Source organism: Sphingomonas sp. Leaf37 (genome assembly GCF_920939475.1).
In the GTDB taxonomy this organism is placed as follows: Bacteria; Pseudomonadota; Alphaproteobacteria; order Sphingomonadales; family Sphingomonadaceae; genus Sphingomonas.
Genome location: NZ_CAKLAX010000005.1, coordinates 1 through 56318 on the forward strand (window position 1 = coordinate 1; position 56318 = coordinate 56318).

55 protein-coding genes and 4 pseudogenes (1 of these 59 running past the window's edge) are annotated in these 56318 nt (G+C 61.6%); 25 read left to right on the plus strand and 34 right to left on the minus strand.

The genetic code is table 11. The features are described from left to right. A pseudogene (locus LRA87_RS16220) lies at positions 1-108 on the plus strand (IS5 family transposase); the annotation flags it as partial. Positions 109-124: 16 nt separating this feature from the next. Here the strand turns inward: LRA87_RS16220 and LRA87_RS16225 are convergent. Further along, entirely contained in the window at positions 125-955 is an 831-nt protein-coding gene (locus tag LRA87_RS16225; RefSeq protein WP_230781651.1) for an aldo/keto reductase, read from the minus strand. A gap of 90 nt (positions 956-1045) precedes the next feature. Here LRA87_RS16225 and LRA87_RS16230 point away from each other — a divergent pair, with 90 nt between their 5' ends. From LRA87_RS16230 to LRA87_RS16245, 4 genes are all read left to right on the plus strand, one after another. After that, positions 1046-1354, plus strand: a complete 309-nt coding sequence (locus LRA87_RS16230) for a hypothetical protein (protein WP_230781652.1) — start codon at positions 1046-1048, stop codon at positions 1352-1354. Position 1355: 1 nt separating this feature from the next. After that, on the plus strand, positions 1356-1862 hold the full coding sequence (locus tag LRA87_RS16235; protein WP_230781653.1) for a nucleoside deaminase: 507 nt from the start codon (positions 1356-1358) through the stop codon (positions 1860-1862). Further along, positions 1859-2059, plus strand: coding sequence for a ComEA family DNA-binding protein (locus LRA87_RS16240; protein ID WP_230781654.1), 201 nt, complete (start codon positions 1859-1861; stop codon positions 2057-2059). The genes LRA87_RS16235 and LRA87_RS16240 overlap by 4 nt, the downstream gene beginning before the upstream one ends. Before the next feature lie 317 nt (positions 2060-2376). Next, positions 2377-2661 (plus strand): hypothetical protein, encoded by a 285-nt coding sequence (locus LRA87_RS16245; RefSeq protein WP_230781655.1) that lies wholly within the window; start codon positions 2377-2379, stop codon positions 2659-2661. A 384-nt stretch (positions 2662-3045) separates the two neighbouring features. Here the strand turns inward: LRA87_RS16245 and LRA87_RS16250 are convergent, their stop codons facing one another. Beyond that, positions 3046-3594, minus strand: coding sequence for a GNAT family N-acetyltransferase (locus LRA87_RS16250; protein ID WP_230781656.1), 549 nt, complete (start codon positions 3592-3594; stop codon positions 3046-3048). 234 nt (positions 3595-3828) lie between these two features. Between LRA87_RS16250 and LRA87_RS16255 the strand changes: the two genes are divergently transcribed. Then, complete coding sequence (locus tag LRA87_RS16255) at positions 3829-4476, plus strand: glutathione S-transferase family protein (RefSeq protein WP_230781657.1); 648 nt, start codon at positions 3829-3831, stop codon at positions 4474-4476. 447 nt (positions 4477-4923) lie between these two features. On the opposite strand, the gene LRA87_RS16260 is transcribed toward LRA87_RS16255, so the two are convergent. The 7 genes and pseudogenes from LRA87_RS16260 to LRA87_RS16285 form a co-directional block, all read right to left on the minus strand. Beyond that, positions 4924-5565: a pilus assembly protein gene (locus tag LRA87_RS16260; protein ID WP_230781658.1), complete on the minus strand. Its 642-nt coding sequence runs from the start codon at positions 5563-5565 to the stop codon at positions 4924-4926. Continuing rightward, positions 5565-6143: a TadE/TadG family type IV pilus assembly protein gene (locus LRA87_RS16265; RefSeq protein WP_230781659.1), complete on the minus strand. Its 579-nt coding sequence runs from the start codon at positions 6141-6143 to the stop codon at positions 5565-5567. The genes LRA87_RS16260 and LRA87_RS16265 overlap by 1 nt, the downstream gene beginning before the upstream one ends. After that, the gene (locus LRA87_RS16270) at positions 6140-7960 is read right to left on the minus strand and encodes a TadE/TadG family type IV pilus assembly protein (protein WP_230781660.1); all 1821 of its coding nucleotides are present in this window, start codon (positions 7958-7960) and stop codon (positions 6140-6142) included. Before LRA87_RS16270 ends, LRA87_RS16265 begins: the two co-directional genes overlap by 4 nt. Positions 7961-8507: 547 nt before the next feature. Beyond that, positions 8508-8794, minus strand: a pseudogene (locus tag LRA87_RS18515) (DDE-type integrase/transposase/recombinase); the annotation flags it as partial. Between the two features lie 72 nt (positions 8795-8866). After that, a pseudogene (locus LRA87_RS18520) lies at positions 8867-9394 on the minus strand (family 1 glycosylhydrolase); the annotation flags it as partial. Positions 9395-9767: 373 nt separating this feature from the next. Further along, on the minus strand, positions 9768-10490 hold the full coding sequence (locus LRA87_RS16280; protein WP_230781662.1) for a glutathione S-transferase family protein: 723 nt from the start codon (positions 10488-10490) through the stop codon (positions 9768-9770). Positions 10491-10534: 44 nt separating this feature from the next. Continuing rightward, positions 10535-10855, minus strand: a complete 321-nt coding sequence (locus LRA87_RS16285; RefSeq protein WP_230781663.1) for a YdeI/OmpD-associated family protein — start codon at positions 10853-10855, stop codon at positions 10535-10537. A gap of 449 nt (positions 10856-11304) precedes the next feature. Between LRA87_RS16285 and LRA87_RS16290 the strand changes: the two genes are divergently transcribed. The 5 genes from LRA87_RS16290 (at position 11305) to LRA87_RS16310 (ending at position 15534) form a co-directional block, all read left to right on the plus strand. Further along, positions 11305-12282 (plus strand): serine hydrolase domain-containing protein, encoded by a 978-nt coding sequence (locus LRA87_RS16290; protein ID WP_230781664.1) that lies wholly within the window; start codon positions 11305-11307, stop codon positions 12280-12282. A gap of 13 nt (positions 12283-12295) precedes the next feature. Continuing rightward, entirely contained in the window at positions 12296-12772 is a 477-nt protein-coding gene (locus tag LRA87_RS16295) for a nuclear transport factor 2 family protein (protein ID WP_230781665.1), read from the plus strand. 137 nt (positions 12773-12909) lie between these two features. Next, positions 12910-13986: a DUF1176 domain-containing protein gene (locus LRA87_RS16300; protein ID WP_230781666.1), complete on the plus strand. Its 1077-nt coding sequence runs from the start codon at positions 12910-12912 to the stop codon at positions 13984-13986. A gap of 54 nt (positions 13987-14040) precedes the next feature. Next, a complete protein-coding gene (locus LRA87_RS16305; RefSeq protein WP_230781667.1) occupies positions 14041-14541 on the plus strand; it encodes a hypothetical protein in 501 nt (166 codons plus the stop codon). A gap of 183 nt (positions 14542-14724) precedes the next feature. Continuing rightward, positions 14725-15534, plus strand: coding sequence for a DUF5694 domain-containing protein (locus LRA87_RS16310; RefSeq protein WP_230781668.1), 810 nt, complete (start codon positions 14725-14727; stop codon positions 15532-15534). 309 nt (positions 15535-15843) lie between these two features. On the opposite strand, the gene LRA87_RS16315 is transcribed toward LRA87_RS16310, so the two are convergent. Then, a complete protein-coding gene (locus LRA87_RS16315) occupies positions 15844-16560 on the minus strand; it encodes an IS6 family transposase (RefSeq protein WP_230781669.1) in 717 nt (238 codons plus the stop codon). Between the two features lie 211 nt (positions 16561-16771). Next, positions 16772-17551 (minus strand): EAL domain-containing protein, encoded by a 780-nt coding sequence (locus tag LRA87_RS16320; protein ID WP_443024902.1) that lies wholly within the window; start codon positions 17549-17551, stop codon positions 16772-16774. Between the two features lie 105 nt (positions 17552-17656). On the opposite strand from LRA87_RS16320, the gene LRA87_RS16325 reads away from it, so the two are divergent. From LRA87_RS16325 to LRA87_RS16335, 3 genes are all read left to right on the plus strand, one after another. Next, entirely contained in the window at positions 17657-17818 is a 162-nt protein-coding gene (locus LRA87_RS16325; RefSeq protein ID WP_230781670.1) for a hypothetical protein, read from the plus strand. A 172-nt stretch (positions 17819-17990) separates the two neighbouring features. Then, positions 17991-18386 carry a hypothetical protein gene (locus tag LRA87_RS16330; RefSeq protein WP_230781671.1) on the plus strand — a complete coding sequence of 132 codons (396 nt, stop codon included), beginning with the start codon at positions 17991-17993 and terminating at the stop codon, positions 18384-18386. 358 nt (positions 18387-18744) lie between these two features. After that, positions 18745-19041 (plus strand): hypothetical protein, encoded by a 297-nt coding sequence (locus tag LRA87_RS16335; RefSeq protein WP_230781672.1) that lies wholly within the window; start codon positions 18745-18747, stop codon positions 19039-19041. 1 nt (position 19042) lies between these two features. Here LRA87_RS16335 and LRA87_RS16340 read toward each other — a convergent pair. The 11 genes and pseudogenes from LRA87_RS16340 to LRA87_RS16390 form a co-directional block, all read right to left on the minus strand. After that, a pseudogene (locus tag LRA87_RS16340) lies at positions 19043-19147 on the minus strand (DUF159 family protein); the annotation flags it as partial. Positions 19148-19218: 71 nt separating this feature from the next. Beyond that, a complete protein-coding gene (locus tag LRA87_RS16345) occupies positions 19219-19941 on the minus strand; it encodes an IS6 family transposase (RefSeq protein ID WP_268934878.1) in 723 nt (240 codons plus the stop codon). After that, positions 19938-20309 (minus strand): hypothetical protein, encoded by a 372-nt coding sequence (locus LRA87_RS16350; RefSeq protein WP_230781673.1) that lies wholly within the window; start codon positions 20307-20309, stop codon positions 19938-19940. Before LRA87_RS16350 ends, LRA87_RS16345 begins: the two co-directional genes overlap by 4 nt. A gap of 139 nt (positions 20310-20448) precedes the next feature. Continuing rightward, a complete protein-coding gene (locus tag LRA87_RS16355; RefSeq protein WP_230781674.1) occupies positions 20449-21048 on the minus strand; it encodes an alpha/beta hydrolase in 600 nt (199 codons plus the stop codon). Further along, positions 21042-21404 carry a hypothetical protein gene (locus LRA87_RS16360; RefSeq protein WP_230781675.1) on the minus strand — a complete coding sequence of 121 codons (363 nt, stop codon included), beginning with the start codon at positions 21402-21404 and terminating at the stop codon, positions 21042-21044. The genes LRA87_RS16355 and LRA87_RS16360 overlap by 7 nt, the downstream gene beginning before the upstream one ends. 2 nt (positions 21405-21406) lie before the next feature. Further along, the gene (locus LRA87_RS16365; RefSeq protein WP_230781676.1) at positions 21407-23434 is read right to left on the minus strand and encodes a TonB-dependent siderophore receptor; all 2028 of its coding nucleotides are present in this window, start codon (positions 23432-23434) and stop codon (positions 21407-21409) included. Between the two features lie 95 nt (positions 23435-23529). Continuing rightward, positions 23530-24111: a DJ-1/PfpI family protein gene (locus tag LRA87_RS16370; protein WP_230781677.1), complete on the minus strand. Its 582-nt coding sequence runs from the start codon at positions 24109-24111 to the stop codon at positions 23530-23532. Continuing rightward, entirely contained in the window at positions 24108-24548 is a 441-nt protein-coding gene (locus LRA87_RS16375) for a copper uptake system-associated protein (protein WP_230781678.1), read from the minus strand. Before LRA87_RS16375 ends, LRA87_RS16370 begins: the two co-directional genes overlap by 4 nt. After that, on the minus strand, positions 24541-25158 hold the full coding sequence (locus tag LRA87_RS16380) for an SCO family protein (protein ID WP_230781679.1): 618 nt from the start codon (positions 25156-25158) through the stop codon (positions 24541-24543). The genes LRA87_RS16375 and LRA87_RS16380 overlap by 8 nt, the downstream gene beginning before the upstream one ends. Further along, entirely contained in the window at positions 25158-25634 is a 477-nt protein-coding gene (locus LRA87_RS16385; protein ID WP_230781680.1) for a copper chaperone PCu(A)C, read from the minus strand. The genes LRA87_RS16380 and LRA87_RS16385 overlap by 1 nt, the downstream gene beginning before the upstream one ends. Before the next feature lie 185 nt (positions 25635-25819). Next, positions 25820-26215: a DUF2946 family protein gene (locus tag LRA87_RS16390; protein ID WP_230781681.1), complete on the minus strand. Its 396-nt coding sequence runs from the start codon at positions 26213-26215 to the stop codon at positions 25820-25822. A gap of 271 nt (positions 26216-26486) precedes the next feature. On the opposite strand from LRA87_RS16390, the gene LRA87_RS16395 reads away from it, so the two are divergent. Then, positions 26487-27623, plus strand: a complete 1137-nt coding sequence (locus tag LRA87_RS16395) for a DJ-1/PfpI family protein (protein WP_230781682.1) — start codon at positions 26487-26489, stop codon at positions 27621-27623. 12 nt (positions 27624-27635) lie between these two features. On the opposite strand, the gene LRA87_RS16400 is transcribed toward LRA87_RS16395, so the two are convergent. After that, complete coding sequence (locus tag LRA87_RS16400) at positions 27636-28682, minus strand: GlxA family transcriptional regulator (protein ID WP_230781683.1); 1047 nt, start codon at positions 28680-28682, stop codon at positions 27636-27638. A gap of 11 nt (positions 28683-28693) precedes the next feature. Here LRA87_RS16400 and LRA87_RS16405 point away from each other — a divergent pair, with 11 nt between their 5' ends. Next, entirely contained in the window at positions 28694-29242 is a 549-nt protein-coding gene (locus tag LRA87_RS16405; RefSeq protein ID WP_230781684.1) for a cysteine hydrolase family protein, read from the plus strand. Positions 29243-29253: 11 nt separating this feature from the next. Continuing rightward, on the plus strand, positions 29254-30147 hold the full coding sequence (locus LRA87_RS16410; RefSeq protein ID WP_230781685.1) for an MBL fold metallo-hydrolase: 894 nt from the start codon (positions 29254-29256) through the stop codon (positions 30145-30147). Positions 30148-30210: 63 nt separating this feature from the next. Here the strand turns inward: LRA87_RS16410 and LRA87_RS16415 are convergent, their stop codons facing one another. Both LRA87_RS16415 and LRA87_RS16420 read right to left on the minus strand, forming a co-directional pair. Further along, positions 30211-30807, minus strand: coding sequence for a cytochrome b (locus LRA87_RS16415; RefSeq protein ID WP_230781686.1), 597 nt, complete (start codon positions 30805-30807; stop codon positions 30211-30213). A 1-nt stretch (position 30808) separates the two neighbouring features. Beyond that, entirely contained in the window at positions 30809-31144 is a 336-nt protein-coding gene (locus LRA87_RS16420) for an STN domain-containing protein (protein ID WP_230781687.1), read from the minus strand. 221 nt (positions 31145-31365) lie between these two features. Here LRA87_RS16420 and LRA87_RS16425 point away from each other — a divergent pair, with 221 nt between their 5' ends. Together LRA87_RS16425 and LRA87_RS16430 are read left to right on the plus strand one after the other, a co-directional pair. Further along, positions 31366-32346: a GlxA family transcriptional regulator gene (locus LRA87_RS16425; RefSeq protein WP_230781688.1), complete on the plus strand. Its 981-nt coding sequence runs from the start codon at positions 31366-31368 to the stop codon at positions 32344-32346. A 258-nt stretch (positions 32347-32604) separates the two neighbouring features. Continuing rightward, complete coding sequence (locus LRA87_RS16430) at positions 32605-33378, plus strand: alpha/beta fold hydrolase (protein WP_056638197.1); 774 nt, start codon at positions 32605-32607, stop codon at positions 33376-33378. Between the two features lie 270 nt (positions 33379-33648). Here the strand turns inward: LRA87_RS16430 and LRA87_RS16435 are convergent, their stop codons facing one another. From LRA87_RS16435 to LRA87_RS16460, 6 genes are all read right to left on the minus strand, one after another. Beyond that, positions 33649-34983 (minus strand): McrC family protein, encoded by a 1335-nt coding sequence (locus LRA87_RS16435; protein ID WP_230781689.1) that lies wholly within the window; start codon positions 34981-34983, stop codon positions 33649-33651. After that, positions 34980-37169 (minus strand): AAA family ATPase, encoded by a 2190-nt coding sequence (locus tag LRA87_RS16440; protein ID WP_230781690.1) that lies wholly within the window; start codon positions 37167-37169, stop codon positions 34980-34982. The genes LRA87_RS16435 and LRA87_RS16440 overlap by 4 nt, the downstream gene beginning before the upstream one ends. A gap of 33 nt (positions 37170-37202) precedes the next feature. Continuing rightward, positions 37203-37775 carry a hypothetical protein gene (locus LRA87_RS16445; RefSeq protein WP_230781691.1) on the minus strand — a complete coding sequence of 191 codons (573 nt, stop codon included), beginning with the start codon at positions 37773-37775 and terminating at the stop codon, positions 37203-37205. Positions 37776-38923: 1148 nt separating this feature from the next. Next, complete coding sequence (locus LRA87_RS16450; protein ID WP_230781692.1) at positions 38924-39427, minus strand: PIN domain-containing protein; 504 nt, start codon at positions 39425-39427, stop codon at positions 38924-38926. A 6-nt stretch (positions 39428-39433) separates the two neighbouring features. Then, positions 39434-41923 carry an N-6 DNA methylase gene (locus tag LRA87_RS16455; protein ID WP_230781693.1) on the minus strand — a complete coding sequence of 830 codons (2490 nt, stop codon included), beginning with the start codon at positions 41921-41923 and terminating at the stop codon, positions 39434-39436. Next, positions 41920-42402, minus strand: coding sequence for a hypothetical protein (locus LRA87_RS16460; RefSeq protein ID WP_230781694.1), 483 nt, complete (start codon positions 42400-42402; stop codon positions 41920-41922). The genes LRA87_RS16455 and LRA87_RS16460 overlap by 4 nt, the downstream gene beginning before the upstream one ends. A 761-nt stretch (positions 42403-43163) precedes the next feature. Here LRA87_RS16460 and LRA87_RS16465 point away from each other — a divergent pair. Genes LRA87_RS16465 through LRA87_RS16475 form a run of 3 tightly spaced genes read left to right on the plus strand, consistent with a single transcriptional unit; the run spans position 43164 to position 51705 of the window. Beyond that, the gene (locus LRA87_RS16465; RefSeq protein ID WP_329958605.1) at positions 43164-46151 is read left to right on the plus strand and encodes an SNF2-related protein; all 2988 of its coding nucleotides are present in this window, start codon (positions 43164-43166) and stop codon (positions 46149-46151) included. Then, entirely contained in the window at positions 46148-50188 is a 4041-nt protein-coding gene (locus tag LRA87_RS16470) for an Eco57I restriction-modification methylase domain-containing protein (protein WP_230781696.1), read from the plus strand. Before LRA87_RS16465 ends, LRA87_RS16470 begins: the two co-directional genes overlap by 4 nt. After that, on the plus strand, positions 50185-51705 hold the full coding sequence (locus tag LRA87_RS16475) for a hypothetical protein (RefSeq protein WP_230781697.1): 1521 nt from the start codon (positions 50185-50187) through the stop codon (positions 51703-51705). The genes LRA87_RS16470 and LRA87_RS16475 overlap by 4 nt, the downstream gene beginning before the upstream one ends. 615 nt (positions 51706-52320) lie before the next feature. Here the strand turns inward: LRA87_RS16475 and LRA87_RS16480 are convergent. Together LRA87_RS16480 and LRA87_RS16485 are read right to left on the minus strand one after the other, a co-directional pair. Next, positions 52321-53607 (minus strand): type II toxin-antitoxin system HipA family toxin, encoded by a 1287-nt coding sequence (locus LRA87_RS16480; protein ID WP_230781698.1) that lies wholly within the window; start codon positions 53605-53607, stop codon positions 52321-52323. Then, positions 53604-53936, minus strand: a complete 333-nt coding sequence (locus tag LRA87_RS16485; RefSeq protein ID WP_230781699.1) for a helix-turn-helix domain-containing protein — start codon at positions 53934-53936, stop codon at positions 53604-53606. Before LRA87_RS16485 ends, LRA87_RS16480 begins: the two co-directional genes overlap by 4 nt. 286 nt (positions 53937-54222) lie before the next feature. Here LRA87_RS16485 and LRA87_RS16490 point away from each other — a divergent pair, with 286 nt between their 5' ends. From LRA87_RS16490 to LRA87_RS16500, 3 genes are all read left to right on the plus strand, one after another. Further along, a complete protein-coding gene (locus LRA87_RS16490; protein WP_230781700.1) occupies positions 54223-54429 on the plus strand; it encodes a hypothetical protein in 207 nt (68 codons plus the stop codon). Between the two features lie 95 nt (positions 54430-54524). Beyond that, positions 54525-54812, plus strand: coding sequence for a hypothetical protein (locus LRA87_RS16495; RefSeq protein WP_230781701.1), 288 nt, complete (start codon positions 54525-54527; stop codon positions 54810-54812). A gap of 6 nt (positions 54813-54818) precedes the next feature. After that, complete coding sequence (locus LRA87_RS16500; protein WP_230781702.1) at positions 54819-55109, plus strand: DUF1488 family protein; 291 nt, start codon at positions 54819-54821, stop codon at positions 55107-55109. A gap of 387 nt (positions 55110-55496) precedes the next feature. On the opposite strand, the gene LRA87_RS16505 is transcribed toward LRA87_RS16500, so the two are convergent. After that, a protein-coding gene (locus LRA87_RS16505) for an error-prone DNA polymerase (RefSeq protein WP_230781703.1) crosses the window boundary here: on the minus strand, positions 55497-56318 show its final stretch. Its footprint extends 2445 nt past the window's final position; only the last 822 of its 3267 coding nucleotides appear in the window; the start codon falls outside the window, past its right edge — the gene reads right to left on this strand; the stop codon is at positions 55497-55499.

Below are 56318 nucleotides of genomic sequence, written 5' to 3' on the forward strand. Positions count from 1 at the left end.
TTCGGCCGCCTGAAAGATTGGCGCCGCGTCGCCACACGCTACGACCGATGCCCAACGGTCTTCTTCTCGGCCGTTGCCCTCGCGGCCACAGTCATCTTCTGGCTATGACCAATGAGTCCTGACCCTAAAGCATAGCAAGCGGCACGGGATCGCTCGGCAATGGAAACATGGCGTCGAGCCGAGCCAAAATCTCGGGCGACAGCGCGAGTTCCGCGGCAGTGCGATTCTCCCGTGCATGCTCGACAGTACCGGCTTTAGGGATCGCGATCACGCCGTCGCGCGCCAGCAGCCAAGCGAGCGCGACCTGTGCCGGCGTAACGCCACGCTCGCCTGCCAGTTCGCCCAGTCCTTCGTCCGTGACGAGCCGGCCCTGTTCGACCGGGCTATACGCCATGACCGGCATCCGCCGCGCTGCCAACCAGGGTAGCAAGTCGTGCTCGGTACCGCGGCGTGTCAGGTTGTAGAGGATCTGGTCGGTCGCGCACGCCTTCCCGCCCGCCGCAACGAGTTCTTCCATGTCGCCGGTATCGAGATTGCTGACGCCCCAGCGGAGGATCTTGCCGGCTTCCACCAGCCGCTCCATTGCCTCCACCGTCTCGCCAAGCGGCACCCTGCCGCGCCAGTGGAGGAGATACAGGTCGAGCCGATCGGTGCCGAGCCGTTCCAGGCTCGTCTCGCACGCACGAGGCAGTTCGCTGCGGGAGGCGTTCTGCGGATAGGCCTTGCTGACCAGGAAGACGTCATCGCGACAGCCAGCCACCGCCTCGCCGACCAGCCGCTCGGACTCGCCGTCCGCATACATCTCCGCGGTGTCGATCAGCGTCATGCCGAGGTCGATGCCGGATCGCAGCGCCGCGATCTCGTCGCCCCGACGCCGCGGGTCTTCAGCCATCATCCAGATGCCCTGACCCAAGGCAGGCACATCGGTACCATCAGGCAAGCGCACGGTTTTCATTAACGGCTAACGCGCGATGCGCGGACCCGGTGCCTTGCCAAGCGTTATGCCTCCGACCCCGGCCTCTGTCGGCGGCACGGGAGAATGATCATGGGCACGACGCTGACCGCTACCTTCGAGACGCGGCGCGAGGCCGAGATGACGGTCGAGCGCCTGGTGCAGGAGCACGGCGTCGAGCGAACGGACGTTTTCATCGCCGCGGACGGCGACGAAAACAGCGCAGGCAAGGAGCAGGCGGGCTCCGACGGGGACGCGGACCAGCCCGGCCCCGAGCCGCGCGGCGACGCACCGCTGCACGGGTCCGTCAGCGTATCGGTCGACATCGAGGATGACGCGAAGGCCGCCAAGGTTCGCGAAGCGTTCACCGAGTTCCAGGCCGACGACGTGAGCGAAGTCTGAGATGGCGGGCGACGCCTCCCCGCCGACGGACGAGCACTGGATGCGCCGCGCGATCGAGGTCGCGCGGTCCAAGGGCTCAGATCCGTCGACTTCGCCGCTCGGCTGCGTCATCGTGCTCGACGGCCGCGAGATCGCAGCGGAGCGCAATCAGACGCAGGAGCTGCCGGATGCCACCGCACACGCCGAGATGATGGCGATCCGCCGGGCATGCGAGGGCACCGGGAACCTCGAGTTGCGCGGAGCGACGCTCTACTCGACGCTGCAGCCGTGCGGCATGTGCACCATGGCTTCGATCTGGTCCAAGGTCGGGCGCGTGGTCTACGGCGCGGGACGCGACGACGTGCACCCGATGTATTTTGAGGCACGCCACGTCGACACGCTGTCGTTCATCACCGACGCCTACCGCGACGACATCACGATCGAGGGCGGCTGCCTGCGAGCGGAGTGCGCGACGCTTTACTACCCGCCGGACGCCGATCTACCACGCGACGAGCAGGCGAACCTGTGAGCGGGCTCGAAAGCATTGACGTCAACGTCGCCACCGCGGAGGAGATCGACGCGCTCCCTGCGCTGAAGGGACACGGATTCGAGATCGTCCGTTACCGCAAGGAGCGTGGCCGCTTCGACGCTCTCCGCCAACTGGAGGAGGTGCCCGGCCTTGCGGGCAAGGTTGCAGGACTGGACGGGATGGTGCGCTTCGGCTGACATCAGGCCCGCCCGGTGACCGCCACTAGTGGTTCCGACCCAATCCCGGCCATTCACGCGCATCATGCCGCTGCCCGATACCTGCCCCACGTTCATGTGAGAGGACCGACTCTCGAGCGCGAGCTATGAGAGCCTCGGAATGGTCACCAACAGCCGTATGACCTCAGGTGATGAGCCAAAGTAGCGGAACGGACTGGATGGCTTGCGCGGGCGGGGCACGCCCCCCTAACCTTCCCTGATTATCAGCCGGTGCATTTGGATTGAAAGAGCCTTCTTTTGCGATGGGTCAGGTTGTACCGTTGCCCGAGGAGGAAACGATGTTGAAAGTCCCGATCGCTGCTGGTCTTCTAGCCGCTATATTCATCCCATTCAGTGCGAGCGCCCAAACGACACCGATCGATCCGGCCGCCTGGTCGACCCCGAACGTCATGGTCGAGGGCATGCGAAATCAATCGCGCAACAGAAGCCGATCCGTACCCAGCGGCGAGGCCTCGGCGATCCGGACGTGCCAGAGTCTGCCCACCTTCCGTCGTAAACTCGGCGCGAACGATCCGAAGATTATCAAGCTCACCAGCCTCTGCCGCCAGGCGGGCTATCGCTGAACGGCGCACGATCCGGGAGAAGATATGATGCGGCACCCAGCGGTCCTTTTTGCGCTTCTGTCGATCGCAGCCCCTGTCGCCGCCCAGGACGTGCTCGGCCCAGTCAATCCGGTCGATTACATGCCTGCGATCACGATGGGTTCCGCGACCGACGCCTCTGCCCGATCCCCTGGCCAGGAGCGGCATGGCCGTGGCTCGGACGCGAACACGCGTCGAACGTGTGGGAAGTTACCGACCTATCGCGCCCATTACGGTCGCTCCCACCCCAAGATCGTTCAACTTACTCAACTTTGCCGGAAAGCAGGCTATCGGTAAGTGGCACCCCTGTAAAGCTGGTCACACATGGTGATCTCGTCTAATCGTATGAACCAAAAATCCGCTCCGTCATAAAGATCGGTGCATCACGTGAAGAGACACATCACCTTTCGTTGGATGTGCGAACGCCCCTGGTATCGTGCCAACGATACTGAAGCCAAGACTTTGCCACAGCCTTATTGCTACAAAATTCGTTGATACGACAGCGTTGAACTGAATCGCTCGAAAGCCCTGCGCCTTCGCCCAATCGATGACGGCATTCCCCAAGCATCTTCCTACGCCTAGCCTGCGGGCAAACGGCGCCACCATGAAGCTGCCCGTCGCGACGTGACCGCCTGGCCCCATGTGGTTCGCACTCATCTTAGCGGTACCCAAAACACAGCCCGCTGTGTCGACAGCAACAATGGTTTGTCCGCCGCTCTCCATCCACAAGGATCGAGCACCTTTTTCGTCGATGTCGGTGGGATAGGTAAAAGTATCGCCTGCTCTCGTTACCACCTGCATGATTTGCCAGATAACGGGCCAGTCGCTCCCTTCCGCCAACCGAACTTCTATGCCGCTGACCATCAGAACGGAAGGTACAGCATCGAAGGCTGCCGATCTATCCATACCGACCATGCGCTTAGCGTGGCCTTGATGCTCGCTACAGCCAACCGACGGAATGACTGCGGAAGATCGAGCCAGCTCGTTAGGGCATACTGCCCTTGGCGCCGAGATATGCGTCCTGACCCAGACCGGGTCTTTCCTGCCAGTATCTCGGCAACCGAGCTTTCGGTCGTCTTCACATGTAAGGTGCTCTTGTCGTCTGGCGACCTTGCGCGCATCGTCCCGATGTTCGTCCGGAGGCATCGCATGATCCCGACCATCACCGCATTTGCGCAGTCGCCTGACCGCGGTCGAGGGCTCGCGCGCGACATGGCAGTGCGATGGGCCCTTGAGGAGGTCGGTCAGCCCTACGAAGTGCGCCTGCTCTCTTTTGCCGCATTGAAGGAGCCGGCCCATCGCGCGCTGCAGCCCTTCGGGCAGATTCCCACTTATGAGGAGGCCGCGCTCACGTTATTCGAGTCCGCAGCCATCGTGCTCCGCGTTGCTGAACAACATCCAGGGCTCTTACCGCACAGTACAGATGCCCGTGCCCAGGCGATCGCCTGGATGTTCGCCGCCAAGAGCACGGTGGAGCCGCCAATTGTCGAACGAAGCATGGCGTTGCTGCTCGAGGCAGATCGGCCCTGGCATGCTGAGCGCCTCACAATGCTTGATGAGCGAGTGAGGACAAGGCTTGACGATCTTTCCCGCTGGCTTGCCTACCGTGACTGGCTGGAGGAGGCATTTAGCGCAGCCGACGTCGTGATGGTGACGGTGCTGCGTCGGCTTGGCGGGTCGGGATTTCTCGAAGAGCAGCCGACCATCGCTTCGTACGTCGCACGAGGCGAGACGCGACCCGCATTCAAGCGCGCGTTCGAAGCCCAACGAGCGGTGTTTGCAGCGGCTGAAGCCTAGGTGACCCATATCCGGACATCGCGAGACTTGCTCGCGCCTCTCGAAAACGGACGCTCGTTCATTAGCGAGCCTAGCGCTCGCAGCGGCGGCAAAATGACGATTTTAGAAAACTCATTTGCTTCCCCCGGCCCGACGATCTTGAACTCCTGTAGCGGCGTTGCCCCCATCAAGTGCTCGACGAAATAGTCCCACCGGCGTTGGTGCGGGCGGCAGGTAGCCCAGGCTTCTCCTTGAGACCGGAATGACCTCAAACGGTTAGCAGCTGGTTGCCTTGCTCAAGGAACGCCGGCGCGGCGCCGCTCGCTCGCTTCTTCCGCGTAGTATTTTGACGTCAGCTCATATCTGGCCGTCCACCACATACTGCGAGCTTATACAGCCGGTCTAGCAGGCACCGTCGAAGTGATCGAGGTAGCACCGCCGGGCGTATAGACCGAGCCTATCCTAAGTTTAAAAGGTGCTGCAACGACTAATTGGCGTAGCTGGCGACGTGGTTAGCGTCTCCGATTGTCGCTCACGCACGATGAAGGATGCCTCCGACCGCAAGATTGGTGTTCCAAGGAGCGTTGCAGACACTACGGGCTTGTACCGGTAAGTCACCTCGGCGAACACCATCGCTGAAGTAGGTGACGGGGCGATTTGCCGGCCCGGTTTACCCATTGCCTGCAGGCTATTGTCTGTCGCACCTTTGCCCTCAATCCCGTACAGAGGCTGTGATTGTGGGACATTGAGCGCTCCGGCACAGCGCTGCCAGAGTATCTTCTGCCCGGCGTTCGTTCCTGTCAGACCATTCGTCAGCACATCGCTCAAGATGATGCGACCACGCTCAGCGAAGTCTATCCGCTCGCCAACGGTTTTGCCTCCGACCAGCACCTCGTTTACATCGTCCTCACTAATCGAATCTCGCACACGCGCAGCGTTATCCGCTGCAGTGGCTGCAATCTGATGTACGCGAAGCGTCGCCAAACCAAGATTGGCAGTTTCCAGTCCGTAGAGCAGGAGAACCAGCACGAGCGGTAGCGCGAATGCAAATTCCGTGAGGGCGAGCCCGTGCGCTTCTACCTTCAACCGGCGCAGAATTACCGGCATCATCAGATCGGACAGCGCGTTGTCGGCATCGCACGCGACGTGAAGGGCTGATTGCGCAGAACCGTCGACGCAGTGATGGTTTGCTTCGTTCCCCAACCGAGCATACGCCTGACAGGCATGATGTTCGGGTACTCAATCTTTACGGTATAGCGGACAATATCATCCGCCGTACCAAGCCCGGTATTACTACTATAATCGTACGATCCATTGTTATTCGCATCTTCGTAGCAATCATCTTTGGCGTCATACGTGCCGTTGCCATTCTTATCGAATTTCAGCTTTTCCGGCTTTCCGACGTTCGTAAAATTGTAGAAGTTCTCCTTCTTAGTCTCTTTGACATTGGAACCATTCGACAATGTGGCGACCCTTCGCCTGATGATATCCTCGATAATCAACTCAGACGCATCGCCAACGCTGGCTCGACGAGAAGCCTCCAGTAGCGCACCTTGCACGACGGCCGTCAGGTAAACTCGAAAGCCAAGTTCGAACCCAGCGGAGAGCAGCGCACAGACTACCGGGATGACCAGAGCAAACTCGAGCACCGTTGCTCCGCGTGTATTTGCTGTTAAGCGGGCGATCACTGGCTGATCCTCAGCGACCCGATCTTCGATCCGATTTCTTTGAATTTGGCGATCAGGTCTGCGTTCGTGGATAGCCCAGCTGCCTGACTGGGCTTCGACGCGCAATTCGTCATGTCGGTGGTCAGAGCCGTTGCAAAGGCGATGACCCATACGTCGATCCCCTTAGATTTTGCCGCGCTACACGCCATGCGGAACCGCTGGAGATGTCGCCGAGTTAGCGCAGCATTGTCATTGCTGAATTGGCTCCCGAGCACCCTCCCGTCCATGTACTCGACTCCATACGCCGAATACGCCGTCGTGGTGGGTGCCATCTCGCCATCTGTCATGAAGATCATGTACTTCTTGACTGAGAACCCGCGGATCTTTGAGGGATTGTCTGGGTCGGTAACGTCATTCGTTTCTGGTGTCGACGACTTGAAGATGCCCGTGGACGACAGAAACCGCGCGCCCCAAATCATGCCGAGGTCGTGGTATGTTCCACCCCTTGCCACTAAGCTGTCGACGTAACTCACGAAGCCGCTGCGATTGTTGTAGTAGCCCGCTAGGCGCCGGGATTCCGTCGGACACGGCGCGTCGGGCTGTCGAGCAACTCCGCCCGTTGCCCAGGTGGGGAACCAAACGACATCGCCCCACATCGGCTTCCATCGTGTAGCATCGTCATAAGGGATCAGGTCGACATCGAGGTCGAAGGCATCCGATGGGATCGTCGTCCCTGATCCTCCGTCGATAGTAGCCGAATTGGTCTGGCGCTCTTCGATGCAGCCGTTCCATACGGAGGTCTTCTCGTAAGGAAGATCGTCGGGTGGCGCATTTGTGCCGATAAGTGGCCAAATCGGTACGGGCGTCTTGGTCTCTGTGGCTTGTATGTTGCTAGCCATATGCGCACGAACATCAAGTGTTCTCACGCCGTATGTATATCCATCAGGAACTGTATAGCTTTGGACGATGGCCTGACACTTGGAGTCCGCCTTCCACCAGCCACCCATCACGCCGATGTAGTTTGGGTTCGCCTGTGAAACATAGGCATCGTAAGTGTATGCCAACTGGCAGTCCTTCTTGCCGTGGAAGTACTGCGAGGCATCGATCCACTCGGGCGTTCGCGACTGGTACCTTGCGTTTTGCACTAGCCAGTCCGGATTTTTCCGATACAAAATGCGGCCGACGTTGATCGAGCTGTTGTAATTGACGAAGCCATAGCGAAGGCGGAGGCTATTCTGCTGTAGCTGGGACTGTGCTACTTCCAAGGTATCATACAGACTTGTAGCCGCTGCACGAAGTGCACTAATCTTCGATCCGGCCTGTTCCGTTCCTCCGCAATCGCCGGCGCCGCCGGGTGCGCAGTTCATCGAGCCTGACAGATCAAAGACGAAGGCGATGTCGGTGTTGATGAAGTCCTGACTGGCGGCGCATGACGCGGATATCGGCAGAGTGCTAAAGCCAAACATCTTCATTATGGTTGTCGGGATCGTTGATGCGGTGTCAATCCTCAGGGTTCCAGCTTTGGGAACGCTCATCGTCAGATTATAGGGCGAGGACTGAAAGATACCGTTAGGGAAATTGAAGCGGAAATACTTTGTCGCTTCATCGCGCGTTTCGGGCGAAACAGTCAGGCCGGCCAGTACGCGGCGGCCTGCCAGTGAGCCGGCATCGCATGCTTGGCGAAACCTGTTCTGCGCGACGTAAGCACGCGTCATGTCGACGCCCGAGCCGATCATCGCAATGAGCGGAATCATAGCCGCAGCCATGATTGCGAGGGTGTTGCCCCTGATGTCATGGCGCAAACGCCCCATCAGGAACGCCGCTCGCTTCTCGCTCAAGTGTGTAGCCCCCATACACGCGTTACGCAGGCGCCTTCGCGCCATATACTTCATTGGGTTAGCTAGAACGGATTTGGTTAAGGACTTGATTAATGTCCTTACCGTCGCGCCGCTATCGCGTTGATATACGTCAATTCGATAGGCCTTAGGTAGGCCACCCGCCGCGGTAAGCAGGTCGGCTCGACTCTTTAGGCGCTGCATCACTCGAAAGTGTGAACCGGATTACAGCGTTTGCCGCGTCCGCAGGTGGGACGCGCGTAATTCGTACTGCTCCGCAATCTCAACGAATTTGGACGCCGTTTTGGGGTCGCTAGTTTCCGTAGCGAAGCGGCGGCACAGATCCCGCTGTTCCGTTAGCAGGGCGATCTCTTTTTTCATCTCGGTCTCCGGTCCGCTCTTATCCCCCGATGATGCCTAAGGCTTCCTTACAGTTCGGCTAGGTTTTACGCGCCGGCACCCGCTAAATCGGATGAAGGCGTCAGCGGTGCTGTCAGCCTAACGCGAACCGCCCTCCAAACGATGCACTTCGGGCTTTGAGTGCGTCGGCCTACCCCGCCAGGATCTGCCACTCGGCCAAGGCGGATGAGCGGCGTTCTTGTAGGTCTGTCGATCGACGAGATGGCGTTCGGAGCTGAAATGGTTGTGGACGTTGGCATGGATGGAAGCGAACTTTCGTAGCGTCTTCATCCGACGGAAACGTTGCATCGCACGTTCTCGTCGTTGGAACGGCAGGTGGCTGTTCTCCACCCAATTGTTTGCCCAGCGCCCCACCTCGTGCTTGTCGGCGTTTCCCAGGTCCTTCATCGCTGCGCAGCACGAGCGCAGCCCATCGGTTGCTTGTTCGCCAAGGCTAAGGGTAGCGTATGTGCGGCCTAGATCGTCGGTCTGGACGAGACGTGCTGCAGGGTTGATCCGGCGAACGGCACGCATTGCAGCGCGCGTCCCGTCAGTCTGATTGAGCAGTGCACGCCAGAATGAGCTCTCGTCGCGGGCATGAGGATACCAGTGTCCATACAGCGCAGAAGATCGTGCCGTCGTCAGCGGTTCGTTGACCGGCGTCCAATCCTCAATCCATGGATAGCGTCGCACGACCTGATCCGCATAGCGGCCGAGGCCTGTGGCGAAATCATCTGCCAGAAGGTTCGTGTGGGGTGGTCCGCTGCCGTGATGCACGAGTCCGGCGATCGGACGTATGTTGAGCTCGCGGAGCGTGGATAACCGACTGTCCGTCCACAACCAGTCAGCTTCTTTCTGCGGATCCGGAGCAACCCGTTCCCAGAGGATTGGATAGCGGATGGCAGCAAGGCCCAATGATCCGAAGAGCTCCAGATCATTTGAGCGACCGTGATGGCCGCTCAATCGCGTCTGGTCTTGATAGCCGCTCGCCGTACGATTGACGGTGCACCCCGGCCCGCCCCAAAGTTGCAGAACCATGGATGTGCCCTCCCGTGCGCCAAACGGGCACCGGCTGCTATCGTTCAGGCCTTTGTCACCTGGCAGGGGCGGATCCAGTGAGCTGGGCTATCTTTGCTCGTCGGGTCGCTGAAGCAGTCGGACTAGATGAAAGGTTGATTGACGGGGTTGCCGGAGCCTCTTTGGGCTGGACAGCAGCGCGACCACTTCAAGTCGCTCTAGCGAGCGAACGGTGCGCAGTGCTCGGAAGCCTTGATGAGCGCATAAAATCCTTTGCAGATGATCTGAATCGAAACTGCGCGAACCTGAGGGCTGCTTGATAGATGCTTGTCTCGATACCGCCGGCATCAAAGATCCGACAGGTATCCAACAGCAGCGAGAGACCCAAACCTGGTCATTCAACGCGACCTGAGCGCTTCCCAAGTTTGGCCATCTGTTCAGCTGAGCCCGCGGCGGTTCGGAATTCAAGGTAGCCTATCACCTGTGCTGGTCTATTCTGCCAAGCCGTCGTGCGATCAGTAGAATGCGCGCTTGTAGGCGCACGGGCCGTGTTGCGGGCGAGGTAGGCCTGTTCGGCGTCGCTGAGGACGAACCCGGCGTGGTTGGCGCCCAGGTTCAGTGCGTAGGTCACCGAGATGTCGGCGGCCGTGAACCTGTCGCCAGCCATGTAGGGCGCGGCCGCGAGCTGCCGCCTCACGAGCAGCAGCCGTCGCTCGACGCACTCGCGCGCCCAGCGGGCACCCCAATTGTCTCGTTCCACTTCGGGCGCGATGAAGCCGCTCACCAGCGGAACCATGATCAACGTCGCCAAGCCCGCTTCGCCCATATGGAGGAACTGCTGATAGGTCGGGAAGGCCACATCGTCTGGCAAGGGCTGCAGGGGCGTGGGCCCATAGCGGCCCATCAGATACTCCATAATCGCCACGGACTCGACCATGGTGACGTCGCCATCCTGGATCGCGGGCAGGAAGTCGCCCGGATTGATCGCGAGCCACGCCGGGTCCTTATCCGCTGCCAGCATGTCCACCTGCCGTACGCCGTAGGGCAGACCCATCTCTTCCAATAACCAGGCCACCCGGATCGATCGCGAGGTCTGTCCACCCCATATTGTGATCATCGTCTTGCTTCTCCAAGAGGTGAGCACCAGCGAACGGCGTGCCGTCAGCGTGCGGGCGAGATCTTGCTCTTGCGGTCGAGCAGGAGAGCCTGTTGCCATCGGCTCGGCGTCTTATCGGTTCGATGAATGCAACCTGCCCAGCAGCACGGCCGCTTCTTTCCTTCGAGCAGTTCCTCACGGGTTCGCGCGATGCGCCGCTGGCGGGTTGCAACATGCTTGGCGTCATCAACCCAGCAGATGAACTCGTTTCGGCCGAGAGGCGTCAGCGCTTCCCACAGCGCCAGCACATTTGGTTCCGAACGGACGGCGGCTTGAAGGTCATCCCCGGCCTCGTGCACAATGCCATGGAGAAAAGCGTCAGCCACAAGACCTCCACACGCGTTCGCCCTATCCAACTACCGGGCGCGCCTAAACGATTTAGAAGCATGACCGCCCGGTTGTGTGATGTCCACGGTCGGATTGGCTTCCAAACACAGCGGCGAAGACCCACATCCGGTCACTCCTGTCCTCTTCTCCCCTCCCCAACTTCCGCCATTCGTTCATGGCGGCGCCGTAGCAAGTGCTGAGCGTCGGCGCTGCGCTATCCCGCCAGCTTTCCTAAAAAGGGTGGTATTCCGGGACTCTCCGGAGCGGTTCTCACGTTCGTCACCGCGATGGAAATACGATCCATGTTGCAGCCAAACTTCGACGCCGCTAACTGTTGCACATGAGTAATACAGACAATCTCCTGAAGCGGACGGTTCACGGCAGTTTGATCGGGCTGCTGGCTTGCGCCTCGATTGCGGACGCCAGAGCCAAAGCCTCTCTTCCGGATATGACCACAACCCTACGCGAACAGCGCGTGGAGAGTGCTTCGGTCGCCGTGATACGCAACGGACGGATCGTCTCGACTGGAGCTTGGGGCATGGCTGGCCCCAACCGTGCGACCACCGTCGCCACGCCCTACAATCTAGCCTCGCTGACGAAGCCGCTGACGGCGGAGGTCATTCTGCGACTGGTGTCGGCCGGCAAGCTGTCGCTTGATGAGCCGATGGACCGCTACTGGAGTGACCCCGACCTGTCGCGCGATCCCCGGCGGATGAAGCTGACGGTCCGCATGGCGCTGAGCCATCGCACCGGATTACCGAACTGGCGCGATGTAAAGGGGCTGGCCTTCGATCATGATCCTGGCACGACCACCGGCTATTCGGGCGAGGGGTATCAATATGCAGCGCGCTACGCCGAGCGTCGCACCGGGCAGTCGTTCGAGACGCTTGCCGGGCGCTGGCTGTTCACCCCAGCCCATATGCGCGCGTCGGGCTATGTGTCGGCGCAAGGTGAGACGGCGCCGATCGCCGTGCCGTATGACGACACCGGCAAGCCGCTGCCCGTCGGGCGGGTGACGCGATACAATGCTGCTGATCTGGCTCACGCGACAGCGCGTGATTATGCGCGTTTCCTCATCGATGCCCGCAATGACCGGGGTCTGGTCGCGTCTGTCGCGGCAGAGCGCAGCAAATCGCAAGCCGATCTGACACCCGCGATATGCGCCGGAACGAAGGCGACGACGTGTCCACCCTCGACCGGCTTCGGATTGGGTTGGCAGCTCCTCGGCTTTCCCAAGGGCGCGACGATGCTTCACACCGGCAAGGATGCCGGGGCCTTCACCTTCGCCGCGATCGATCGCACGAGCGGTGACGGGATCGTCATCCTGACCAATAGCGACAACGGGTGGCGGATCATCCTGCCTATCCTTGAGCGCACCAGCAGCGATCCAAAGCTGATCGCCTTCCTTCGCGGCCAGATGAACTGACAGGACCACGAGTATGTTGACCACCATCGCCATTGCCGCGGCATTGCTCGCGACACCCGTGCCGCCTCCGACCGATCCGCTGACGACGGAGATCGGCAAGCTTGATGCCAAGGTGTTCGATGCTTACAATCGCTGCGATCTGCCGGCCTTCTCCGGCTATTTCGATCCTAAGGTGGCCTTCTACCACGATACTGGCGGCGCGACGTTCGAGCGTGACGCGATGGTGGACGGCGTTCGCAAGTACATCTGCGGGAAGGTGAAGCGCGAGCTGATCCCGGCTACCTTCCATGTCTATCCGATCAAGGACTATGGTGCGATCGAGGAAGGCGAACACCGCTTCTGCGAACTGGCGACAGGCCGATGCGAGGGGATCGCCAAGTTCGTGATGGTCTGGGCGAAGCAGGATGGCGCATGGCGGATCACCAGCGTCCTCAGTTACGGACACCGCGCCGCGACGCCTGCCGAACAGCGGAGCGCTGCGGGCAGATAGCTCGCCGGCCGTTTCCCGATTGGGAACGACGATCGAGACGGCACGGGGGTTCTCGGAATCGATAGTCAATCGAGAAAGCTTCTCATGCCCGACCACCATCGGCTAGGCGGGGAGCCATGCAATCCATAGCAGATCGGATGAGGAGGGTTTCACACCATCTCGCAGCGACTGCGATCGCGCTGGTGGCTGCTTGCTCCGGCACCGCAACGGCGCAGACCGTCCGCCCGGTCTATCGCGAAATCGGCGACTGGCTGATCGCCTGCGATAACATGCGCGACTGCCTGGCGCGGCACGCACCCGACCCGGTCTGGGAGCACGAGGGGGTCGAGCCGGAGAATATCGGCATCGACATCGTCCGGAAGGCCGGGCCGATCGGCGCGATCACGGTCCGGACATGGGCCGAACGCCGGCTGGACCCGGCTGGATTTCACGCATCCGGCGCTGCACCGCTTTCCCGTCTGCCGTGGCGGCCGAGTGGCGACGGGCAGGATGCGAAGCTTTCGGGTGATCCGGCGCGTCGTTTCATCCGCGCCATCGTCGATGCACCGCGCCTCGTGCTGGGTCCGACCGATGCGAGTCATCTTTCGCTACGGGGACTGGCGGCGGTCCTGCTGGCGATGGATGAGGCGCAGGGCCGGGTCGGTAATGCCAGTGCGCTGATGCGTCCCGGTCCGGCCCCGGCCAGCGCAACGCCGCCCCCGGCTCCGCTTCCGGTCATTCGGGCGGGATCGCCTGTCCCGGCGCTGAGGAACCCGAAGGCGCTGGTCGCGGCAGTGCGAAAGCTCCACTCTGGCATCTTCGCGGCCCATGAATGCGACCGTGAGCCGGATGGTGAGGATACCGCCTATCCGTTGACGATATCGGACGCAATCGTCGTGCTGGGTTGCAGCCGGTACGCCTATCAGACCTCCGTGCTGGTATTTCGGACGCCCCGCAATCGGCCGGCCGCGGCGATGGTGCTGAAGCTGCCCGATCCCCCGTCAGCCCCACCGGCCGACGGCGACAGCGTCGGCGAATATATCGAGGGCGGCTACGATCCCGACACCCGCATTTTCCGCGAGTATGCCAAGGGACGGGGCATCGCCGATTGCGGCAGCGCCACGGAGTGGACATTCGATGGACGGGCCTTTCGCGTCTCTGCGTTCCGGTGGCAGGCGCGCTGCGGCGGTACGATGCCGGGGGACTGGCCAGTGCTCTATCGCACGCGGCGATGATCCTGTTCCGGTCTCTGGCGCCGCTCTGCCGGCAGATGGCAGGAACGGGATGTGGTGAACTGGATGAGTGAGCCGGCGCAGAAATTCATGGTCGAAACGCTGCTGTTCCTTGGCGGTCTGCTCGTTACCGTCGGCCTGCCGTGGCTCGTATGGCGCCGGCTACTCTCCGGTCGACCATCGATCACGCCATTGCCGATCATCGACGATGGTAACGGTGGGAAGATCGTGCCGCTGATCGCCACCTTCAGCGGGTTGCGGGGCCTTCCTTGGATCGGGTTCGCGAGCAACAATCTCAACCCCCGCCTCGTCATCGAATCCGATGGCATCAGCTATCAGATCTCAATGCTGCGTTTCCGGGGCTGGGGTGACATCATCCAGGTCGATGTCCGAAGCGTCGGAGCAACGGTGAACCTGAGCTTCGCTTTCCGTAACAGCCTTTTCACCTTCGATGCCAATGTGGGCAGCACCATGCTGGCGGTACAGACATTGGCGCTGCTGCCCGATCATATCGCGCTGACCGATCGGGCGAAGTCGCTGCTCATGGGAGCAGGCTGATGCCCGGTCGCCTTTCCCGCAGACGAACACCCGCTCGAAACGATCGATGTGCTTTCCCAGTGCAATGGTATTTTAGGAATGATGCAACGTTCTCGAAATCTCATCGGCAGCGGTCCAGCTTGCCACCATGCAGTGCGGCTGCTAGCTGTATTGCATAAGTAATACAGTGGTCAGGATGGAATAATGAAGGTTCTTCACCTGATCGCGGGTATCGCGGCGCTGACGCTGGCGCCTCCGCTGACGGCAAAGCATCGCAGCGAAGCGTCGCCGCCCACGCAGGTTATGATTGTCGGCACACTGCACTTCGCCAACCCAGGGTTGGACTATCGGAACCTTGCGGTGGACGATGTTTTGGCCCCGAAGCGCCAGCGTGAAATTGCCGCGATCGTGCGGGCACTGTCGGGCTTCTCGCCGACCGCGGTCGGGGTGGAATGGCGCGATGACGCCGCATCGACCGCTTACGCAAAATACAAGGAAGGGACGCTGCCCCCGAGCCGCGACGAAACCGTGCAACTCGGTTTCGCGCTCGCCAAGTCCGCGAAGATCGACGCGGTTCGCGGCCTCGACATGCCGGCAGGCCTCCCGTTCCAGCCGGCGGTGGCCTTTGCACAGTCGCACGGGAAGCAAGCCATCATCGATCGCATAACCACCGTCAGCGACCAGAACGTCGCCGCGCAGGAGCGTGCGCTCAAGACCAAAGGAATTGCTGCGGCCCTGCGCCTGCTGAACGATCCGGTCGCGGCAGACGTCACGCATGGTCTCTACCGCGACCTTCTGAAGCTAGGCTCTGGCGACGATCAGCCAGGTCTGGAGGTGACGGCAACCTGGTATCGTCGAAACCTGGGGATCTGCGCGAAGCTGTTGCAGGCCACCAAACCGGGCGACCGCATTGTCGTGTTCATCGGTGCGGGCCACCTCACGCTGTTGCAGCAATGCGTGAGCGAGACGCCCGGATATCGCCTTGTCGACGCACGCCGTTACCTTCCGCTCTGAGCAATTTGGGAGCAAAGCGTCGATCGCCGGAGCCGTAAACGGCTGAAGTCGGCAGTCCGCGTCGATGAACCTTCCGGGTTGGGAACGACGATCGAAAAGCTGCCACGTTCTCGATTATGATGCTGAAACGGGAAAGCAGGATCATGCCACTCAGCTTGGAGGTGACATGCTCTGCACCACCCGCCGGATCATGGCTTGGTGATTGGGTTTGAAGGGGGGCAAGGATTGCTCGGGATCAATGCCGACGGTGCTGTCAGTCTAATGCGAACTGGTCTCCAGACGATGCACCCGGGTCTTTGAGGTCGCAGCTTAGCTGGCGAGCACCTGCCACTCCGCCAGGGCGGCGGAGCGTCTTTCCCGGTAGGTCTGTCGATCGATAAGGTGGCGCTCGAGGCTGAAGTGGTTGTAGACGTTGGCGTGAACAGAGGCGAACTTCTGCAGCGTCTTCATCTGCCTGAACCTGAGCATCGCCCGCTCTCGTCGTCGGAACGGCAGGTGAGAATTTTCCACCCGGTTGTTGGCCCAGCGGCCCATCTCCTGCTTCTCGCGGCAGCCCAGCTCGTTCATCGCGGCGCCGTAGCTGCGCAAGCCATCAGTGGTGATGCCGTCGGGTGAACCGTGCCGCTTGAGCGCCTTCTTCATGAAAGTAAGCGCGGCAGCCTTGTCGCGGGTCTTGGTGACGTAGCTTTCCAACACCTCACCCTCATGGTCGACCGCTCGCCACAGGTAGACCATCTCGCCGTTCAGCTTCACGTACATTTCGTCCAGATGCCAGCGCCAGTGGCGGACCCCCCGCATGCGGCTGACCCGCTGACGGCGAATGTCGCCTGCGAACAGCGGACCAAACCTGTTCCACCACAGCCTGACCGTCTCGTGGCAGATGTCGATCCCGCGCTCGAACAGCAGATCCTCCACGTTCCGCAAGCTCAGCGGAAAGCGCACGTACATCAGCACCACCAGCCGGATCACCTCCGGCGAGGAGTTGAAACAGCGAAACGGCGAGGCTGGCTTGCGGGCGCGGGGCATGCCCCCGCCTTACTCCGTTCAGCGCATTAGGGCACCCGGTGCATTTGGTTTGACGGAGCCCGCGCGAGGAATGCACGCGCTTGACGATGGAGAAGTCGGGTGATGCTGACGGCGACGAGAAGGATGTCGGCAAGCCGCAGGAGGATCTGGACGCGGAGGACCTGAAGGGCTTCGTCAAAGATCCGCTTGAGCAATAGGCCTTGTGAGTACGCTAGGCGACGGCGGCAATATTCTCGGAAGGCAAGGTAACTGCGGGAAGGCAGCGGAAGCCCGGCCGGGCAAGAAGATAGCCTTGAATATACCGGACGCCGAGTGCGCGAAGGACGTCGTACTCGGCGAGGGTCTCTATGCCTTCCGCGATAACGGTGATGCCTAGCGACTGCGCGATGCGGATCACCCCTTCGACGATCATCCGGCGAGGCATGCTCTGCTCGATTCCGCGGATCAGATCCATGTCGAGCTTGATGTAATCGGTCTGGAACTTCGCGAGCAGGCCGAGGCCAGCATGACCAGCGCCGAAGTCGTCGATCGCGGTTCCGAAACCCATCTTCGCATAGGTCTCGACGATCCGCTTCACGTGATCGGTGTCTGCCATCTCCTCGTTCTCCGTGAATTCAAAGATGAGGCGATCCGTAGGGAAGCCGCTCGACCGCGCAGTCTTGAGGGTCAGCTGGATGCACGCCATGGGCGAGTATACGGCATTGGGTAGGAAGTTGATCGACAGCCGAGCGTCGGTCTCGAGAATCCCGGCGGCCACCGCGCCTTCGATGGCAGCGACACGACACTGCTGATCGAACGCATAGCGGTTCTCTGGCGTGACCGACGCCAGGACGTCCGCAGCGCCAGTGCCATCGGCTCCCCGCACGAGCGCCTCGAACGCAAACGGTCGGCCTGTTTCGACATCGACTATCGGCTGGAACGCCATGGCGATGTCGAACACCTGGTGGTCCGACCGACAGCCCTGACAGCCTGCTTGCGTCTCTTTCGTCATGGCTCGAAGCTAAGCGGACGATGCTAAGGCTTTGTGAATCAAGCAGCCTTTTGTGGATCGGTTGCTGTGCTTGCATTGCGCGGACGTACGTGTTCCCATCCTCATATGCCCCAGCGCATTCTGAGCCAGCGTCAAAGACTTCAGGAGCACCTGGAGGACGCCTTGGTTGAGGCGGACTCGTTGCAGGCACATGCTGTAGCCGCACTGGTCAGCGAAGCATTGGATGCGCTGACAAGCCTTCCCGACATCAAGTCGCTGGATCAGTGACGTTTCGATGCGACGCCCAGCAGGAGATTGCGTGGTCGAGTGCGTCAACGGCAAGCGACCCGTCATATCTCGAAGCTACGTCGTTAAACGTTCCAGCAGCGAAACGACACATGATGACAGTTGACGAGGGTAGGCCGCAGGTTCCTACTTCTGCTAAAATGCGGGAGCGTGAATGCCGGGGGATCTGAGTGTGCGAGATGCCGCCAGAAGAGGCGATCCAGTCGGTCTGATCCAGACCGCCAGGCGCGCGATTTTCGAAGCATCAGCTGTAGCTTCCCGCATGCCGCCGGGCTTCGCTCCATCTACGCCGGTCTACCTGTTGTTCAGCCTTTTCGTTGCTGAAGAAGCATCCCAGTGCGTCGAGGCTGATGGTCTTGATCCGCTCGGCAACATGTCCAGCGAGGTGAGGAAGCGATGGGTCAACGCTCTGTCTGCAGCTGGGCTGATCGAGCAGCGAGGGCGCTTCCTGGAACTGACGGCCGACGGCTATGCCAAGGTGACGGACATCCTTAGTGCTATGCTTCACGGCGGCGAGATGCTCGACGAAGCGCCTGCTTTCGACGGGTGACACCTACGAAGCGAACCTGAGGGACAAGTCGGCCCCGATCACCGGATACGCGGGCGATCGGGGCCGTCCTGCTGTCCGTGTGGCCGGATGGCTCACGTGACCGTCATAGAGCAGCTTGGTTAGGACTTGGTAACCACCCACGGCCCAGCGGGCCGGGCGTTACGCAACTGCCTAATTGTGGCGATGGTGGGAACTGCGCATCGTCCCGTCCGCTTGAGCCTTCCCAGTGCGATCATGCGCGCGGACACGGAGCCAGGATATGTCACTGAAAGATGTCGTTGATGGTGCTGCCAGCGCTGTCGGTTCTGTTGCTGCGGTCGCAGCTGATCCGATCGACCCGAATACAGAGCGGTCCGCGTTGCTCGATAAGCTGCATCAGGCTCGCACCGCGTTCGACATGAACCAGTCCACGCAGGCTGGCGGCCAGTGGCTCGCCGCTGATGACGCCGGGCGCGTGGCATTCACACCTACCCGTCCGGACGGCCAGCAGATGGTCATCGGCGGTCAGGCGGTGACGTTCTGGCAGGTCGGAGAGCTTCCGGCGATGCTCGACGCGTTCGAAGCGGCAATCAACGCCGGTGAACTCGACCCGCAGCTTACAGGATCGACCCCGGCGGGGCATTCGCTGCCACTGGAGCGGCTTGCGCAACGGTGAGCTAGGTCTTGCTGCGCGTCGGGAACACTGGTCCCCGTACCGTCATCTTGTCAGCCGGGTATGGCTGCTGAAGCGCAACGACATCGTCGTAGCTACCACGTAGCCACCGATTCGGTGCTGTCAGTCTAACGCGAACCGCTTTCCACACGATGCATGCCGGTCTTTGAGGGCCGCCGCCTAGCTGGCGAGCACCTGCCACTCCGCCAGTGCGGCGGAGCGTCTCTCCTTGTACGTTTGGCGGTCGATGAGGTGGCCTTCGAGATTGAAATGGTTGTGAACGTTGGCGTGAACGGAAGCGAACTTCTGTAACGTCTTCATGCGCCTGAACCGCAGCATCGCTCGCTCCCTTCGTCGGAACGACAGATGGCTGTTCTCGACGCGGTCGTTGGCCCAGCGACCCACCTCCTGCTTGCCCGCATTGCCGAGCACCTTCATCGCTGCACCATAAGAGCGCAGACCGTCGGTGGTGATTGCCGCGGGGCTGCCGTGGCGCTTCAGCGCCTTCTTCATGAAGTTGAGCGCGGCATCCTTGTCCCTAGTCCTGGTGATGTAGCTTTCGAGGATCTCGCCCTCGTGATCGACTGCCCGCCACAGGTAGACCATCTCGCCATTCAGCTTCACGTACATCTCATCAAGATGCCATCGCCACTGCCGGTACCCGCGCATCGCACTCCCCCGCTGACGGCGGATGTCGCCGGCGAACATCGGCCCGAATCTGTTCCACCACATCCGCACCGTCTCATGGCAAACGTCGATGCCGCGCTCGAACAGCAGGTCTTCCACGTTTCTCAACGACAGCGGGAACCGCACGTACATCATGACCACCAGCCGGATCACCTCGGGCGAGGAGTTGAAACGGCGAAACGGACTGGGCGGCAGCGCCCGAGACTTGCGGCTCATGAGGCGCTGATATCAGCCGCCCGCCCGCCTGCCACATTGGTCTGACAGAGCCCTCGCCACAGGTAGACCATCTCGCCGTTTAGCTTCACGTACATTTCGTCCAGGTGCCAGCGCCACTGGCGGAACCCCCGCATGCGGCTAACCCGCTGACGGCGGATGTCACCGGCAAACAGCGGACCGAACCTGTTCCACCACAGCCGCACAGTCTCGTGGCAGATGTCGATCCCGCGCTCGAACAGAAGGTCCTCCACGTTGCGCAAGCTTAGCGGAAAGCGCACGTACATCAGCACCACCAGCCGGATCACCTCCGGCGACGAGTTGAAACGGCGAAACGGACTGGGCGGCAGCGCCCTCGATTTCCGGCTCATTCGCCGTCAATATCAGCCCCCTGCCCCGTCTGCCACGTTGGTTTGACGGAGCCCTGCCATCAGCTCGGTCATCGGTTTCACCGCCTCGGGCAGCGCGGTCTTGAGCCATCCCGCATTGAACGCTGGCTGCGGGCCGTACTCACTCATCAGCTAAGGCCGAGTTCGCCTGAGGGCGTGGTGATGACGCAAGCCGGTGAGACTGCATCCACGAAAGGAGCTGGTCGAACCAGTGGTCGCTCGTTGTGCCTTGTCGGTGCAGGTCGAATCCGTGCCCGCCGCGCTCATACAGGTGCAACTCCGCCGCTACCCCCGCCTTCCGCCATGCCGTGTAGAGCAGGACCGGATCGTTCGGCTGATACTCTTCGTCTGCCGCTCCGGCGATGAATGCGGGCGGAGCACCCGCGGGCACTGGTGTGCGCAGGCCTCCGTAGATCAGGCCGACGAAGTCCGGGCGCGATGCTGCATCGCCGATCGCGAGATCGGCCGCGAGGTAGGCCCCGGCCGAGAAGCCGAGGACGCCAACACGATGGGGATCGATGCCCCATTCGGAGGCGCGCTGCCGGACAATCGCCATCGCCCGCGCGCCATCCTCAACCGCGTGCGGTTCGCCGGCGAAGCGCGGCATCTCGACTGGAGAGCCGGTCTTCGCGCGGGACATGACGACGCCCATTTCCTTCATATGAACGTCGGGCATCCGCATCGGCCCGTCGCCACTCCGGATCGTGCGGTATTTCAGCACAAAGGCGGTAATGCCGCGTGCTGCCAGCGCCTGCGCGACATCAGTCCCGCCGAAGGTATAGCCCAGCGCGACGAACCCGCCTCCCGGTGCGACGTCACGGCGGTGCCATTCGCGCGACCGGGTGCTGGCCGATACAGCATCAGCGTCGGCTCGCTTACGTCGTAGATCATCGTCTCGCCGTTCGGCAGCCGATCCCGCTTTTCAGGCACGCCGAGCGACGCAACGCTATGTTTTGGGTAGAGCCGGATCACCGTCCCGCCGGTCGCCGGCGTCTGTGCGCTTACGATCGTCGCCGATGGCACCGCCGCTACGACCATGTTCGCCAAAGCGATCGAACACCATACGAGGCGCGCCATGCTCATATCCGCACCTTCAATGTGACGTAGGCGGAACGGGGTTGGTTGGGTGCAACCACCGGATAGCCGAGGTAGGAATAAGGATCGAAGGCTTTGCGATTGCCGAGGTTGACCACGGACGCGCCCAGCGTGAACCGGCCGATGTCGTAAGATGCCTGCGCGTCGATCGCGGCATAGCCCGGCACCGCGATCGTATTCGGCAGCGTCAGCTCGCGTGAAGTGAAGGCGCTGATGCCAGCCCCGAACGACAGGCCCTTTGCGGCACCATGAAGCACCCGGTAGCGCGCCGCGACACGCCCGCTGCTTTTGGGCACGCGGATCAGCCGATCACCGGGAGCCACACCATCGTCGCGAGTGTCGGTGTAGGCGTAATTGGCGAGGAGCGAAAAAGCCGGCGTCGGCTCCCACACCATGTCGACTTCGACGCCGCGCGCGCGTTGCCGCCCGCTCTGGACGTAGAAGCCGACATTGGCGGGATCGGCGGTGACGACATTGTCGTGGGTCTGCCGGAACACCGCGACCGTGCCGGACAGGCCGGTGCCGGCGAGCGCCAGCTTTACGCCGCCTTCGATGTTGCTCGACGTCTCCGGTACGGGCGCAACCGTCCCGATGAAGCCGAACGGCGCACGGAACGCGGTCGAATACCCGGCGAACAGCGCAACGCCCTTCACCAAGTCGAGGGTCGCGCCGATCCGGGGCGAGAGGTGTGTGTAGGTCTTGTCGTTGGCGACGCCGATGTTGCTGTTCTCGACGAACTTGAGCGAGGTCAGGCGCAAGCCCCCGGTCAGGTGCAGCGGACCGTAGGTCGCCTGATCCTGGATATAGCCGGCGAAGGTCGTAAAACGATCGTCGGTGTAGGAGTTGACCGGGATCTGCGGGGTGTAACGCAGGTCGTAGCTGGGGTCGGACAAATCGATCGTTCCCGCGGGAGAGTCGCTGACGAACAGGCCCATCGCGCTGTAGAAGCTGGTCCAGTCGTAGTTGATGCCGACGAGCAGCTTGTGCGTCCCGCCCAGCAGATCGACGTCGCCGGCGAGGTTCGCATCGACGGTCGCCTCTTTCGTGCGGTTTCTCATGGTAATCGGGAACACGTCGTAGAGCGGCGCGACCGTCCCGGTGGGGAAGAGGCCCGGATAGACGAAACTGCCCTGTTCATCGATCACGCTGGAATAATAGCGCCCGCTTACCGTCAGCTTCAGCCGATCGGAGAAGGTATGGCGCAGCGTCGCCTGCCCCATGCGGATATCGTTCGTGGTCAGCGGCTGATCGATCGGCGAGCCGGGGAAGGCGTTGCGATCGATCGTGCCGGCCAGTGCCGCATCGGCGGGCAGGCCGGAATATTCGAGATTGCTGCGCCGGCTGAACTGCCCCTGGAGCAGCAGGTCGGTCGCGGGATCGATCCGGAACGAGAGGCTGGGTTGCACGGACCAGCGCCGCCCATGCACCTTGTCGATCCAGCTATCGTTGCTCTGATATTCGCCTGTGACCCGCGCAGCGATCCCGTCCGCCAGCGACACGTTGATGTCACCGTAGGGGTTCCAGGTCGAGAAGCTGCCGGCGCGCATCGCCAGATACCCCCCTGCCTTGTCGTCCGGTCGGACGCTTTCGAGATTGATGACCCCGCCGAGCGGCGTGCCGATGCCGCCTCCGTAGAGGGTGGCGGTCGGCCCCTTGAGGACGTCGATCCGCTCGATGCCGACGAGGCTGTTAGGATCGTAGGCCTGTTGGTTGCCGGCGAAGACCGACAGCCCGTCCAGATACACCTCGGCCGGGAAGCCGCGGACTATCGGGGGGATAAACAGCACCTCGTCGGATCGCGTCGGGGTGACGCCCGAGACGTTGACCAGTGCGTCGCCGAGGGTTCGACGGTCCTGCTCCTGGATCAGGGTGCGTGTCAGCACCTGAACTGATTGAGGTACGTGGATCAGCGGCGTGGTGGTCTTTGTCGCCGCGTTGGTCTCCCTCTCGGTATAGCTGGGGCGCTGGCCGGTCACGATGATGTCGTTCCCCGCCCAGCTCGGCGTTTGCATGGCCTCATTCGAAGCGGTTTGCGCGATGACGGGCGACCCGAGCACCGTGCCGCCGATAAGGGCGAGGCACGCCGAGACGAGAGGATGCCGCCTAATCATGCGACAATCCCCAGTCGCTTGGCCGCTGCGGTAACCGCAGCATCGACCTTCCCGTTCATCCAAGGTGTCCGACCTGTCAGGTCGGCTACACGCGTTGGCCCCGCTTCTTTTGGCGTACCATTATGGAAGGGCGGTTCGTGAGCATATTCCATAAGGAGCTGCAACCGGCGCGCAGCTTCCTCACCTTTGAGATGAGCAGCAAGTGTCAGCCCGAAATCGATGCCGGCAGTGACACCGCCCCCGGTCATGCGGTTGCGATCGATTACGACGCGTTGGTCGACATGGCGCGAGCCCATCCGCGGTAGCGGATCGGCGACCTGCCAATGTGAGGTGGCGTCACAGCCATTGAGGAGCCCTGCGGCCGCCAATGCCAGGCTGCCGGTGCATACGCTTGTCACCCACTTCGCGCGGGATCCGCAGTCGGCGAGAGACATCATCACCGCTGTCGGACCTGGCACCGGTTGCGCTTTGCGCTCTGCCACAGTCTGGGCGGAGGCTGGACATGCCGCTGCGACACCGCCCAAGCTGGCAAGCGCCAGCGTCTGACGCCGATCGAACGGCGCAGTGAAACCGGTCATTGGTTGTTCCCCAACGTTTTGATGTAGTTCTCATGGTCAGCGGCCGTGCCGACGAAGCGCTTCATGCGAGCCAGACGCTCGCGCGGTAATGCTGCCTCGGCCTTGGCAAGCTGATCGGCGATGTAGCCCGCGTTGAAATCAGGTACGCCGGCCCGCTTCAGGTTCGCCGCGTGGCGTATCGAGTCACCGCTGCACAGCAGCAGCATCCATCCGTAGGAACCGCGTTCGAACAGCGCTCGTCCGCCGAAATCGCCTTGGGTCCAGTCGGCGATCGCATGATCTCCGCTGATGACGACGGGGCCGATGTCGAGCGGGAAGCGCGAACTGCCAAAATGTGACTCGGTCGCATCACGGATGCGGCCTTCATCGACAACGGGGTTCTGAATGGTGCAGCCGGCGAGCGCGATTGCGCCCGCCAGTGCCAGCCACCTATGCATTGATAAGCCGGCTCAGGCGATTGACTGCCTGATCCTCCGGTTCCTTCGCGTCCATCGTGTCTGCGAATTGCCCGTCACGATCGAAAAGCAGAATGCGTGCCGTATGGTCGATCGTGTAGTCCCCGTTCGGCAGCGGCACCCGTTCGACATAGATCTTGAAGCTCTTCTCCATCCGCTTCAGCTCTGCCGGATCGCCCGTCAGGCCGATGACCGGCGCATCGAACATCGACAGGAAGCTTGCGACGTCCTCACGCTTGTCGTGCTCTGGATCGACCGAGACGAAGACGATGTTCATCTTGCTCGCCTGCGTACCAAGCTTCTTATGCAGGACGGCCATGCGCGCCATCGTGGTTGGGCATACGTCGGGGCATCGGGTGAAGCCGAAGAAGATCGCGTACGGCTTCCCCTTCAGCGTCTGATCGCTGACGGTCCGGCCCTTGGTATCGATGAGCTTGAACGGACCGCCGGGGCCGACGCGTTCTGCCGCCGTGGTTCGATTGTCGGCATCGGGGCTGGCAGAACAGCCCGCGATGCCGACTGTCAGGCCCAATGCCAGCAAAGCGGCGAGCGCTGATCTACGCGGTTCCGGGCGTGCGTTGGATATGTACATCACTGGTGCCCCCCCTGGCGTGCGCCAGTGACGGTCGAGCCTGCACCTACGACCTTGAATTGGATCCTGACATCCCCGGCGCGCGCGAAGCGCAGCGTTGCGGGGATGCGCTCTCCTGCCTTCAGAGGTGACTTGAGGCCGATCAGCATGATGTGATGACCACCGGGGGCCAGCGAAGCTTCGCCGCCCGCCGGCACTTCGAGCCCATTCGGAAGGGGCCTCATTCGCATGATGCCGTCGTCGAGCGACATCGTGTGTATCTCGACCTTGGCAGCACGGGGTGACGTGGCGGAGACGAGACGATCCGCCTGCGCACCGGTGTTCCGTAACGTCAGATAGCCCGCGCCAATGCTTGCGCGAGGCGACGTGGCGCGAGACCAGGGATCAACGGCGGTGATCGAGCCCTGGCGGGCGATCTGCGCAGACGCCGGGGCAGCAAGCGCGGCGACGAGCGCCAGCGCAATACGAGGGGTCATAGGTATTCCTTGAGCGGCACGGCGCACTCACTCGATCAAGACCTTTCATCGCGATGAGGCGCTGGCGCCCGAAAGGCTGCGCTTCACGCTTCGCGACGTCAGGATATGACGGGGGAACGCCGGGAGACGGGCTTTGCCCGCCGCGAAAACCAGCCCGGTGGGTCCGGGCTGTCGGCATATTTGGATCAAACCGCTGGCGGAGGACCGCGCAGATGTGGGCGCAGGTAGGGTGCCTCGCGGATAATCGCTTGAGACAAGCTGTGCAGCGCGAGCGCAGCGACGAAAGCAAGTGCGGCGACCAGGAGACTGGGGTCGACAGCACCCAGGACTTGCGCGGACAGGCTGGAGAACGCGCACGGCATCTCTGCCTTGCCATGGTCCTTAGATTTGCCGTGATCCGGCATCGTGTGATCCATGCCCGGCATGTCCATCGTCATGGATGGCAGCTGCTGGGCAACGCCGGAGCACAAGGTCACGGCTACGCGTCCCTGATCGACGGAGATCATGTACCCGGTGGGGATCAGAATGCGCAGTGCCAGCGCAGCGACGCAGATCAGCGCAGCTAGATGGCGATGGGCCATGACGAGACGCCGGAGGGCTTGCACAGACTGCCATTACGGGGCGTGCTCCGCCCTGTCACCGAGACATTTTGTCCCAGTCACGCCTCCCGCTCAACTTCCGACCGCAGCTCACAAGGGTTCAGTCGGTCGTAGAGTAATCATGTCGTCGACGATGCCGAGGTAATGCAGTTCGACGTGCGACCTGCATGGCCGAAATGCAGTGATCCACGTCCTTTACGCCATGGCGCTACTCCCGGACAGGTGTCGAACACATCGACACACAGGGATGCCAATGCGCACTATCAATAGAAGGACGGCCATCGTCTCCGCCGCAGTAACGCTCGGCGGAGTGGCATTGGGCAGCAGGGCTATCGCCGGGCAGGCAGACACGGCATCCGGGATCTTCGACGCTTCGAAGAATGCCCGCGTGGAGAAGATCCCGCCTTATCAGGCACGCTTCGGACGCACCAAGCCTCTCGTTGCGATCGTGGGCCTGAACGAAGGCACGATCATCAGTGACTTCTGCATTCCGTTCGGTGTGATGGCACGCTCAGGCGTCGCCGATGTCATGTCGGTATCGGTCAAGCCCGGCCCCGTGAAGATGCAGCCGCTCACCTTCCGGCTTCAGGCCACAATCGACGAGTTCGACAAGCGACATCCCGAGGGTGCCGACTACATCTTCGTGCCAGCTGTCGAGAATGACAGCGATCCTGAGCTGCTGGGCTGGATCAAAGCGCAGGCCGCCAAGGGCTGCACGGTCATCAGCATCTGCTACGGCGCAATGGCTGTTGCCAATACGGGCCTGTTCGATGGCCACCGGGCCACGTCCCATTACAGCAATGAAGGATTCCGAGCGAAGCGCTTCCCCAAGGTGAAGTGGCAGAAGAACATCCGCTACGTCGCCGACGGCAAGGTCGCTTCCAGCGCCGGGGTCAGCGCCTCGATGCCGACGTCGATCGCATTGGTCGAGGCGATTGCAGGTCCGGCCAAGGCCGCTCAGGTTGCTCGCGACGTCGGCATCGATAGCTGGAGCTCGAGGCACAACAGCGATGCATTCCAGTCGGACCCGGGCAACGCAAACATGCCTGCGCGCGATGCACGACCGGACGTCACGCTGGGTATTCCGGTGAAGGCCGGCGACAACGAGATCGCGCTCGCACTGACAGCGGAGGCCTATAGCCGGACGGGTAACACGTTTGGCTACGCCGTCGCGTCGAGCAAGGAACCGGTACGGCTGGCCCACGGCCTCATCGTGCTGCCTGACATGGTTGCCGGCGCCGCGAAGGTCAGCCGCATGTTGGCCCCGCTCGAGGCGCATGAAGCAACACGCGCTCTCGATATCGCGCTAACCGACATCGTAAAGACCTATGGTCCGATGGCCGCACGCAACGTTGCACTCTTCATGGAATACCCGGGCAAGCTCGAGTGAGCCGGATCGCGATCAGACGATGACTGCCCTCCCCGCCGAGAACCGTCGCCGGTAATCGGACGGGGACAGACCGACAATGCGATGGAAGACCTTCCGGAAAGCGCTTGGATCGCTGTAGCCGACCTCCCACCCGATCTGGTCGATCGACAGCCCGGTTTCACGCAGCTTGGTCTTGGCGTTGGATACGCGCACGCGTTGCCAATACTCCGTGGTCGTGTGCCCGGTTGCTTTCTGGAAGCGTCGCAGAAATGTCCGGTCCTCCAGGCCGGCCTTGCCCGCGAGCGTCGAAATCTCGACGATCTTGCCTTCGGTATCGTGCAAGAAGTGCTGCGCCATGGAAATCGCGTCGTCTTTATGCGCGAGATGAGGAGTAAACCCACTGTAATAACTTTGCTCCCGACCTGGTGGGTCGATCAGGAAGCCGCTCGCGACCTCCATCATCACCACATGCCCCAGGAACCGCTGGATGATCATCAGGCACAGGTCAGTCCACGCCATGACCCCGCCAGCGGTAATGAGGTCACCGTCGTCGATGACGATCCGGTCGGTATCAACCCTGGTCTTCGGAAACCGGCTGCGAAAACGATCCTCGTACGTCCAGTGGGTCGTGACGGTCCGATCCTCGAACAGGCCCGTTGCGCCGAGTATGAATGCCCCCGAGCAGATCGACGCCAGAATTGCGCCATCAGCATGTCGCTCCAGCAACCAGCGCGTCACCACAGGATCAACGTCATCGGGTGGGCCGCCGAGCGCGGGCGGCAGAACGCAGATTGATGGCGCCGCAGTGTCCGGCTCCGATGAATGGACCCGCGAAAGCTCGGCAGTTGCGCCCGCCAAAGCCCAATGACTCACGACCAGCGCAGGTGAACCGTGGCCCGAAGCCGGCCGGGCCGCTCGATCCGCCGCGACCAGCAAGTCGGTCATCCCGAGAACAGCGGCCTGCTGCGCTCCTTCGTAGATCAGGATGGCAATCTCTATCATGTCGTAACTGACCCGGTCTTTGTCACTACCGCCACTGATATGGTGACGCGCCGTTTGATAAACAGCAGCAGTCAACACGGAGGCAGAGAATGGCCAAACGCGCCCTGATCATCGTCGATCTACAGAACGAATATGAAGCTGACGGCAAACTGCCGCTGGAAAATCTGGATCATGCTGTCGCGAACGCCAGGCGCGTGCTTGGCGCCGCCCGCGATAGCGGCGAGATGGTCGTACATATCAAGCACGAGACCCCTGGTTCTCACGAGGCACCGTTTGCCGTCGGGACCCACGGCACCCAAATAGTCGAGGCCGTCGCGCCCATTGAAGGCGAGACGGTACTGACAAAACATTTTCCCAACTCGTTTCGGGACACTGGGTTGAAAGAGCTGCTGGACGAGGCGGATGTCGAGAACGTCGTGATCGTCGGCGCGATGAGCCATATGTGCATTGACGCGACCGCACGCGCAGCATGCGATTTCGGTTACGGCGTGACGGTCGTAGGTGATGCCTGCGCAACACGCGCGCTATCGGCAGACGGCGTCCATGTGCCTGCGGCGCAGGTCCATGCCGCGTTCATGGCCGCACTCGCTTTTGCCTACGCCAAGATCGTGGCGACGTCCGACCTGCTGTCGGCCTGAACTGGAGACCGATGATGTTGTCCGATGCTTCCCCAAACTTCTCGCGTCGTCGGCTGCTTGCAGGCGGCGCGGGCGTTGCCGCTTTCGGCATGGCTACCTCGCTCAAGGCGGCTCCCATACCCGCCGTAGGCGCGAACAACGCCATCACCCAAATTCGCAACGCCACGATCCTCGTCGATTACGCCGGTGTGCGGTTTCTGATTGATCCGATGTTTGCAGATCCTGGCGCATATCCGGGCTTTCCCGGTTCCGCGATGAGCCATTTACGCAACCCGCTGGTGCCGCTTCCAGTCCCGGTCGCCGATCTGGCGGCAGCGGACGCGGTCATCGTGACGCATACCCACATCGATCACTGGGACGATGCTGCGCAGAAGATGCTGCCGAAGCCCATGCCTATTTTCGTCCAGGACGCTACCGACGCCGCCACGATCCGTGGCCAAGGGTTTACGGACGTGCGGATCATGACGTCCGATACGCAGTTCAAAGGTGTCCAGATGTCACGGACAGGCGGCCATCACGGCGAAGGCCCGGTTTTGCGCGCGATCCCGACGCTTGATCCCGTCAGCGGCGTGGTCTTCCGTCATGCTTCTCACAAAACAGTGTACGTCGTCGGCGATACCGTATGGGACCCGGCCGTCGAACAGGCGATTACCGCGTATAGACCAGAGATCATCGTCCTGAATGCGGGCTATGCGCAGTGGATCGATCTGGGACCAATCTTGATGGGACCGCAAGGAGTGCTGTCTGTGCACCGTGCCGCCCCCGCGGCACAATTGATCGCCACCCACATGGAAGCCGTCAACCATTGCGTCCTCAGCCGCGCCGACCTCGCTGCCTTCGCGAAGAAGGAAGGGTTCGCACACCGTTTACTCATTCCGGCAGATGGAGAACACGTCTCGATCTGATAAGGAAGACGGCCATCTACAGCGAAAAAGTTGAAAGAGCAGCGTTCCCCTGAGCGTACGAGGTTACAGCATCCGCGGCAGAACGTCGCTCCCGGGACGCTTATCGAAATACCGGTGCTTCACCACGCCAGCGACGTGAAGGACGATCATCACCAGCAACGTATAGGCCATGACTCTGTGGAGGAGCTGGAATACCGCGAAACGCTCGTCATTCTTGGGAAGGAGTTCGGCAACGGGGAGCCCGAAGAAGGTGACCCCGTCGCTGTGGCTGTAGCTGCTCGACATCGCATACCCCATCAGCGGCACCGCCACGAGCAACATGTACATGATGGCGTGAACCAGCTTCGGCAGCCACGCTTCCCATGCCTCGATGCCGGGAGCGGAAGGCGGAAGCTTGGTTCGCAACCGGAGTGCGATCTGGACCGCGACAAGGCCGAACACCAGTAGCCCGAACGATTTGTGGGTCGGATAGAGCGTGCCGTACTTCCAGGGTGTCGCATCGTTGAGGCTCGTCATCAACCAACCCGCCGCAATCAATCCAAGGACCAGCACGGCACGAGACCAGTGCAGCACCCGCAAGGAGAGCGGATAGCGCAGGCCGTCCCACCCAGTCACCGGAAGTGCGGAGAGTTGCTGTTGAGCAGGCGGGACGGTGGCCATGTTACTTGTTCACCGAGAAGCCACCATGAATCGGCGTGCTTTTCAGAGGCGTGCTCCGCAACATGCGCGCAAGTGCCTGCCCAGGCGTCAGGCGTCCCTTGGCCAGTGCGGTCTTCATGGTCCGGGTGGAACGGCCCCTCACCTGATCCGCGTCGAGAGATACCGGGCAGCGCGTGATGCTGGTGAACTTGGCGAGCGCCTTGTCGAGCCTCATCGGCGCGATTGCGATCCGAATGCGATCATTTTGACAATCGTAGAAGCTGGCGTCTTGCGCGCTGGCCGGTTGTGACAGGAGTGCGGCGAAACCAAAGGTCGCCGAAAGCAGGAATGTGCGCATGAAATCGCCGAGTGTTGGGTGGCAGGCGTGGTTTGAATAGTCGGTCGAACGATGAGGGCGATCAGAAGCCGTATCCAGCGGTCATCCGGCCGATCTACCCCTCTCACGGTATCTCGCTATAGGGCATTGATCCCTCGATTTCGGCCATCGGCCGGTTTCACGGATACGCTCGGAAGCAATTTGCCTAGGAGGTGATTTGGCTCGGATCAGAGGGAAGTACGATGTCAGCGCCATTCGCCTTTTACCTGTGCGAAGGCTTCCAGCTTCTGGATCTCGCCGGGCCGACGGCGGCTCTTACCGCAGCAAACCGTCTACTCGGGTCGGAATATTACCTGATAGAACTCGTCTCCAAGGATGGCGAGATCGTTCGAGGTGATGCGGGGCTCAGCCTGACCACCCACGTTGCAGGTTCGTCCCCAGCCGAGACGGTCGTGGTGGTGGGCGGCATGATCGAACCGATGCTGGAGCCTGACAACATAGCCGGTATCCGGCGTGCATCTGCCGAAGCCTCAAGCGTTGCGAGTATTTGTACAGGCGCATTTCTGCTTGCCGCTGCGGGTTATCTGGACGGCAAACGGGCGACGACGCACTGGCAGTTCGCGCAGGGATTGCAGGATCGATACCCGAAAGTGACGGTCGATGCGGATCGGATCTTCATCAACGACGGGGCGATCTGGACGTCGGCTGGCATGACCGCTGGTATTGACCTGATGCTTGCGCGCATCGAAGTTGATCATGGCGCAGAAATGGCCAAGGCAGTATCGCGCGAGCTCGTCGTGTATCATCGGCGACCAGGTGGACAATCGCAGTATGCGGCAATCTCTCAGATGGAGCCGCGGACCGACCGCATCCGGAAGGCTCTGACCTACGCCCGTGACCATCTCTCAGAGCCGTTACCGATTGAAAGGCTTGCGGAGGCCGCCTGTCTGAGCGTCCGCCAATTCACTCGGCTATTTCGAAAGGAAACCGGCGAAACGCCTGCACGCGCGGTCGAGCGTTTGCGCTGCGAAGCTGCACGCATCCGCCTTCGCGATGGGAATGAACCTGTAGGGACCGTCGCGCTGCTTGTCGGGTTCGCTGACGCAGAGCGCATGCGGTGTGCATTCCTGCGCAGCTTTGGACATCCCCCACAGACACAACGTCGGCTCGATCAGCCGCTTTCAGTGAACGTTAGCGGCCTAACTTGCTGGCCTCCGGGATGACAGCGCTGACGTACAGGATTTGGGTCGATCTTCCAGAGCGACCCAAAATCGGCCATTCAGTGCAGTCGTAGCGCTTACTCGCAAGCGGTCGCTCGTTCATGTTCAATGACCCTTTTCTGAACAGGCAGACTTTCCCGGCCCCACCGCCTGCCGGCGCGGGCCTATGGGCCGATCTCCAGCGCCCGTCGGCCGATAAAAGCCGGGCCCGCGAAGCGACCGGGCTCGTTGAGCTTCTCACAACGACGAGGCGGAGACGGCATGAACACGATTGAGCGCGGCACTGGCCGCACGCTGCTTTTGATCCACGGCCTGGGCGGGAGTTGGCAATCGTGGAGTACCGTCTTGGACCCACTCAGCGCCTCGCGAAAGGTCATCGCGGTCGACCTTCCCGGCCATGGGGCTACCCTTGCCGAATCCGACAGCGGGACGTTCGATGGTCTGGTCGGCAGCGTCGAGCGTTACATCGCGGAGGCTGGCTTGTCCGGCGTCGATGTCGTCGGCAGTTCCATGGGTGCGCGGATCGTGCTTGAGCTCGCACGGCGCGGACTCGTCGGGAACGTCGTCGCGCTCGATCCGGGCGGCTTCTGGCGGGGCTGGGAGCGCACCTTCTTCAAAACCACCATCGGCGCCTCCGGTCGCTTACTGCGGGCCATCCGGCCAGGCCTGCCGGCGTTGAGCCGGAATGCAGCGTCGCGCACGGCGCTGCTCGCGCAGCTCTCCGCGCGTCCTTGGGCGCTTGACGGGGAGACCGTCGCGACCGAGCTGGAAGGTCTCAGTACAACGCCGACGTTCGATGCGCTGGTCCGGAGCCTTGCCACGGGACCTGAGCAGTCCGGTCCCGCCGCTGCCGGCACCGGCCGGGTCGTCATCGGGTGGGGCAGGCACGACCGGCTCTGCCTCCCCAGACAGGCTGCGCGCGCGCAGGCAGCCTTTCCCGGCGCCGAGCTCCACTGGTTTGATGGCAGCGGCCACTTTCCTATGTGGGACACGCCGGAGGAGACAGTCGCCGTCATTCTCGACGCGACGAGGTGATGCTCCACCCGCTTCACGGCTCGATTGCGCGATGATGGTAGCATCGACCCACATCCGGACATTCAGCACCCTCTAGGCAGCACCTGAAACCGGCCGCTCGTTTATGTGAGGAGACCGACCGCTCCGGCAAGCCCAGACAGAAACTTGGAATGGCTTGAATGGGGACTTGCGCTCCGTCAGCGTTGGAGCAGGAATATGCCCTAGGCTGACGCTCTTCAACGGGCATCTGCTCCCCCCGCGCGCGTCGACTTGGCGAGCCGTCGCCGTATTTCAGCCGGAAACGATCGGACGCTGCGCCTGCCAGCCCCCAAAAATATTCGCTAGGTCTGCCAAGATGCCAAGCTCCTGTTGCGCGAGGTCGAGGCTCCGCAGATGCAGCCGAGCTGAACTCCCGCGGATCAGGTAATCCGTAGCGAACGGCCTCGGATCAAGGTCCGCATGATGCGGATAAAGGAGGAGGAGGTCGGGACAGCCATATAGATGCCCATAGGCCATCATCTGATAGACATCTGCTTGGCTAACCCCATGCTTGGCATCCTCGATCGCCGGCGAAAGGCGCTTCCATTTCGTATCGACGATCGCGATCGGCTCGTTGCCCTGACGATCCCGGACGATGATGTCAGGCCGGGTCTGGAATCGCTGGCGCCCCTCGTCACTCTCCTCGATCAGGCAAAACAGCCGGCCGCCCTGCGTCTCAACCGTGAACCCGGCCGGACGCAGGCTCCTTCGCATGAGGACTGCAATATAAGCCTCGAATAGGTCGTTCATCGGGAACAGGAGCGTGATCCCTTGTACGGCTGACGGATCATGGTGCGTCGCTTGCCAATCGCGCTTCAGGAACAGCCGGGCGAAACCGACCAGCGCCTCCCAGCGCCGATTGGTCCGATCGATCCGTATCGCGTGCCAAGGCAGAGCGGCGACGCTCACATCGGCGATGTCGGCGAGCGCGAAACGCAATTCGTCGAGCTTGCGCCCGGTGTCGGCGGCGCGTGCATGGCGGCGAAGGGCCAGCACGCACGCTTTCATGATCTGCAGCAGCGGAATGTCGCTCGAGAGCGCGTCGAAGCGGCACGCGAGCCTATCGGGTCGCACTGCATGGGCGGTGAATTGGCGCACCACGTTCAGCCGGCCGCGGAGCGCAGGAAGATTGTCTTCATACTGAAGATAGGCCCTGGGAAGACCACGGCGCGCCTGGGTGAGGAGCTTGTCCGCGAACAGTCGGATCAGAATGTCGAGGAGTCCTTCCGCCTGCCTCGCCATCGCGGACGCCGCACCATCGCCGATGTCGAGACCCAATGCCACGTCGAGCATTCGTACCAGCCGTTCGCGGACGGTTCGGCGCCCATCGAAGGATGCGGTGTCGAGTCGGTCGATCTTGGGGAATATTTCGAGACTGCATCCGGGCGCTGCGATCACGCCAACCATCTGACCGGCCGTCAGGTGGCGAAAATGATCCCGCAGAGCGTTCGTGCCCTCGTTCCCGCCGAGGGGATGCGCACGAGCCGCAGCGATCAGGGCATTTGCCTGTGGCCGGGTGAAGCTTCCTTCCCTCGGTTGATCACGGACTTCGACGCGCCCCCACTCGCTGACGGCAAGATGGCTCATTCGGACAAGGCGTCTGCGGTGCCGCCTCCATTTAGCCGCTTGAGGGCGTCCGCCGGAAACGGCTCGCGCACGAACCAGCTATCGCGATCATCGCCCTCAAAGCCTGGCGGCGGGGCGATCTTGCGCGATCCGATGAAGCCGTGACCGAGGACAGCCTGGATGCGACCCCAATCCTCGAAGAAGTATTCCTGGAGCAGTGGGATGACCTTGTCGCGCATGACGAGGTCGATCGCCTCGCGATTGTGACACCCCATGAAAAAGGCATGGCCGATGCGATGTTCGCGGTCGATCAGATACTCGATCCGATCGTTTATGGCGGTGAGCACCGCGCGCAGGTCAATACCGTCTATGGTGCCGAGCAGGTCGATGCGCGGCGCCATTTCACGAAACGTGAACCGGCGCCTGAGCGCTGTGTCGAGCAGCGCGATCGAACGATCCGCGGTGTTCATCGTCCCAACGATGTGAAGATTGCAGGGGACGCCGAAATCGCGCTTCTTCGAATAGGGCAAGGTGAGGCTCAACGCATTGGCCATACCGAGACGCTTGTCGGGCTCGATCAACGTAATAAGTTCGCCGAAGACTTTCGAGATATTCGCTCGATTGATCTCGTCAATGATAAGCACGAACTGTTCCGGCTCGCTGGCGACCGTTTCGGCCGGAGCGGTGTCCTCAACACCGGCGATCAGGCGTGCCAGCGCCGGCAGGTTTAGCCGCTTCGTGGCGATCGGGTAGAGCGTCCGCATTGTGAAGTTGCCGTCGACGATCGTGTCGAGCGGCAGAGGTTCGTCGAGCGTGAGCAACCAGCGAACGTCGCGGCGATGCGCGTAGAAGCCCTCCGCCTCGGGAACATAGCGATAGTCGCCAGTGACCTCGGCGACGGCCCGGAACGCGGTGTTACCGTAGGGCACGATGACGATGTCACCGATCTTCATTTCGGCTCGAAACGGCCAGGTCTGCGTCCAGTTGCTCGGCGTCGGATCTTCTGGATTCTTATCCAGCCACTCGGCCTTAATGGCGTCAAAGGACGAGAAGCGCTCGTCGCGCCAATCGATCGTTCCGCCCCATCCGAGCGCGATGTATCGGTTCGCCAAAGCCGCGTCATAGACCTCGTCTTCGCTGCCGATCGCGCCCTGACCCATCTTCCAGAAGCGGCGGCCCGAGAAGTCGAAGGCGGCCACGCTCGCTGCCGGCACGGGGCGGGTGCGGGCCTGGTCGGCGAGCGCACAAATCTCGCGGAAGATGCCTGGCCGCGCCTCGAGGCGGAATCCGGACGAGTTGCCCTCGCCCTCGCCTGTTTCCGGACGCAAACCCTCGACAAAGCTTTCGTAATCATAGTTCTGATGAAAGGTGACGAAGGCGATCCGCTTTTCCGCTTCGAGTTCACGATAACGGTCGAGCAGCGCTTGGCGGCCTTCGTGCGTTTCGTCGAACGCCACAGTGCCATCGCACAGCAACACGGCCTCATAGGCGGTGCGGTAGGTTTTGCCCGTCCCAGGAGGACCGTAGAGGATCATGTTAGTCGGCGAGTGTTTCGGCCTGGTCACGCTCTCAGTTTCCGTCGCCAAAAAGTAGGTCAGTTTGCGCGTCGTGCTCTGCTTCGGCCCTTCCGCTGCCGGTGCCGACACGCTCGCGAGCTGCAAGAACAACCGACCTTCCAGGGCCTGGCAGATGTTCGGCCAGGCCATGTGAAGGCCCATCTCATTGTTGAGCGCGCCGATGGTGACGGTAACGGTCGCATCTCCCCGAAGACGTGCCGGCTTAATATAGTTTTCCAAGACGTACCGGCGGATTTCATCGGCTTGGTTTTCGCCGCCATCCTCGTCGTCCGCAACACCGGCGATTGAATAATTGGGATCACGCCCTTCGCGAAAATAGCCATACTGCCGCAGGCCAGCGATCATGTTGCCGAGCTGTCCCTTGGGATCTTCGGCCTGAGGGACGACCGCGCGCACGATCATCATATTGGGATCAGGATCGCTCGCCAGCGCCGTCAACTGCGCCAGCAAATCGTCCCATCTGCCATCGTCGAACACCTCGTCGAGCGTGGATTGGGGGTAGCCGAGCCCATGTAATCCGCGCTCGGCTCGCTGGCTGCGGCGCACGCGTGTGTCCATAGCCTTCTTCGTCAGCGGCTCTCCTTTCCAGAGCCGCTTGCTCAGCCAGTCCTTGAACTCCTGTTCTTTCATCGAACCTCCGCCGGCAACATCAACTCAACGCTATTATCGCCGCCCGCTTCTGAACTCGACAGGATTCACATACACCGAGCTGCCGGCATTTACCTCAGCGAGCAACTGGCCGAGATGCACCGGGCTCTCACACAGACGGTAGCCAGTCTCGTCAGGTCTGGCGGTTGCGTCGAGCTGCGTAAAGAACTGTTCGAGAAGTCCTCCGTCCGCGCTGGCGCTCTGCCGAGGCGTGCCGGCCAGCCGAATACGCGATCGCAACTCCGGGGACCGTTCCGCGAATATCGACCATTCGTCCCGACCAAGCTTCACCTCGAAGAAGAGCGAGTAGCACCAATAGGAAACTGCCCCGCGCGCGCCGCGGTGCGCGCAGAGGAACAGCTTGGGCCAAGCGTTTGCGTCCGCATCCGACCAGCCAGTGAACAAATTTCCCTTCGGCCAGTTCGGCAGGCGACCGATCTCTTCCTTCTTCAACTTCGGCTTGCGGCTCTTGCCCTCAACTGCCATCGCCGCCTCGGCTGCGTGCTCGACATCTTCGCGATTGGCCTCGCCCGACGAGAAGACCACGCCGATCCCGCGATAGCGGTCCGGGTCAGCCGCGATGGTCACAGCAGGGTGTCGGATGTAGCTATTTAAGGGCGCGCCCTTAGAGGCACCGTTTCGCTGTCGCTTTGCCCCGGCGGCGCGAGCTGTCGCGAGGGCCTTCGGATCGACTACGTCAGCTTTCCTCCAGATCGCCTCGAACCATTTGGCGCCTTTGCGGAACGCGGTCGTATCAGGCCGGTGGAATGTGCCGCACTCGGTCAGCTCAGCCGGCTCGACAAAGCCGATGCCTCGATTCGAAGTGTTAGCCGAGGTGATGACTAGCCGGCGCTCGAAAGGTACAGTTTCGCGTGCAATCCACTAAGATGCTTAAGATGTGGATTGTCCGGCGCCCCGAGCAGCACGAGTTCGTCAGGATTGGTGCCGCACATTGAGAGGTCGCAGATGACCCGCGCCTTGGATGCACGCCTCTTAGAGCCGAACAGCGCCTTGAGCGGGCCACCACCCCAGAACGCAACGGCGCACCGGACGTCGTCTCCGGCGATGACGGCTTAGACTGCACTGCGCACTTGCTTGTGATTGAGGAACTGCGCCATTTCCTCTCCTGAGACGCCTAGGATAACCGCAACCCGTCGGCTAAGTCGAGAGCAGCGGGTCAGTCCCGTTCCTTGCTCGGCTCGACAGCTATCCACTCGATGTCGCTTCGGATGGCCAAACTAATTAACTACTCTCCCGATCTCGATGCTGATGCTGACGCCGGCGCAGGCGCCAATTTCGTGGAGGGTGTGCGGCAACGCGAACGGGCTTGGGCGACTCTGGAAGCCAGATCGGCAACGCGAGCCAGCGCTTCAAAAGGGGGTCCGGCGGACCGCCTGCAACCGGCCAGTCCCAAAGTGCCGCGAGCGAAAAACCGGGCGGTCTGCACTTCGGGATTGAAATTGTGGCTCGAGCGCTCGACTACGGCCCGGAAGCAGCCCGGCAGCTTGCGGCGTTGAGGACCCATTCCCGGTCATTTGCGACCAGCTTTCGGCCCCTACTCCGGTCATTGTTTCATATTGATTGGCGGTACCTGTCGGCCGGGCGGAAGGACAAGGATTGGGACTTTTCTGCCATTCTCGTGCGCCTTGTCGACCGGCAGCGGTGGCCAGAAGCGGACATTAGCTTTTTGCCTGATTGGACCACTTTTGCCTAAATAGCCATTCGGAAGAAAGAACTCAGATTGCAAGCAATCGCACATCCGGGTCAGCATCCGGGATGCGTTTCATTCGGCCATCGGCTGTCACGAATATCAGATCACGCTCTTTGGCTTGCGCGCACATCCAAAGGTCATTCTCGTCAATCCCGAGCTTCTGACCCGTAGCTTTGTCGACCCACTCCTCGATATATTTCGGACGATCCTTGCGCAGCACCTTGGCCAGATATTTCTGAGCGATGCGTGCTTTCACCTCGGCATAAATCGACGCGGTATGGTGCGTGATTTCAATGACTGCGTGTGAGCGCGCCTGAACAAGCATGGCCTCGAGTGCCGGCAGGTTGCCCTTGCCAATCGCGGCGGCGAGCTTGGTGCCAAATCCGAGTTCTGCCAACGCGACCACCGAAATGAATAGCGGGCTGTCGGCAGGCAGCGCCGCGAGCGACTGACTCTTTTCCGCGTGATGGGGATGTGTCGGATCCAGATAGATCGAGAGGATCGTCGTATCGAGGAGATAGGCGTCCATTCTCCTTCAGGCCACATAATCGCGGAGCAACGAAAGCTGGTCCTTGGGCAAGGGCTGAAAAATCTTGCGAACCCAGTCTCCGCCGGGGCTAAAGCGGCCCGACGCGCGTTCGGCGAGACTAAGTCCGGGCATCGGATACATGCTGTCCCAGTGCTGCCAAAGATGCGAAACGGGGCGCTCAGACCCTTCGAAGAACTCCAGCAGCTGCCGCTCAAGCCGAAGCGGAAGATCATATGCTTCAAGCAGCGTGGCGTCGATCTGCGCAAGCAGTCGGGGTAGCTGAATATCCGCGCCAGTAAGAATGCCGGAACTGCCGAGCAGCGCGATGTAGGCTTCAACCAGTTCGCCGAGCTTCGCCGGCAGCGAAACCGGGATCGGGATGGCGTCGATGACTGAGGCTCTGAAGCGGTCCTTGGGGGAATTGACCGCGAGAAAGGCATTCGCCACAGGCCCGTTCAACACAGCCGTCAACGCGAGCAATGCTTTCGGCGTCACCGTGCTTGTCGGTCGCATGGCGAAGAATTGCTGCGAACACAGCAGACCTTCGAGGTCGGGAAATGCGCCGATGCACCACGCGCCGCGACTCAGCCGCGTGGCACTGGCGATCAGCTTCGGTATCGACCAGTCATGCGTCGCGCCGCAGCGGAGCTGGTCAGCCCTGAAATCTAGCCAGACGGGAAGCGCGGACTGATACTGTCGCAGGTTGCGGGAATTGGCATAGCCGAGTTGATAGCCCGGTTTCTCAAGATCGATCGCCGCCTGATCCTGACGGTATTTCCATTCCAGCCCGCGTCGCGATTCGAGCACCGTGGCCAGCCGCGGGTTGCGCTGCAGATAGTTCCACAGCTCGTTAAGCGGCGGTATCCACAACTGCCCCCGCGGGTTGTCGTCGATAGCGCGCGTCACATCACGCTGCACCGTCGTCTGCCCGGTCTTTAGGAACGAGGACCGGTCGCGCTCGGCGACTTCGGTCGATAGCAGCCTGATTGTTTTGGTGGTCGGTGTGCGCAGGTCGCGCGCGATCACCGCCGACGATTCAATGTCTGACGCGCCGAAGATTCCGTCAGGGAGCTTCAGGATTTCCACCGAGCCGTACAGGCTCTCCATGCGACGGCGCTGTTCCCCGAACTGCTGTTCGAGGATGAACGATCGCGGTAGCACGAAGCCCAGTGCGAGCGGTTTGGCGTCGAGCGCCGCACTGAGCGCGGCGATCGCCTTCGAATGTGTGTTAGCGGTGATCGCATAGCGGGCCCGGTCGGCCTTGCTGAAGGCTTCGAACGGCGGGTTGCAGACGATGACGTTGCTCGATCCGATCCGCTGCGCCAGCGCGCCGTCGGCGAACAGATCGGCTTCCTCGACATGCCAGCCATTGTGATTGGGGTAGTCGGCAAGGATCAGCGAGAGCGTCGCCACTTCGCAGGCGAAGGGATCGACCTCGTCGCCGGAGATATGTTTGATGAGAAAATCATGGCGCTGTTGGTCCGACCATTCCACCGGCAGCAGATCGCGTAAGTGGCGCAGCGCCGAGACTAGAAACACGCCGGCACCGGCAAACGGCTCGTAGATCCGAATATCCTCTGGCTTGTATTTGTGCAGCTCGAGGCGCTGAACAACATATTCTGCTACCTGTCGCGGCGTGCTGTGCGTCCCAAACAACTTACGCGTTTCCGGCGTGACAAGCGTGTTCTCATAGACAAAGGCGAGATCGTCCGAGGAAATGTTGGAGAAGCTGATCCCCGCACGCAGATGTTGCCACGCCGCATCGAATATCGCTGGCAGCGCAGTGTTGACTGACCCGTTGATCGTCCCGAGCTTATAATAAGTTTCGATCCCGGTTAGGACCGACACGAGATCTTCGGGGTTCCAGCCGTCGGCATAAGGGTGGCGGCGATCCTGCAGCACCTTGGCGGCCAGCAGCCGAAACACAACGCGGAACAATGTGCGCGGGTCAAGGCGGTCTCCGCCGGGTGCCTTGCGGGCCAGATCGAGTGTCTCAATCAGCAGACGGTCCAGCTTGATGTGGATTTCGCCTTCGATCGCGGGCAGTAGTCCGAGATCTACGAAATCGAGCTGATAGTTTCCCTCGACGGTGCCGACCGACTTGGCGCGGTGAATGGCATCCGGGTGCCAACTCGCCTGATTGCGGGCGAACAAGGCCGAAAGTTCGGCAAGCTTAATCTTTTCCAGCGCTCTGGGCGGATCAACGCTTCGAACCTGCCAGACGGTCACGTCTTCATGGTCGATGACGAACAGCAGTGGTGCTCCCAATGCTCGATGCTCGTTCACCAGATCTACCGCACGGCGGCCATCGCCATTCACGACCGCAAGCGCCGCCGAGCGATAGGAAGGAGGCGTGCGCGTAAAGGCGACGAGCGGAACCGTCCGGGTTGTGTTGGTTTCAACCAGTACATCGGCGAAAGCATAGTCGCGTACGACCGCCTCCGAGCGATAGCCCGCGTTGTGAACCGCTTGGGCGATGCTGTCGACAGCGTTCACAGCCGCCCCCCCCGCGCGGACGCCACAGCATTGATCGGTATCGGCGGAAAGAGAAGCGACGCTTGCTCGCGGCTGTCGCTTGCCGCCAGCAGCTGATCGCGAAGACGCACAACCATCGGTGCCATGGGGATCATGATCAACGGCTGATCGCTGACCACCTCAGCAAGCTCGGCGCGAAGCCGCAATTGCCCGCCCGCCAAGTCGATTATCAGCTTGGCGCGCGCTAGCGCTGGCCAAGGCGACAGATTGCATAATTCGAACAGCGTTTCGGCGATCGGCGCCAGAGCGCTGACGCGGATCGCCATGTCTGTCGCCAGCATTTTAACGACCGACACGGCAACGAGATCACCGGGACTAAAGCACGGACTGTGTCCGCGGCCCCGACGCAGCGGGGCCAGTGCTTTTTTCCAATGGCGATAGGTTTCCGGAGCGATAGAGATCGCGCTGCGAAGCTGGCCAGGCGTGTAAAGGACCGTCAATTATATGCCCACGATCTTGTTGCTTGCAACAAGATACCATGACCAAGGAATCACGGCAACAATTGCTTCTAAGTAGGTCCAATCCGTACGGCGGTTCGCATCTGCGCAGGCAATGCGCCACCGGCTTCGTGCTGCATGACTGGTAGCTTCCGACCTAAACCGACATACCGCGCACCAGATTAAACGGGATATTCTGGGCGCTAGCTGCCGCGCCGGTCACGACCCAGTTTCAGCCATTCGCGGCGTTGATCTGCGTCCTCCAACTTCGGTGATCCCGTCATCCCGCTGCTTCTCCGATCGGAGTTCGTAAGCGCCGAACGTGTCATTCAAACTCGTTTGGCGTTGACGATGGATCCGGCAGGGTGAAAGCATCCTTCAAAGCGGGACACCTGTGATGCATGGTTGCAGTTCGCCGAATCGTACGTACGAGGGTGCCATCAACGAAGCGATGCGGCTGTACCCCGACATGAGTCAGAACTAGCAGGCGCGAGGGGGAATTCGGTTACGTGGTAGGGCTCTGGACTGGTATTCGCGATAATCGCGAGAGAGGGTCGGCTGCCGACTTCATTCGTGAAAAAGTTCGGTCAGGCAGCAAGCTGAGTATCGTCTCAGCCTATTTCACCAGTTCGGCATACGGTTGTCTGCAAGCCAGTTTGGACGGCGCGGCAGCAACACGCCTTCTTTTTGGAGAACCTCGCTTCCTTTCAGTGGCAGGAGCCAAAGCTCTCGTTCCCCCCGCGTTTCGGCTGACAGAAAGTGGGTTGGCTCTTGTCGATCAGCTTCGCCAGCGCCGGGTCGCGAAACAATGTGCTGACTGGATCCGGCGCTCTGTCGAAGTCAGGTCCATCAGAAAGATGGGCTTGTTGCACGGAAAAATGGTGCACGTTCATGATGGCGCGCGAGAGCACGCGCTTCTTGGAAGCTCCAACTTCACAGTGAACGGGCTTGGCCTAGCTGAGCGTCCGAATATTGAACTCAATCTTGTTGTCGATAGCGACCGGGATCGAACGGACCTTCTTTCTTGGTTTGACGAAATATGGAGCGATGAGAAGCTAACGATCGATGTCACAGCGGAAGTTCTCCAGCGGCTTGAGCAGCTCGGTGCCCACAATAGCCCGGACTTTATCTACCGTTTGACGCTGTACCACCTGTTTGCAGAGTACCTCGCAGACAGGGCAGAGACCGAGCGGCTCGAAACACCAGCCTTCACAGAAACGGCTGTTTGGCGAATGCTTTATCCTTTTCAGAAAGACGGAGCGCGAGCAGTCTTAGGAAAGCTAAAGCGCTATGGCGGCTGTATCCTGGCTGACTCGGTGGGGTTAGGAAAGACCCTAACGGCGCTCGCCGTCATCAAGTGGCACGAGCTGCGTAACGACCGTGTGCTGGTGCTCTGTCCAAAGAAGCTCCGGGAAAACTGGACGGAGTATCTTTCCTCGAACAACTCAGAACTCAATCCGCTGCGCCAGGATCGCCTTTCCTACACCGTCCTATCGCATACCGATCTCGGCCGAACCAGCGGCCGGGTGGGCGATCTCGACTTGGCCCGGGTGAACTGGGGCGAGTTCGACTTGGTCGTCATTGACGAGTCCCATGCCTTCCGCAACGCTGCTGGCGGCCGCTATCAGAAGCTTCTCGACGACGTGATCCGAGCCGGGCGCCCAACCCGCGTGCTGATGCTCTCGGCGACGCCGGTTAACAATGACCTCGCCGATTTGAAGGCGCAGCTTGACCTTATCGCTAAAGATAGGACGGACGCATTCCAGGCCCTCGGCGCGCCGAACCTGTCGGTCTTGATCGCTCAGGCGCGGCAGCGGTTCAAGACTTGGAGCAAAGCCGGCGGTCGCGACGCCGCCGCGCTGATGGCTTCGCTCCCGCCTGCGTTTAACAGCCTTCTCGACGAGGTTTCGATCGCACGGTCGCGTAGGCATATCGAGCGACACTACTCGGACGCTCTGGAGACCATCGGGCAGTTCCCGGTCCGTAAAAAGCCGATCTCGATTGCTCCGGGCGTTGATCTTGCTGGACAGTTCCCGGCATTCAACGAGATCGATGCGAAGATCAGTGAACTTAAGCTCGCTCTCTACAACCCGTTCACCTTCGTCCAGCTGGAGCATCGACCACGCTATAACGAGCGTGATAATCGAACGGCCGGGTTCGATCAGGCCAATCGCGAGCGATACCTTATCGCGATGATGAAGGTGGGCTTCCTTAAGCGCCTGGAAAGTTCGGTCAATTCGTTCGGCGTTACCATGCGTCGGATGGTCGAACGCATCGATGCCCGCTTAGCGTCGCTCGACGCTTACGAACGCGGCGGTACGAACATTGCCGACGGGGCCCTTCCCCCGTTCGAGGAAGTGGACGGCGACGAGGATCTCGCGAGCGCATTCGAAGTAGGGGGGCGATTGAAGTACGACCTCAGACACATAGACGTCGCCGCTTGGAAAGCTGCACTCGAAGGCGACCGAGCGTGCGTGGCTGAACTCGCTGCCGCGGCAACAGCCGTAGATCCGTCGCGGGACGCCAAGCTGGAACAGCTCAAACAACTCGTTCGCGACAAAGCGGAGCAGCCAAGCCACAACCGTGACGGAACGCCCAACCGTAAACTGATCCTGTTCACCGCCTATACCGACACCGCGCGCTATCTCTATGAGCACATGGCGCCTTTCGCCAAAAGCATGACGTTCAACGTCGGCCTAGTGACCGGCGATCGCAGCGAAGCCACGATCGGCCGCCATCGGTTCCAGGACGTGCTCGCCAACTTCGCGCCGCGGTCGAAGAAGCGAGCCGGGATGCGCGGGATGCCCGACGGGGAGATCGATCTCCTCATCGCGACGGACTGTATCTCCGAAGGACAGAACCTTCAGGACGCCGATCTCCTAGTCAACGTGGACATCCACTGGAACCCGGTCCGGTTGATCCAGCGCTTCGGCCGCATTGATCGTATCGGCGCCCACGCCGAGACGGTTCGGATGGTAAACTTCTGGCCGACCGACGACCTCAACCAATACCTGAACCTGAAGGAGCGTGTGGAGTCGCGCATGGCGCTGGTCGACCTTTCCGCAACTGGCGACGACAACCTGCTCGCGGATACGAAGGAAGCGGTCGAAGGCGAGACCCACTGGCGCGATGAACAGCTGAGACGGCTTCAAGACGAAATCTTCGATCTGGAGGAGGCGCGCGAGGGCGTCGGCCTTGCCGAGTTCTCGCTCGACGAGTTCCGCGCCGACCTGCTTGAGTACGCCCGAGCTAACACGAACGCTTTGGAGGAGGCGCCCCTCGGCCTGCACGCCGTCGCGCCCACTGTCGCTGAGACCGGCAGGTTCCCGCCCGGCGCGATTTTCTGCCTAAAGCGAAAGGGGCCGGCGGCGGAGTCGATGGTGAACCCGCTGGAGCCCTTCTACCTCGTCTACGTCGGCGATAATGGAACAGTTCGCTTTGGCTTCGCCACGCCGAAGTCGGTGCTGACCGCAATAGCTGCGCTGTGTGCGGGGCGGTCCGAACCGATCGAGGCGCTGTGCCACGCATTCGACAAGGAGACGAACTATGGCGAGCGGATGGAGCGTTACGACGCGCTAGCCGCCGCGGCGGTCTCCGATATCGCCCAAGCCTATGCGACGCGCGCCGCGTCGGGGCTTGCGATGGGCCGGGGCGGCAAGCTCGCCGACAGCGCCGCTCAGGCCCGTGCAGACACTGAATACGATCTGATCACTTGGTTGGCGGTGCGGCCTGGCGACGAGGCAGCCTCGTGAGCCACGCGAGGGAAAGCCTGGAGCGCGTCCGCGGCGCTCTCATCGATCTCGCGACCGCGCCGCTGACGAGCGGCGTCGCCGCCTTGCTAGCACGGCTCGGCTACGCCAGCCCTAAAACGCTCGACACCGGCGGCGACCCCCGGGCGCTACTCGGCGCGGTCAGCCTTGAACCCGCCAAGTTCGACGGTTTCGGCGGAGTCGAGGGCTGGCGCACCCTGAGCGTCGTATTCCAGCTGACCGGCGACGAGCTGCCCGCGCTCTCACGCGGCAGCGCGCCGATGACCGCGGACGATTACCGCCGGGCCGATATCGACAGCTTCGTGTTTCTAGCTCTCGACTTAGCAGATCGCGCCTGGACGCGAAGGGAGCTGGTTGGGATCACCCGCGAGCTGAACCGAGGCTTCGCCATGCCTGCGGTCGTCGCGTTCCGGTATAGCGGCCGCCTGACCCTGTCCGTCATCGACCGCCGTCGTCACAAGCGAGACGCGTCGCGCGACGTGGTCGGCGGGCGGATTAGCCTAATCAAGGATGTGGACCTCGCACGGCCACACCGCGCGCACCTGGAGATCCTGGCGGATCTCGGCCTGTCGGCGCTGCGCCCATCGCCGACCGACTTCCGTGCGCTCTACGATCGCTGGCTGGACGTGCTGTCGGCGGCCGAGTTGAACAAACGCTTCTACCGCGACCTCGCCGACTGGTTCGCCTGGGCGAGCGCGCCGAACGTTGTCCATTTTACGCCGGAGCAGGGCAACGGCGAGGGCGATCGGCAGATCGGGTTGATCCGCCTGCTCACACGGCTGATGTTCGTCTGGTTCGTTCGACAGAAGGACCTCGTGCCGTCTGCGTTCTTTGAGCGGGACGGCCTCGGCGCTTTGTTGGCGATCGCGCCGCACGACGATCCCGACGGGCATGGCTATTACCCTGCCGTTCTCCAAAACCTGTTCTTCGCATGCTTGAACACGGAAATGGACGAGCGGGGCTGGCTGCCGCAGGCCGGAAGCGGGGTAACCACCGCCTATCTCGATCACAGCAAGCTGCGCCAGCGCGCGCTATTTACCGAACCGGACTCGGCGCTGAAGCAGTTCCGGCGCGTGCCGTTCCTGAACGGCGGCCTGTTCGACTGCCTGGACGTCGAGGTAAAGTCTGGCGATCCGCGCTGGGATCGCGCGACACAAGAGGTGCGCGCCACGCCTGATCGCCGAGTGCTCAGGGTGGACGGCTTTTCGGAGGCGCCGGAGCGCCAGCCGCGCCTGCCCAACCGGCTGTTCTTCGGCGGCCAGACGAACGCCGACCTGTCCCACTATTTCGGCAAGCCGACCCGCCGGGACGTGGGCGGTCTGATAGACCTGTTCGAACGCTACAAGTTCACCGTCGAGGAGAACACGCCGCTTGAAGAGGAAGCCGCGCTCGATCCGGAACTGCTAGGCAAGGTGTTCGAGAACCTGCTCGCCTCATACAACGAAGACACAAAAACCACCGCCCGCAACAAGTCAGGCAGCTTCTACACCCCGCGCGAGGTGGTCGACTTCATGGTCGACGAGGCGCTGGTCGCCTACCTCGCTCCCGTGCTCGCGCCGCCTCCTGCGGGAGGTTTACGGCCACCCGCGCCAACGCTCGATTTCGGACCCGCGCCCGGCGAGCTGACGCTAGAGCGGCCGTCTATTACGCCGGCGATCGCCGTAGCCGGCGACTCCGATCCGCGACTCCTCCAGCTCCTCAGCTGGTCGGGAGAAACACCCGCCTTCAGCGATGCCGAGGCCGATGCACTAGTCGCCGCCATCGAGCGCTGCCGGGCGATCGATCCGGCGGTCGGCTCGGGCGCCTTCCCGCTGGGGCTGCTTCAGAAGCTGGTGCACGTGCTCAGCCGCCTCGACCCCGGCGGAGCGAAGTGGAAGGCGGCGAACCGTCAGCCGTTCCTGAACGTGATCGAGAACGCCCGAGCGATTAAGTCGCCCGCCGACCGCGCCGCCGAGGTAACGCGCGCGGAGGAGCGACTCTCCGCGTTCGACGCTGCCTGGCCGGAGGGCAGCCATGCCGAGTACGCCCGCAAGCTCTACTTGATTGAGGGCTGCTTGCACGGCGTCGACATCCAGCCGATCGCCGTCCAGATCGCGAAGCTGCGCTGCTTCATCAGTTTGGCGGTCGAGCAGGACGTGCGCGACGACCTGCCCAACCGCGGCGTGCTCGCCCTGCCGAATCTGGAGCTGAAGTTCGTCGCGGCCAATGCGCTGGGCCTAGTCGGGCGCGGGCAGATGGTTCTCCGCAGCAATGAGACCGGCAAGCTGGAAGAGGAGTGGCGCGACACTGCCGCCCAGCTGTTCTCCGCCCGTGATCGCCACAAGAAGCGCGCACTGAAGAAGAGGTTCGAAGGCCTGCGGCACCAACTCAAGGCCAGCCTGGTCGCCGACGGCATGCCGGAGGGCGAAGCGACGCTGATGGCGCGCTGGGATCCGTTCGACGCGAACGGCGCAGCGGCGTTCTTCTCGCCCGAATGGATGTTTGGCTTCGGCAACCACGAGGGCGGCTGCTTCGACGTGGTCCTCGCCAACCCGCCTTACGTTCGGCAGGAGAAGATCGAGAGCTATCTGCTGGACGGTCGCCCGGCCAATCCTAAGAAGCAGCTAGCAGCGAATTACGCCACCGCGGCGGGTACGGCGGACCTGCTGGTCTACTTCTTCGAGCGCGCGGTGCGGCTGCTAAAGCCGGGCGGCGTGGTCGCCTTCATTACCTCAAACAAATGGTATCGTGCCGCCTATGGCGCGAAGCTCAGATCCTGGCTTTCGTCCGAGACCCGGCTCTCCACCGTAATTGACTTCGGCGATGCGGAGGTGTTCGAGGCAATCGCCTATCCGACTATCGTCGTCGCTGAGAAGCGGCCCGCGCGCGTCGCCGCTGCAGTGAACGGCGAGACCTTCCGCGCGCTAAACTGGACGCCGGGCGAAGCGCCGGACGGCTTTCCGGCCAGGTTCGCAACAGAGGCATTCGCCATGCCGCAGACGGCACTGCTCGGCTCCGGCTGGCAACTGGAGCCGCAGGGCAAGCGCGACCTGCTCGCCCACCTGCGGGTCGTAGGTATGCCGCTAGGCGAGTATGCAAACGGGCACGTCTTCCCGGGTGTGAAAAGTGGTCTCAACGAGGCCTACGTAATTGACTCTGAAACTCGTCGTGAGTTGATCGCGCAACATCCAAGTTCAGCAGACGTCATTAAACCGTACCTGAGAGGACGGGACCTGAAAAGGTGGCGTATTGAGTCAAAAGATAGCTGGATAATTTTCATTCCTTGGCATTTCCCCTTGCATGACGACCCAAAAATAAATCTTGCGTCTGAAGTTGCCGCAATTGCGTTTAAGCAGCAATATCCAGCAATCTTTGCACATATTTCCAAGTTCCGCGAGAAGCTCTCTCGGCGTGATCAATCTGAAACGGGCATTCGTTACGAATGGTACGCGATGTCGCGTTTTCGAGACTACTGGCGAGAATTTATGAGTCCAAAGATTATCATGGGTCGCTTCATGGACAAGCCGACTTATGCCTATGATGATCAGGGTTATTTTACCAACGATGCGTTATTCGTGGTAACGCGAGCTGACCGTTATCTTCTTTCAGTGCTAAACAGTTCGGTTAGCTGGTGGTTCCTAAGATCAACGAGTACGGATCTGCAGAGTGGTTTTATTCAAGCGCTCTTGGTTAATCAAAAGGCTATTCCAGTACCTCCTCGTACAGACCCACAAGCGGCTCACTTGGAAATCTTGGTAAGAGCGATCGAGGCAGGCGCAGAGCGACCCCGTCTCGAAGCCCTCATCAACGCCTACGTTTACGAGCTGTTCTTTCCGCAGGAGGTCGCCGCCGCTGGCTCGCCCTTCACCGCCGCACGCGAGGCGGGGCTGGAGCGACTGGCGACCTTGAACGGCCTCGCCCTCGCCCGCGCCGCCGAGGACTGGTCGCGCACTCTTTCTGATCCCGGAAGTCCGCTCCACCGCTCCCTCTTCGCCCTTCAATCCCTCGAACCCGTCCGCATTATCGAGGGCCGGTCGTGACGGATGCCGCGGCTCCCGCTGCGCCGCCTGACGCACCGCGCCTCCGTCGTATCGAGGTGACCGATTTCCGTGCCTTTCCGAAAGATCACCCCGGCGGTTTTGATCTGGGCGACAGCGGCTGCAACCTCTTGGCCTTTGGCGAAAACGGGTCCGGCAAGTCGTCGCTGTATCGCGCGCTACGCGACCTTTTCCAAACGAGCGAGCACGACATAAGGCCATACGGCAACGTCTTCACGGATGGTCCCGCACCGCGCGTGAAGATCACGCTGACGGACGGCACAGTATTCGACTGGACGACGGCGCATCATCCATATGCTCTGGTCACCGACATAGCGCGCCGCTCGTCCTTTTTGACCCACACCGCGTTGCGAGAGCTAATCTACAATCCAGCCGGTCCCGATCAGCCAAACAACATTTTCCGCATCGCGGTCGATGAGCTGATCGACGACTTCGACGCTACTCTGGAAGGTGGTGTACGCCGTTCCGTGGGCGAATTGTGGACTGACGTACAGAACGCCTTCAAGGCGGAGGTAACCACCTCGAAAGGCAAGCGGCGACCGCAATACTACGTTCGGGACCTTGAGGCGAAATGCGCTTCTTTCAATGAGGGCATGCGCCAAGCTCTCGAACGGATCGAAGCTGAAGCAAAGCGCCTCCTCCGCAAGCTACTCGACGTGCTCGGGGTCGACCCGCTCGACCTCGTCGGCTTAACGTTCCCGCAGCTCGTCTACAGTGAAGCCGATAAGGCGATCTTAAATCAGACGCTCACTGCCGCCGTGCGGGTGCGCACGCACAACGTGGTCGCGCCACAAAGCTTCTTGAACGAAGGTCGCCAAACTGCACTTGCCCTAGCGCTTTACCTAGCGGGCCGAAAGGTCTGCGCCCCGCCTGGTCGCGCTGAACTCAAGCTCCTGGTCATGGACGACCTGCTGATCAGTCTCGACGCCAGCCACCGCCGCCCTGTGCTCGACCTGATTCTATCCGAATTCGAAGACTGGCAGATTATTCTACTGACCCATGACCGCTACTGGTTCCAGCTCGCCCGCGAGCAGGTGAAAGCGTCTGGAGTTTGGAAGGCAGTCGAGGTGTTTGAGCGTTTCGACGGCGACGGCCTGCTTGTCCCGCTCGTAAGACCGACGGAAGGTGATCTAGCCGAGGCGACGCTACGACAGGCCGAAGCCTTCCTTACTGACAATCACCCCCATGCAGCGGCCAACTACGCGCGCTCGGGCTGCGAACTGATCCTGAAGCGCTTCTGCGTGAAGAAGGCCGTACCGTTCCCATACTTCGAGGACGAACGCCGACCCGATCTTCAAGCGCTTCTGGATGCAGCCAAAGCGCATGTGGTCGGCGATGCTCCTCGGCAAAAGGCGCTGAGCGACCTCGAAGCGCACAAACGATTCGTCCTAAATCCACTGTCGCACGACCCCGCTAATCCAGTCCCGACCGCGGACGTCGCAGCCGCGATCTCCGCCGTTCGAGAGGTTGCGAAGGCTTGCGGAAAAAACTACCCCTAGTCGGCCGTCATCACGGTACCTGCCAGCTTCCCCGTAAGCGCCGTCAGCAGCCGATCGCACCACGCCGCGGGAAGAGCATCGAAACCGGCCAGGTTGTCGGCAGATCCCCGAAACACGTTCGACCGGCGTCCGCCAGCTATAAGCGTGGCCGTTAGCCGCCTTGTTATTGAGCTCGGCTATTCTGGTATCCGACCAGTCATACGAGCGCTCGTATGACTGGTGGCAGAACCTACAACTTCCCGCACCGCTTGCGCCCTCGTCAAGGACGACAAGCATCCTGACTGCTGACGCTACAGCAAGGCGACCTCCTGACAACCCTTACCGCCAGCTTGCCTTGCGCACCGTGAAATCCTTTCGCGCTGCTTCAATTCCTAGAACCGGGGCTGTTGTGCACCCCAAATAGGCATCGGGAGCTGCATGAAAAAACGTCTACTCACTTTACTTTAGCGCCCGAAAGCGGTCCGGCCGCCTTCCCACCCACCGGCAGACATTCGAGCTCCCTACCCACCGCATGAACGAACGGCCGTTTACGGCAATCGCCTTCCGAAAGCCGACAGGCCGGTCTCCACCATTTTTTACGAATAAACGGATGGTTTTTGGGTCGCTGCCATCGCCTCAAACCAGCACCCTTTGGGCCGCCGCGCGCTCCTCATGCTCGAAAGCCTCGGCAAAGCTGTCCAGATCGGTATTGGTCATACCGAGCGCACGCCCCTCTTCCTGCCACCCCGCGACAGCCTGCTCGACCTTCGCGAGCATCTCCTGCGCACGCACCAGGGTAATGCGAAAGTACGGCAGCACCGACATCAGGGCATCGATGGTTGCCTCGGGTCCAACCTCTTCCGAGACCCAGGTCTTCAGCTCGCGTAGCCGCTCGGGGAACGGGTTAATGTCGAACGCTGGCGCCAGCCGCCACAGGCCACGATCGACGTGCAGGAAGCCGTGGTTCATCAGGTGATCGTCGACATTCGTAATCAGGATCGAGAAAGCGATCCTGCGCCATAGCTCCTCGATGTCGGCGGTGGGGGCGCTGCCATTCACACGTAGCGCATCGACGATCTCGGTATAGGCGTGCTCCTGCGCATCGCCGGGCTCCGCACCGATCATCGTCGCCGCCGAGACGTACATAAGCCGCCCGCCCCCTGCGGGCCGATCGAACCGTCGGATTAGCGCGATCGCGTCTCCATCGCTCTCGATCAGCCGAGCGTCGGCGGCGTCGATCCCGGCGCGGCGGGCAAGCCGCATTGCCAGCACCTCCCCTCGCGTCACCGAGCGCTCGTCGGCGACGCTCGGAAACTTGCCGATCGACAGATGCCCGTCGTCATCGACGACGGTGCATTTGGGGCGCAGTCCGCCGAGCGACGTGCCGAGACCGCGTAGATAGGCAAGGTCCGCTGCGGTTTCGGTATTGGTCTCGACCGCCCGACTGGCCGCCAGGAGTTGGCCCAGCTCAATGAGCGGCGGCGTGGTGCGGCGACCATCCTCGGTCGCGCGCTGAGCATTCCCTTGTTCGTCGACAAGACGCAGCGCGCCAACCCGGCTGACGTCGTCGACCGCCAACAGATAATCGAGGCCGTTCAGAGCGCGTGCGTCGACCTCGTCGCCGCGGCGGCGGGCATCCTGCCGCCGCTTGGCATGGTCGCGCTGGATGACGCGCTTGCCCCATCCGTCCGGTTCGGTGTCCGCGATGGCGGCATGGAAGACGGAGCCGGTGCCGATCTTCCGGTGAAATTGCGGACCGGCGACGAGCGGCAGCGCAGGCTCGAGGGCGAAGCGGTCGGGGTCGGCGAGCCAAGCGGCATCATATTCAAAGCCTGCGCTCTCGCGGCTGCCCTGCTGATTGTAGTGCAGCAAGCCGACACGGCGGGCTTCGTCACCGATCTGGATGCCAATCGTCCGTCTCATAGCGAAACGGGCGGTTTGGGTCTGCGGACGCGCTGCGGCATCCGTTCGATGTCGAGTAACAGACCCTGCTCGTCTTTCTTGGCGTCGAGGATCTCTCCAAGGCTCTCGCCAAAACCCAGAACGAAGAAGGTCATGGCGTATGTACCCAACGCGACGGTCGGGTCGCCTTTTTCCAGCTTGAGATATGTGCTTTTGGCCACACCGATGCGTTCGGCCATCATGACCACCGTGAGGCTGCGCTTCTTGCGCGCCAGCGCAATATCGGTGCCCAGCTTAGTTAGGCTCCGCCTCACGCGCGGCGGAAGAGTATCAGCGACAGTCGATCGCATATAACGTCTCATATAAGCGCCCAAGAGAGCAATACGGTATGTTATACACGACCTTACGCTACCAGTCGAGATAGTCGGTTCAAGCCGGGTTGCCGGGTTCGACAGGAGCGAATGCAAGTGCCTGCTCAGGCGGCATCGACAGAACCGGCAATCTCAAACAAAGCGTCGGCGGTGGCGCCTTGCTCTTCAGGTAGCCAGCACCGCGGGGCGTGGTACGTGTAAGTCGCATGGCGCGAGGCTATGTCGTTAGTCTACCGATCAGACCGAGCAACCTTCCCGAGGCAGAATGAAAGCCCTAGACGCCCTGAAGGCTGCACCCCCTGAGATGCGCGCAGCAGCGCTTGCCGTTCTCGATCAGGTGTCGGCGCCATTGACCGAGCGACAACTCGCCAGCGCTTTTCGCGCACATGGCATCGGGCTGCTCGCAGCCAAACGCATGGCACGAGCCCTGTGCAAGCTCGATATCATCGCGGTCGCCCGTCGCAGCCCTTGAACCAGACCTTTGCAGCCTTCGGACTGGCATGAACGCGCCTCGCTAGGCTACATTCAAAATTGCGCCAAAAGCCAGATGCGAGAAGGTAGACGATCATGACAGAGGCAACCTGGGGTGAAAGCGCGAAGACGCCCGAGATCAATTGGCGAATGAGCGCGTCGCTCGAAAACGTCCCGCGCGGCGATAACGATGTCGCTGAAGTCACCAACCTGGAGCGAGCGGTTCGGGATTGGCGCGAGTTGGACCCCGAGCATCAAGCGGCGGCCGTCCTGACGGTGGAGCATCCCGTTCAGATTGATGGCGCATCTAGCACGACGTTCGCCGGTGAAGGCATTGCAGCCTTGGCCGACCATATACCTGCTTTCAGCCCGACCGAGGAGTAAGCCGGCATGGCCAATCCGAGCGTCCGTTTCGAGATGGGGGACTATTACTGGGTTGCCGAACGCGAGAGCGTCGGCTTCACGGGCACCACCAACTTAGGAGTCGTCGAGTTCCTCATCACCAGTGAGGCTTTGACGCAGCTCCTCGATCCCGATCGCGATACGCTCGATTCCGAAACTGCCCTCGAGGTCTTCATCGAGTTCGAGAGCGACATTCACAGCATAGCACAGCGCGAGTTCGTCAAGCGGCTTGGCGGGGAGCCCCCGATTTTGCTGACCGCGGCCGACGTGGAGAGCTGAGACTACGGAAAATGGCAGCGTCAGCGGGATCTATCCGTAGCATCTGACCGCACGATCCCCGATGTGCCTCATCCAACGGTGCGGACGGCTCTCATGTCACTGATCCAGCACTTCCTCATATCGGCCTGCGCGGCGTAGCTGACGGACAATGCCGTTGAACGCAGCGGTTACGCCCTGCGCCCTGCCGATCTCATTGTCCTGGCGCGCCGCGTCCCAGTAGAGCTCAAGAGGCCAACGCTCCGGGCAATGCGGTAAGAGACACCGAAGCGCCAAGCGAACCTCTACGCCGTCCACGCGCGCGTCCGAGCAGCGGGCGACGCCGCCCCGCAGTATATGGACCGATAGCGCGATAACGACGCGCTGGTGGCGAGCGAGCTTTGCCATCGCTCAACGAAAGTCATGCGATTTGAAGCGGACGGCGTCCTCGGGGTCCATGCCCTCAGCATGCGGTGGCCAGTAGCAGTTGCGCGGCTCCGGCTTCCAACCCGCGTCACCCCGGTCAGGCGATCCGGCATGCTTGGCCCCGTCGCCGCGGCCGGTCCGATGGGGGAACGACATCTCGCCCACGCGGTGCAGCAGGTCACCATGGTCGATGATCCGGTCGCAGATGACGTGGATCACCTCGCCCTCTTTCTGCACCCTGCCTTTCATGCCGATCATCGACGCGGACATGATCGTGCGGCGTTGCCGCTCAAACCGATCCGGCCACAGGATGCCGTTGGCGATCCCGGTCTCGTCCTCGATCGTGATGAACAGCACGCCTTTGGCGGAGCCGGGCTTCTGGCGGACCAGAATGATCCCGGCGACCTCGACGTGCCGGCCATCCCGGATGTTCGCGAGTTCCGCGCATTTGGTCACGCCACGCCTGGCGAGCTCATCGCGAACGAACGTCAGCGGATGCGTCCGCAGCGACAGCTGAAGCGAACGGTAATCCTCGATCACTTCGCGCCCGTCCGTGAGCGGTCGGAGAGCGACGGACGGTTCGACCCCTTCGGCGCTGATCGTCTCCGCCGCGCGATCCGCGGCGGCGAACAGCGGCAGCGGCGCCTCGCCAAGGCCCCTCACCTTCCACAGGCCCTGCCGCCGATCCGTTCCGAAGCCGTGAAACGCATCGGCATCCGCCAGTTTTTCGATCGCGGCACGCTGGACGCCGGATCGACGCCACACGTCCTCGATGGAATCGAATAGCGTCGTGCTGCGTGCGCCTAC

Excerpts from the sequence above, each read along its gene's own strand:
- LRA87_RS16495 (WP_230781701.1), top strand. The coding sequence starts at position 54,525 with ATGACAGAGGCAACCTGGGGTGAAAGCGCGAAGACGCCCGAGATCAAT.
- LRA87_RS16405 (WP_230781684.1), top strand. The coding sequence starts at position 28,694 with ATGGCCAAACGCGCCCTGATCATCGTCGATCTACAGAACGAATATGAA.
- LRA87_RS16330 (WP_230781671.1), top strand. The coding sequence starts at position 17,991 with ATGCCGGGGGATCTGAGTGTGCGAGATGCCGCCAGAAGAGGCGATCCA.
- LRA87_RS16430 (WP_056638197.1), top strand. The coding sequence starts at position 32,605 with ATGAACACGATTGAGCGCGGCACTGGCCGCACGCTGCTTTTGATCCAC.
- LRA87_RS16450 (WP_230781692.1), bottom strand. The coding sequence starts at position 39,427 with ATGGACGCCTATCTCCTCGATACGACGATCCTCTCGATCTATCTGGAT.
- LRA87_RS16420 (WP_230781687.1), bottom strand. The coding sequence starts at position 31,144 with ATGCGCACATTCCTGCTTTCGGCGACCTTTGGTTTCGCCGCACTCCTG.
- LRA87_RS16225 (WP_230781651.1), bottom strand. The coding sequence starts at position 955 with ATGAAAACCGTGCGCTTGCCTGATGGTACCGATGTGCCTGCCTTGGGT.
- LRA87_RS16230 (WP_230781652.1), top strand. The coding sequence starts at position 1,046 with ATGGGCACGACGCTGACCGCTACCTTCGAGACGCGGCGCGAGGCCGAG.
- LRA87_RS16345 (WP_268934878.1), bottom strand. The coding sequence starts at position 19,941 with ATGAGCCGCAAGTCTCGGGCGCTGCCGCCCAGTCCGTTTCGCCGTTTC.
- LRA87_RS16480 (WP_230781698.1), bottom strand. The coding sequence starts at position 53,607 with ATGAGACGGACGATTGGCATCCAGATCGGTGACGAAGCCCGCCGTGTC.
- LRA87_RS16255 (WP_230781657.1), top strand. The coding sequence starts at position 3,829 with ATGATCCCGACCATCACCGCATTTGCGCAGTCGCCTGACCGCGGTCGA.
- LRA87_RS16280 (WP_230781662.1), bottom strand. The coding sequence starts at position 10,490 with ATGATCACAATATGGGGTGGACAGACCTCGCGATCGATCCGGGTGGCC.
- LRA87_RS16295 (WP_230781665.1), top strand. The coding sequence starts at position 12,296 with ATGTTGACCACCATCGCCATTGCCGCGGCATTGCTCGCGACACCCGTG.
- LRA87_RS16375 (WP_230781678.1), bottom strand. The coding sequence starts at position 24,548 with ATGCATAGGTGGCTGGCACTGGCGGGCGCAATCGCGCTCGCCGGCTGC.
- LRA87_RS16385 (WP_230781680.1), bottom strand. The coding sequence starts at position 25,634 with ATGACCCCTCGTATTGCGCTGGCGCTCGTCGCCGCGCTTGCTGCCCCG.
- LRA87_RS16250 (WP_230781656.1), bottom strand. The coding sequence starts at position 3,594 with ATGGTCGGTATGGATAGATCGGCAGCCTTCGATGCTGTACCTTCCGTT.
- LRA87_RS16390 (WP_230781681.1), bottom strand. The coding sequence starts at position 26,215 with ATGGCCCATCGCCATCTAGCTGCGCTGATCTGCGTCGCTGCGCTGGCA.
- LRA87_RS16415 (WP_230781686.1), bottom strand. The coding sequence starts at position 30,807 with ATGGCCACCGTCCCGCCTGCTCAACAGCAACTCTCCGCACTTCCGGTG.
- LRA87_RS16320 (WP_443024902.1), bottom strand. The coding sequence starts at position 17,551 with ATGACGAAAGAGACGCAAGCAGGCTGTCAGGGCTGTCGGTCGGACCAC.
- LRA87_RS16380 (WP_230781679.1), bottom strand. The coding sequence starts at position 25,158 with ATGTACATATCCAACGCACGCCCGGAACCGCGTAGATCAGCGCTCGCC.
- LRA87_RS16315 (WP_230781669.1), bottom strand. The coding sequence starts at position 16,560 with ATGCCCCGCGCCCGCAAGCCAGCCTCGCCGTTTCGCTGTTTCAACTCC.
- LRA87_RS16485 (WP_230781699.1), bottom strand. The coding sequence starts at position 53,936 with ATGCGATCGACTGTCGCTGATACTCTTCCGCCGCGCGTGAGGCGGAGC.
- LRA87_RS16260 (WP_230781658.1), bottom strand. The coding sequence starts at position 5,565 with ATGATGCCGGTAATTCTGCGCCGGTTGAAGGTAGAAGCGCACGGGCTC.
- LRA87_RS16410 (WP_230781685.1), top strand. The coding sequence starts at position 29,254 with ATGATGTTGTCCGATGCTTCCCCAAACTTCTCGCGTCGTCGGCTGCTT.
- LRA87_RS16500 (WP_230781702.1), top strand. The coding sequence starts at position 54,819 with ATGGCCAATCCGAGCGTCCGTTTCGAGATGGGGGACTATTACTGGGTT.
- LRA87_RS16235 (WP_230781653.1), top strand. The coding sequence starts at position 1,356 with ATGGCGGGCGACGCCTCCCCGCCGACGGACGAGCACTGGATGCGCCGC.
- LRA87_RS16365 (WP_230781676.1), bottom strand. The coding sequence starts at position 23,434 with ATGCAAACGCCGAGCTGGGCGGGGAACGACATCATCGTGACCGGCCAG.
- LRA87_RS16290 (WP_230781664.1), top strand. The coding sequence starts at position 11,305 with ATGACCACAACCCTACGCGAACAGCGCGTGGAGAGTGCTTCGGTCGCC.
- LRA87_RS16435 (WP_230781689.1), bottom strand. The coding sequence starts at position 34,983 with ATGAGCCATCTTGCCGTCAGCGAGTGGGGGCGCGTCGAAGTCCGTGAT.
- LRA87_RS16490 (WP_230781700.1), top strand. The coding sequence starts at position 54,223 with ATGAAAGCCCTAGACGCCCTGAAGGCTGCACCCCCTGAGATGCGCGCA.
- LRA87_RS16370 (WP_230781677.1), bottom strand. The coding sequence starts at position 24,111 with ATGACCGGTTTCACTGCGCCGTTCGATCGGCGTCAGACGCTGGCGCTT.
- LRA87_RS16350 (WP_230781673.1), bottom strand. The coding sequence starts at position 20,309 with ATGAGCCGGAAATCGAGGGCGCTGCCGCCCAGTCCGTTTCGCCGTTTC.
- LRA87_RS16310 (WP_230781668.1), top strand. The coding sequence starts at position 14,725 with ATGAAGGTTCTTCACCTGATCGCGGGTATCGCGGCGCTGACGCTGGCG.
- LRA87_RS16440 (WP_230781690.1), bottom strand. The coding sequence starts at position 37,169 with ATGAAAGAACAGGAGTTCAAGGACTGGCTGAGCAAGCGGCTCTGGAAA.
- LRA87_RS16360 (WP_230781675.1), bottom strand. The coding sequence starts at position 21,404 with ATGGCGCGCCTCGTATGGTGTTCGATCGCTTTGGCGAACATGGTCGTA.
- LRA87_RS16300 (WP_230781666.1), top strand. The coding sequence starts at position 12,910 with ATGAGGAGGGTTTCACACCATCTCGCAGCGACTGCGATCGCGCTGGTG.
- LRA87_RS16325 (WP_230781670.1), top strand. The coding sequence starts at position 17,657 with ATGCCCCAGCGCATTCTGAGCCAGCGTCAAAGACTTCAGGAGCACCTG.
- LRA87_RS16395 (WP_230781682.1), top strand. The coding sequence starts at position 26,487 with ATGCGCACTATCAATAGAAGGACGGCCATCGTCTCCGCCGCAGTAACG.
- LRA87_RS16425 (WP_230781688.1), top strand. The coding sequence starts at position 31,366 with ATGTCAGCGCCATTCGCCTTTTACCTGTGCGAAGGCTTCCAGCTTCTG.
- LRA87_RS16245 (WP_230781655.1), top strand. The coding sequence starts at position 2,377 with ATGTTGAAAGTCCCGATCGCTGCTGGTCTTCTAGCCGCTATATTCATC.